The sequence below is a fragment of the Paenibacillus sp. LHD-117 genome, from assembly GCF_030929555.1.
In the GTDB taxonomy this organism is placed as follows: Bacteria; Bacillota; Bacilli; order Paenibacillales; family Paenibacillaceae; genus Pristimantibacillus.
The window spans coordinates 57672-115342 of record NZ_JAVFVT010000013.1 but is presented as its reverse complement, the minus strand read 5'-3'; the positions used below and the strand labels follow the sequence as shown (position 1 = coordinate 115342).

Below are 57671 nucleotides of genomic sequence, written 5' to 3'. Positions count from 1 at the left end.
ACGATCGCAACATCATCCGCAATCTCATTTAGACTATATTCATCAATTACTGCCTTAAGCCGTGAATTATCCAATTCTAGTTTAGTCACACCTAAAATATAGGGGCCACTGCTTTTAAATTCATCGAATTCTGGATGATACATATATTTCAATCGCTCCTGATCTTCATTTGTCTCAATAGCTTTAAACATTAATAATATAGTTTTAAGCAGATCTCCTTTGACGCCTATTATTTCAATATTCGTTAAGTCTATTTTCCCCTTCCTTTTTTTCTTTTCACGTAATTTCGCCTCCTCTTCTTCTCTTTCATCATATGTTGTGATAGTTGTTGTTGGACTTGGTGATGGTTTGATTGGTTCATTTGTTTGCTGATTAAAATTTTCATTGCTTGGTGATTCAGAGGGTTTTTCGTTGTTTAGCTGAGAATTACCACATGCACAAATCAAACAGAAAATCAGAGTGCTCAATACGGCTAGTGTAACTTTTTTCAAAATTCTTACCTCCTTTTAAATAAAATAGCCTGTCGGAGTTAACCGGGGCAGATGGAACAAGGCATTCTCCGTACCATCCAGCAAGTTCAAAAAATCTCATCTTGCTTCTCTTTTATCCATTAAATCTATGCGATAACTCACGCTTTTCGCAAACTCTTCCAGTCTCGTTATCCGTTCGGATAAAGCATCATACCGCTTTTCATTAGAATGTTGTAGGAGCTTGACCTCCTCAAATCCTCGCTTGAGGTACTCCATCTCGGCATTGATCCGCGCATCCCGACGCACTTCGTCCTTAATATCCTGGTTTACCGATCGAGCTCGTCCGATCCAACCTAATACAACGCCGCTAACGCCTGAAAAAGCACCAATTGCTGCGATATAGATTGCGATATCCTTCATATTTCCTCCTCCTTCAAAATACAAGATTCATGTACTTTCTCACTTTCATTCTAGGTACATGATTCTTGTATGTCAATATAGAAATACATAGTTCGTTTTCCTATGTTGACCAAGGCCGCGATCAGCAATTACATAACAGCTTTTGAATATCGGATTGATCTCTAATAAAAATGTCTTTTGGCTGACATCGCAACAAAAGTCAATATGTAATCGTATTTACAAAAAAGGAGGAGATAAACACTTATGAAAAAATTTATATTCCATTCAGAACGGTGCTGCGACGACCGTAATCGACGGTTCCAAAGAAGAGATTCTTAACTATAAGAACAAAACTTATATCCCTCTTCGCCTTTTCTCAGAAACACTTGGGTCAAAAGTAAACTATGTAGCTGCAACAAATGAAAACGACAATACTCATTACATTGAGGTATTTAATCAAGCTGCAATTGATGGATTGCAATGGAGCGACCCTGAAGGTTATGTCAGTGTGAGGAATTTCATTATCAACAAAGAGATCGATTCTATCTTATCCGGAACGATGAACGTAAACAAATCTTTGAAAGGAAAACGAGTTAAAATTGAAGCATTTCAGAAAGATGGGCAAATTGTTGGGCGGTCTGATTATGTAGTACTTAACAGCAGGGAGTTAGAAAGTTTGTACGGAGGTGAGGTAACAACTTTCAAAACATCAATTACTCGTGCAAATGAAGCTGTTTCTTTTAAAGTATCCGTTGTAGACGTATTGGATCTTGTTTCTTTTAACGGCCAATCATTTAGAACGGAACCTGTCGTGACCATTATGACTCCTCCATCTGGTTCTGAGCCAAATTCCCCTTTTCCTGCAGGGCAGATAATGCCGTTTAAGTTTAACTTGGTTAATTCAAGTGATGAAGATATTGTGCTTGATTCTATCCCAGTTAAGTTTTATGTAAAGGATAACAAGGGTAAATATTTGCTAACTCGCACGTTACCAACAATAAAAGGTAAACTTGCTTCACATTATGGATATGAACTCAATATTGCATGGAATCAAAAAGATGCCATCGGAAACGTTCTTTCGCCCGGCAAATACTATGTGGGATTTGAATACCCTAGAGATATAGTTTATTCTAAGTTCGGCAGCTCTGAAAAAATTAAACATACGATTCAACCGTTGTATTATGTCGATTACATTGAGATAACTGTAAAGTAAAGAATGGCTTGTGATTCTTTATGGGTGCGGTAATTCTATACGTTTCGCTTTAACTTTTTTCTCGCAGTAGCCGCTTTGCTCGCATTTTTCTGTGGATGTGTCTTGTACTTTTGCCTTCACCATTGGTACAATTACCTTGTATTCTGAGACAAAGAAAAAAAATGTACATCATTGCATTATTAAAGATCTATAGTACAATATACTTGTACATGAACTTTGGTAACTATTTTGTTATCCTTTAAGGAGAGATCAACGTGTTCAGAGCGGATCGGTTGGCGGAACGCAGAAAGCAACATAAGCTCACGCAAGAGCAGCTTGCGTTCAAAGTCAATCTGACGAAAGCCGCGATCAGCAACTACGAGAAAGGGCGCAGCGCCCCGCCGCACGAGACGTTGGCCGCGCTCGTCGACGCTTTGCAAACGAATGCCGATTATTTGCTAGATCTTTCCGATTACCCTGACTCCAATTATGCCGCAAGCGGCCAGCCTTCGTCGAATCAAACCAAGCAGCCGGAAGCGAATGAGCCGCAGCCCGATTCCGGCGTCTACATCGCCTATCTCGGAGGTCCGCCAGAGGAGATGGACGAGGAGGAAGCCGAACATTTGAAGCGCGAGTTGGAGATGTTTCGTGCATTCAAGGAGAAGAGGCGCAAAGAGAGGGAATCTCACAACGGAATGGAAAAATAACGTATCATTTTATGTTGTCGCGCCGGTTCACTCGTTTTTATAGATTCGCGAAATAAACCCTTAGCGGGTTTTATTTTTGGTCATACATACGAACATACATTCTTATATCTAGGGGGATTGGCATGCAAGAGATGAGCTTCGACGATTACCGTCCGGCGGACATGGAGCTTTGGATCGCATCGACCTACGAGAGGAACGGCATTCATTATCCGGGCGATCTGGACGATTGGGACCGCATCGCGTCGCTGTTCGGCGCGCATATCGCGTACACGGAAGGCGAGACGAAGGTGATTTATGACGAGGATGGGGATTGTTTGATTTTCCTGAACTTACACCTCGAGCCGGCTGAGCAGCGGCTGGCGTTCTTCCACGAGCTCAGCCATCCGGCGCTCCATGCCGGCGATCAGCGCAGGCTGCCGCCCGCCTTCGTGGAGCTGCAGGAATCGCAGGCCGCCCTCTTCCAGCTGTACAGCGCCATCCCTTACAATATGCTCAAGGAGCTTGCCCATCTTCGCTCGCAGCCGCACTATCATAGGCTGATCGCCGGCGCTTTCGGCGTGCCGCTCTCCTTCGCGCGCAAGCGGCTGGAGCGGATCGAGCGCCGATTGCAGCAGGAACAGTCAGACCGGAACCTGCGCGCCAAGCTGGCCGCGCTGTCGGCCAAGGTATGCGGGTACGAATATCCCGATGCCGCCCAGCGACTGCTGGTGCAGCTTTCCCGTCAAACCGCGCGGAAGAAGAGGCCTAAACCTAAGGAGCGCTCATTATGATCAAACACTATGTGTATTACGAAACGGACGGCGATACCGGCCTCGAACTGCCGGTCTGGCTTATAGCGGAAGGGATTAGCGGAGCGGATTGGAACGACGTGCTCGATTTGCGCCTGGAAGCGCCGTTCGAAGCCCGGTCGGTCGACGAGCTCGACCCCGACGCCATGATGCTCGCGGTGCCGGATCATGCCTATGTTCGCCGACGGGATGCCTCGGGGACGATCGGCATTCACCTATCGTCCTTGCGGGATTATGTAAGCAAAATCGCAACCGTCTCGGACCACTCCTTCAGCCATAGGGATGTCGATAGGCTCCTGCTGCGGATCTCGGATATCGAGGACGCGCTGCAATACGAAGTGAGGTCCGTGCTGGCGAGGAGAGATGTTCGATGAAGCAAGCCGATCCAACGGACCGGATAAGCTTATATGGCGGGAGCGAGCCGCAAACGTAAACGCAATCTTCGCTACCCCGCGTTTTCCGCTTGCGTGCTCGCCTCCCCCACCGACCCGCCGTCGACGAGCTTGACGTAGATGCGCTCGTGATCGGCCTCTCCGTCCTCGGCGATCAGCTTGACCAACTGCTCCGCGGCCACGGCTCCCCATTGGCGTTCCGAATAATCGACGGATGCGAGCTGCGGTTGGACATATTCGGCAATGTCGATATGGTCGAAGCCGACGATATGGACATGTTCGCCGACGCGGTAAGGCGTATTCGCCAAAGCCCGGTACATGCCGATGGCCATCTCGTCGTTCATGCAGAAGACGCCGACCGGACCATCATAATCGGCGATGATCCGCTCGGCGGCCCGAAAGCCGCTCGGTTGGTCAAAGTTGCCTTGAAGCTCCTCGCAAGCGACCGTTCCGTTCCGCTCGACGGCTTGCCTGGCCGCTTGCAGCCGCTGCATCGCGTCGAAGGAACCCTCTGGCCCCGTCACGATATAGATTTTCCGGTGCCCCCGGGCTATCAGATGCTCGATGGCGAACGTCGCTCCGGCTTTGTTGTCCAGCAGCACCTGGACGATATGGGGATGCCGGAGCTCGCGGTCCAGCACGACGAGCTTATGCCCGCGTTCGGCGTGCAGTAGCAGCTCCTCGTCCGTGAAGAAACGGTCCAGAATGATCGCGCCGTCGAGCAGCCCTTCCGTCAGCAGGCGATGCGACTGCGTTCCGCTGCAGATGACGAGATCGTAGCCTTTTTTGCCCAGCTCCTCCTTCATGCCCTGCAGCAATTCCCCGTAGAACGCTCCCTCCAAGCTGGTCAGGAACGCGCCCATAATTTTCGTTTCGCGTTTCTTGAGCGACCTCGCCGCCGCATTCGGAACGTAATGGAGAGCCTTTGCGATGGACAGCACCTTTTTCCTCGTCTCTTCCGTTACCTTCGGATTGCCATTCAGCGCGTACGACACGGTGGAGATTGACACGCCCGCGCGTTTGGCGATGTCCTTGATGCTAGCCACGGTCCTCACCTCTTTCTTTAGTACATGTGAATGTTCCAAACCCCGCTTTAGATCGCGAAGCATTTTTTTTATGATAAGTCCCTTTGAAGCTCCTCGTCCTTCCTGCCTCGACAGAAATCCGCGTGTCCAAAAACCAATCCAACCGTTTCACCAATCGCCCCAAAACCCTTGCAGCGCTGGAGAACCGCCATATTCACGCCTTTTTTATATTAGTTAAACGTTTCGAATTTTCGACACTTTCTATTGTAAACGCATTCACGTATCTTTTGTCAACAAAAAAATAGGGGTTTACAACCGAATTGGGTGGTGATATATTCTAGGAGAAACGTTTTGATTCCAATGGAAGCGATTACTTTGGTGAGTTCTTAACCTGCTCCCATATATCCGTGCTTTTTCTAATCACAATAGAAACGTTTCGACAAAATGATAAGCAACTGCTTGAAGAACGTGTTCCGCTCCATTTTCGCGAAGGAGGTTTTAATGATTTGCCGGCCTGATCATGTAAGAAGATTCCGACAGCTGCCGCGATTTGAATGAAAGCGCTTCATGTTTTATCCGTCCAGCTGTTTCCATCTTTCTCAACAAGGAGTTGAAGAACATGCGCGTACTAACCGGGCTCAAGCTTCACGGCGGCACTATCGCTCGCGAAGTCGTGAAGAACAAAATTCTTTTCCTTATGCTTCTGCCCGTTATTCTGTACTTCATTGTATTTCATTATCTGGTTATGCCGGGCGCTTATGTGGCATTCGTCGATTTCAATATCAGCAAGGGGATCTTCGGAAGCCGCTTCCTCGGCCTGGACAACTTCAAATTCCTGATCCAGACCGGCGAGCTGTGGAACATCACGAAAAACACGCTGCTGTACAACTTTGTGTTCCTCGCGCTCGGCAACGTCATTCAGGTCGTGTTCGCGATCATGCTTACCGAGGTGGCTGGGAAGTGGTTCAAGAAAATTTCCCAATCGGTCATTCTGCTGCCGCACTTCATCTCGATGGTTATCGTCGGCGTGTTCGCCTACAACATGCTGAACTTCAACTCCGGCTTCGTCAATACGCTGCTTGTTCAGGCGGGACTGGAGCGTTACGAATTTTATTCGGATCCGGAAATCTGGAAGTACATCATCGTCGCCTTCAAAATCTGGAGCATGACCGGCTACGGCATGATCGTCTACCTGGCCGCCATTGCCGGCATCAACAGCGATCTGTACGAAGCCGCGTACATGGACGGGGCGAGCAACTGGCAGCGCATCCGTTACATGACGCTTCCGATGCTCAAGCCGACGTTCATCCTGCTGCTGCTCTTCGGTCTCGGCGGCATCATGAAAGGCTCGTTCGACCTGTTCTACAACCTGATCGGCAACAACTCGGTGCTGTATCCGCAGACCGACATCATCGATACTTTCGTATTCCGTAGCTTGGTCGGCCAATTCAACTTCTCGATGGGCGCGGCGGTCGGCTTCTACCAATCGGCATTCGGCCTGCTCCTGGTTCTCTTCGTCAACTACATCGTGCGGAAGGTCGAGCCGGACAGCGCATTATTCTAACTTGGAGGCGAAACTCATGACTTCAGCCAAAATCAAGCAGGACCGCGGCGCCTTCGCGATCAAGGCGATCAGCTACTTCTGCATTACCGCGTTCGCCTTGGCCTGCCTCTTCCCGTTCGTCTTGATGATTTCTTCTTCGTTCATGAACGAACGCGAAATTCTTCAGGAAGGCTACAAGCTGTTCCCGAAAGAGATTTCGTTCAAGGCCTACGACATGATGCTCAACAATTCCACGGCGCTGACCAAAGCTTACGGCGTCACCATCTTCATCACGGTCGTCGGCACGCTGCTCGGATTGTTCATGATGTCGATGGCGGGCTTCGTGCTCAACCGGAAGGACTTCAAATACCGGAACTTCTTCTCGTTCATGATTTATTTCACGACGTTGTTCGGCGGCGGACTGATTCCGACCTATATCCTGATGGTCAAATACTTGGACCTCAAGGACAGCTTGTACGCGATGATCCTGCCCGGCATCGTCGGCGCTTGGTCGATCTTCCTAATGCGGAACTTCATGAAGGCCATTCCCGATTCGCTCTACGAATCGGCTACGATAGACGGCGCGGGCGACTTCCGCATCTATTGGCAGGTTTTCCTGCCGCTCGCCGTCCCGTCGCTGGCCACCGTCGGCTTGTTCACGGCGCTCGGCTTCTGGAACGAATGGTATAACGGCATGTTGTACATCCAGTCGCCCGACAAGTTCCCGCTTCAATACTTTCTGCAGCGAATGATTAACCAGACGAACATTCAGGCGCTCATCAACCAAGGGGCCGTCATCGATACGGCGGATCTGCCTTCGCAGTCCATCAAGATGGCGACGGCCGTGCTCGCCACGGGCCCGATCATCCTGCTCTATCCGTTCCTGCAGCGCTACTTCATCACCGGTCTGACGATCGGCGCGGTGAAAGGGTAAGTTCACACCGCAAGGTGAAACGGCTGTCGCCGTTTTTGGCGGCGCAGCGCGTTTCATTCCGAGAATTCTAAGCTCAGATATGGTGCAAAACTTATAGATTCTTAGAATTTGAGAAATCCTCTATCGAGGCCTCTCAGTGATGAGCGACCGCGTTTAGATGTAGGATTTATCGCCAATTCGAATTTCGTTTTCGACTTCTCGAAAACTTAGAAATTCCAATGTGGTTAATAGACGGCCCATAGGACCGTTTATTATATAGCTTCATGATATGCGTTCATTACGAAGGGGAGGTTTTTCAAGATGAAAGGGAAAAAGCTGTTGGGTGTGGCTCTTGCGGCCACGATGTCGATGAGCTTGCTGGGCGCGTGTTCTTCCAACAACGGGAACGAACCGTCCAATACCGGGTCCAACAATGGAGGAACGCCGACGGAAGGCGCGGCTACGGGAGGCGTGGACATCTCCAAGGAAGCGAAGCTCGTTTATTATCTGTGGGGCGGGGAAGGGGTCGCCAACAAGGATATTTTGGCCGAAATCAACAAAAAGCTGAAAGCCGACATCAACGCGACCATCGAAGTGAAATACATCGACTGGGGCGATATCGCGACGAAATATCCGCTGCTGTTCGCTTCCGGCGAAAAGTTCGACATGTCCCACGCGTCTCCGGGCGCTCAAGTTTCGTACTATACCCTCGCGTCGCAGGACGCTTTGGTCGATATCACGGACATGTTGGACACGGTCGCGCCGAAGCTGAAAGCCGCGATCTCGGAAACCGCTTGGAAAGGCACCATGTTCAACGGACGCATCTACGGCGTGCCGTCCATGTACAGCGAATATACGCCTGCCGGCTACGCTTACCGTTCCGACTTGCTTAAGAAATACGGCATGGAAGAAATCACCTCCATCGAAGACATGGAGAAATACATGGACAACGTCGTGGCGAACGAATCGTATCCGCCGATCAACGGCAACGCGGCCGACGCGCAAAACATGTTCCGCATGCTGGTCGACACGACGGGCATGTGGCTGAACGCGCCAGGCATCTCGTTCTCCGAGCTGAACCTCGTGACGGAAGGTCCGGAAAACTACAAGAAAGTATTCCACCCGGCCTTCACGCCGGAATTCGAGGCATGGGCGGTCAAGATGCGCGAGTGGTCCGACAAAGGCTACTGGCCGAAGGACATCCTCTCCTCTCAGGTGGGCGCGAACACGAACTTCCAAGCCGCCAACTCCGCGGGTTATCTGACGCACGCGCAAGACTGGATCGGCAAATACGGCGCCGACAACGCGGCTCAACCGGACGCTGCTCCGAACTTCTACACGTTCGCGGAAGCTAACGGCAAGATCAAGAGAAAGATCGGCGTCGAGAACTCGACGGTCATCAGCACCAACTCCGCCAATCCGGAGCGCGCCCTCATGGCCATCGAGAAGTTCATGACCGACCCGAGCTACTACAACCTGATCCAATACGGCATCGAAGGCCGTCAATACGAGATCGTAGACGGCGTGAAGAAGACGCCGGCAAGCTTCAACCAAGAAAAAGACGGCGGCGGCTTCGCGGCTTGGTCGCTGCGTACCGACGAGTACAACCTGCCGATGGATTCCGAGAACCCGGTCCGCAAATCGCTCTACGAAGAGTGGGATAAAGTGGCAATCAACGATCCGTACGTCGGCTTCAGCTTCGATCCGAAGAACGTGACGACGGAGCTGGCGGCGATCTCCAACGTCAACATGCAGCTTGGCAACCAACTGATGCTCGGCAAGACGAGCAAAGATCCGGTGGCTGCCGTTGCCGAATACAGAGAAGATCTCAAGAAAGCCGGCATCGATAAGGTTATCGCCGAAGTCGAAGCTCAGCTGGCGAATTTCGAACCGATTCAATGAGAGTAAGAGCAGGAAAGACGCCGCGGGGGTTATTGCCCTCGCGGCGTCTTTTTGTCCGTAGGCGGGGGCCTTTGAGGCAAGCTGCTTTAGCCCGCCTTCATGCAGCCGTCGATCCCTACTTGCATTTTCCCGGCTGGGGAGGTGTGAGGTAAGTTCTAACTTTTGTAGGACTTCGCTACGCGTAGATAAGCCTGGCGAGTTCCTCGGCCTGTTCTTCGGGAATCTCGTAGCCTTGCGAGCTGTTCGCCGCATCTACGAGCAAGCCGCGACTTCCCTCTTCATCAGAGACGTTCAATACGTATTTTTGTTTCGTGTCGTCCTGGTAGGAGACCGTCATGTAGAACATGACGCCATAATTCAACACTCCATCCATCTTCTCCGCTTTCTCGATAGCCCGCTGAAACGCTTTAATTTCGTTTATAGCCTTAAACGTTTTTTCGGTAAATGGAGGACTCCCCATGCTCTTGCAGATTTCGGCGCATTCGATTCGAATGGAGACGATTTCGTTCTCCCCCTTGTTCCCGCAGCCCGCCAAACCAAAAAGCAACACGATCGCCATGATAAGTACCTTTTTCATCGCCGCATCCCTCGCTAATCGAAGTGATCTTTGTTATACGGACGCCATTAGAGAAGAGAAGGTTTCTTCAAACTTCCCCCTTTTCACATTGCCGTCAATAATAACATGATTTCCTCCCACTAATTTTCCGCTATTGCGTTTTTGGAGCGATTAACAGGAAAACCTCCCACTACTTCTAACCGAATACGCCAATTGGACGGATTACGGTAAAAATAGTGGGAGGTTTTCATCTTATTGCTATTGAGTATAGTGTTTCAGGATAAATTAGAGGGAGGTTTTCACACTAATTAATGATCGCCTCCGGCGCTCCGCCTCGCATCCCGAGCGAGCAAGTGAGCAAGCAAGCGTGCGAGCTAACCAGCTATTCGCCAACCCGCCCCACCGATTCGCCTTCGACGAGCGACACGTAGATGCGCTCATGCTCCGCGCCTTCGCATGCGATCAGCTTGACGAGCTGCTCGGCGGCCAGCGCGCCCCAGCGCCGCTCCGAATAATCGACGGTTGCGAGGCGCGGCTGCATGTAATCGGAAATGTCGATGTGGTCGAATCCGACCACGTGCAGATGCTCTCCGACCCGGTACGGCGTTCCCTCGAGCGCATTGTACACACCGATCGCCATCTCGTCGTTCAGACAGAAGACGGCGGCGGGCCCGTCGTACTCCTCGATGATACGTTTCGCGGCGGCCGCGCCGCTGGCCTTGTCGAAGTTGCCGCGAATCTCCGCGTATTGCAGCGAACCTGCCCGCTGCACCGCTTGTCGCACGGCCGCGAGACGCTGCTCGGAGTCGAACGAGCCCTCGGGCCCGGTTACGGCATACAGCTTCTTATGCCCCTGCCGAAGCAGATACTCCGTCGCAAACGTAGCTCCCGCTTTGTTGTCAAGCAGCACCTGCACGATATTCTTGTGGCTGAGCTCCCTGTCGAGGACGACAAGCTTATGGCCTCTCGCCGCATGAAGCAGCAGCTCCTCGTCGGAGAACAGCCTGTCCAAAATAATCGCGCCGTCCAGCATGCCTTCCGGCAGCATCCGGTGGGATTGCGTCCCGCTGCAGATGACGAGATCGTACCCGCGTTTGTTCAGCTCTTCCTTCATCCCTTGCAGAAGCTCGCCATAGAAGGCCCCCTCGAAGGTCGTCAGGAAGGCCCCGATGATTTTCGTCTCCCGTTTCTTCAACGTGCGTGCGGCCGCATTCGGCACGTAATTCAATTCTTTGGCCACGGCCAGAATCCTCTTGCTCGTTTCTTCCGTGACCTTCGGATTTCCGTTCAACGCGTAAGATACGGTCGAGATGGATACCCCCGCGTGCTTGGCAATGTCTTTGATGCTTACCACAGCTATCGCTCCTATCGCTTGTTCCCGGTTAACATGTCACTATCGATTATATCAGAAAGCGAGGCGATGGGGATACAGTCCTATCGGAATGCTGCGTTATGCGCCATTCCTTCCGGCCTATTACCGCCCATCTGCCCCGCTTAATACGCTGTTGCTATATTACATTGCTTTCATTATGCCAGTTGGATGACGACTTCGTTCAAGCCATCTTCAAGCAAACCTTCGATCGCCTCGCGACCGATCCGCACGCCGCCGTGGCGGTAACGGTTCGCATGCTCGGCCGTGTCCACGGCCCGGCCATTCACGGTTACGCCGCGCACCGTTCCTCCGCCGATCACGTACCGGAACAGGATGTCCTTACCCATCCACTGGTAGCGGAAGGTCAGTCCGTCCATATCGGCCGGAAGCACCGGATCGAGAACCAGATCGCCGCCTTCTTGGCGAATGCCAAGGCCGTTCGAGATCAACTGGTTCATGTAGATGCCCGGACCGCTGGAGTAGATGCGCCAGCCGCCTTTCACCTGTACCTCGCCCGTGCGCAGCTTGCCGAAACCTTCTTGCGCTTCGTAACGGTCCGCGAACTTGCCGTCGGAGCTGCTGAAGTATGCGTTGCTTTGGCGCCAGTCCGCGTTCGGAACGACGTCGCTTAGGCCAACCGGGTTGATCATGGCAAGTCCCTTCCATACTTCGCCCGGCTTGCCGAGCTTCGCCATCGCTTCGATGAAGCGGATATGCGCATGCACGTATTGCAAGCCGATCTCGCGGCCGAAGTTCGCCGCCTGCTCGGCGCGCTTGAAGCGCGTGCTCACGCCGCCCGCGTAATCGGCAGGACGGTTCATGAGACGGACGCCGTCCGGGCAATACAGCTCTTGCTTGATCAGTCGGTAATGCGACTCCGCCTGCTCCGCGTCCAGCAACTCGCCGATCATGCTCCGCGTCATCGGAAGCAAGCGGTACGTAATGCCCGTCTTGTCGTCGCTCGGATGGAGCATAAGATCGATGCTGTCCGGCTCCTCCATGTATGCGAAGCCGGAGATGATGCCGTCTTTCACCAAGTAGCGGTTAAAGTCGGTTTTGATGCCTTCGGCCAGCTCCGCAAGCTCTGCCGATAGCTCCTCAAGCTCCCCGCCTTGGCCGGACAATGCGCCGGACAGCTGGGATAACGTTTGGAACGTCAGCGACACGGTCCAGCTGCTGATCATGTATTGCTTCAGCTTGGCGTTCGCCGGTTGCAAAGTGTCGTCCCAGTCGCCATCCCCGTAGGAGGACAGTCGCGTGCCGTGCAGGAAGTGATCTTTAATATATTGCAATTCCTTGCGCGCATGGTCGAGAACGGTGAACGCCTCGTCCGTCAGCTCGCCCTTGTGGGTGGAATACGGCACGCGTTCGTCCAGAATGGAATAATCGCCGGTCACGCGCAAGTAATCGCCGAGCACCTTCAGCGGCCATACGATGATGTCGCCGTGGCTTTCTTCTTGCTGAATCCGGTAATAGCGGTCGAACATGAACCATTGCGGCCAGTTGCCGTCTTCTTGGTACTGATGCGTATAGACGGTTTTCAAAATTTCTTTCACCTGGCCGAACTTGCCCGTCGCCATAAAATATTCCGTAGGCCCTTGGCATACGTCCCGCGTACCCCATGCGGCGCCGCTGTATTGCTCGAGGCCGTGCGGCACGGAATAATGGACAAGCATGTTGTGGGTGTACCACCAAGCCAGCGCGTTAAACTTCTCCAGCTCCCGCGCTTTGTCTTCCGACGCGTTCGACAAGCTGAAGCCGTTCATGACGGACGACAAGAACGTACGGTACTGCTCGATGTCCGTTTCCACCGGACGGCCAGCATCCGTCTTCGTTGCCGATTCCTGCAGATTGCCCGCGATCGTGAGCCTCCAGCTGCCGGACGCTTCAAGCGCCAGCACGACGAGCGAAGCCGAACCGTCCGAGGCTTCCGACGCCAGCGCGCGCTCGTCGAGCACGCGCATGTCCGCACCCGTTACGCCTAGGCGGTAATGCAGCTCCGGATATGCGCTTACGCTCAGCGATTCCTGATGCGCGCGGAATACCAGCTCGCCGCCGTCTTGCTCCATGCGGTAAGGCAGCTCGTATTCTTTGTCGTTCATCGTCATTTGGTTCGTGACGAGGAACCGGTACGCCTTGCCCGATTTCGAGACCGTCTCGAGCGACAGCTCAGGCGAATCGGCTTTGGTCCACGCCGTCACGACGAGCGTGTCGCTCGCCATTTTGTAAGTCCAACGGGCATAGTTGAAGCCGATCTCGTATAGGGATGGCATGGTCAGCAAACGATACTTGCCTTCCACCTCCACGTAGATCCGCTGCCCTGACGTCTTCGGCACGTTCAGCGCGCTCCGCGCGTTCGTCATCAATTTGTTGAAGGACGTGTTGCCGACCGTTACTTGCGAATGGAAAATGCCGTACATGTAGTTTGTCGAAGACAACACGTTCTCGTTCATGCGAGCGTTGTCGCCGCTCATGAGAATATGGCCGTGAGGCCGCTCCATACGCAGCTCTTTCGCCTTCAGCATGACATGCTCGTACGTTCCCGTAAAGAACGACAGCAGCTCTTCGCCGTCCCGCTCTTCCTGCAGACGGACGGGGAACATCGCTCCGACTTCTTCCTGCGTCAGCGATTCGCTCCGCAGCGGCTCGCCGATCGATTCGTTCAGCGCGATCTTCGTGCCGATCGGATGCAGCTCGCTTGCCAAGCCGGAATCGGCTTTTGCCTGCTCCCAAGCATTCCGTACCTCTTCCGCATATTCAAGCTTTTCGATCGCTTCCGGATGATTCGGCTTCAGCAAGCCGTAGAATACGAACGAAGTCTCGCCGCTGGACGAAAGCCGCACCGTCTCCGATTGAAGCGCCGTGTAGGCGAATTCGTATTGGTACACCTTGTTCGCCAGCCGCTCGCGACCGAGCGCTTCCGGAACGTCCGTCTCCTTGTAGGAGAGACCGAAGAACTGGAAGCCGTCCGTCGAGTAACCCGCCGCGCGGGTCAACGATCCTTGCTGGAGGTAAGGGAATCCGGTCGACATCGGCTGATTTTGGCGCGAACATACCGCGTACCCTAAGCCCTCCGTCTCGAATGCCGTATGTCCCACGTATTGTGACATGTAGGCTTCGTTCGTGCGAACGGCGCCTTTGTCGGCAAGGCCCATGTCCTGGCCGTAAATCACGTCCGCTTCCACGCCATCTCCGCTAAGCGCCACGTCCCAGAACCAGACGAGGCCCGGCATCATCGTAAACGTCACGCGATAAGAAACGCCCAGCGCCTCGCCGCTCCATACGACGCGTCGATCCGACGCGCTGACCTTGCTGCCCGAGCGTACGCCGAGCAGAGGCGCGGATACGATCCGTCCCTCTTGGCGAACGCGCAAATACAAATTATTCATCGAACCGTCGATCGGATTCGACATCACTTGGTTGACCATTAAACCTTCGAACTGGATATCCCGCAAGTCCCCGCTTTCCAGGAACGTGAAGACCAGCCCATCCGCTTTCACGGGAATCGTCTTAGTTTTCAGCTCAGTACTCATCTCCGGGCTCCTTTCCCACTTGCTTTTCCTTGTTTCCTACTCGAACCTTACGCTCTAGGTGAAGCCGTCGAGCTGCATCCAGGCAGGCAGCTCGCCTCAGTATCTCGCTAACGGATCAAAGTGACCTTATTTGGTGAAAAAGAGTCCCTTTTCGTTTCTAACGGACCGAGCGAACGCTATTCGCGTCGATTTGCGGGTTTTGATATCCGCGAGACGGAAATAAGGTCATCACGGTCCGTTAGATTTGCAATTGGTCTATTTTCGACGAAATAAGGTCATTCGGGTCCGTTAGCGCGCGGATCATCGTATCGGACCGTCAGCGCTGGAATCATCCGAAGCGGATATCGTATCGGACCGCCAGCGCGCGCTGGCATCATCCGACAACTTAGCGCGTAAGTTATCCGTTCAATTTGAACGAAAGCGTTTGGACGTCCCGGCTGTTCGGGCCTACCATGACCTCGAACTTGCCCGGATCGCTTTTATATTGCAGATCGGAATGGTGATACCGAAGCATCTCTTCCTTAATTCCAAATGTGATTTCCTTGCTTGCTCCCGCTTCCAGCGTTGCTTTCTCGAACGCCTTCAGCTCGCGAAGCGGCCTGACGGTTTCGCCCGCGATATCGCGCACGTACAGCTGGACCGTCTCCTCGCCCGCGCGGTCGCCCGCATTCGTCACGCGAACGGTCAGCGTCAACTTGCCGTTAGCGCCAATCGAGTCCGCCGACAACGAAGCGTCCCCGTAGCGGAAGTCGGAATAACTTAATCCGTACCCGAACGGCAGCATCGGCGCGTTCGGAATGTCCAGGTATTGCGATTCGTAACGAACTGGCGCATCCGGGGAGCTTTGCGGACGACCCGTGTTGAACGCGTTATAGTAGACCGGCACCTGGCCGACCGATTGAGGGAAGCTCATCGTCAGACGGCCCGACGGATTCGCTTCGCCGTAGAGCAGCTCCGCCACCGCGGCGCCGCCCTTCGTGCCCGGATACCAAGCTTCCAGCACGGCATCGGCTTCGTCCAGGACGCCATGCAGATCAAGCGGTCTCCCGTTGAACAATACGGCAACCGTCTTCTTACCAAGCTCGCACACGCGCTTCACCAGCTCCAGCTGGCGGCACGGCAAGCGAATATCGGCACGGCAACCCGCCTCGCCGCTCATCTCCGAAGCTTCGCCGAGCGCCAGCACGACAACGTCGGCCGAGCGCGCGGCATCCAGCATCGCCGCTAGCTCCTCGTCCGTCATCTGCTCCATGCCGCAGCCTGCGGCCGTCACCAGCGATTCGCCAGCTACCGCGCGAATGCCCTCCGCAAGCGTGACGGCTTCCTCGCGGACGCCCATGCACGACCACGGTCCGAGCAAGTCGTCGCTCAGCGCGAACGGTCCGATCAGCGCAACCTTCGCGCCCTTCGCCAGCGGCAGCGCGCCGCCTTCGTTCTTCAGCAGCACGCAGGACTTGAGCGCCGCTTCATGAGCCGCCGCAAGATGCTCTTCGCTGAGTAGAATATCCCGCTCCGCCGCCGGGTCCGCGTACCGATGGGGCTTCTCGAACAATCCCAGCTTGCGCTTCAGCTTCAGAATGCGCAGGACCGCCTCGTCCACGAGGCGGATGTCCACTTCGCCGCTCTCAACCAGTTCCTGCAGGTGATGCGGGTAACACGGTGACATCATCTCGATGTCGACGCCGGCTTCGATCGCCTTCCGCGCGCATTCCTTCTCGTCCTCGGCCACGCCGTGCGGAATCATTTCCTTCACCGCGCCCCAATCGGAGATCAGCACACCGTCGAAGCCCCACTCTTCCCGAAGGAGGTCGCGCATAAGGCGGCGATTGCCAGAGGCCGGGATGCCGTCCACCGTGTTGAATGCCGTCATGACCATCTCGCAGCCCTCGTCCAAGGCGGCCTTATAAGACGGCATGTAATATTCGCGGCGCATCCACTCCGACATGTCGACGGTGTTGTAGTCCCGTCCGCCTTCGGCTGCCCCGTAAGCGGCAAAGTGCTTGATGCAAGCCGCGATTTTGTAAGGCTCGTCGGCCACTCCCGTGCCTTGATAACCGCGAACGAACGCCCGCGCGTATTCGCTGTTCAGCCACGGATCCTCGCCCGTCGACTCCATGACCCGTCCCCAGCGGGGATCGCGCGTCAGGTCCGCCATCGGCGAGAACGTCACGTGAATGCCCGCCACGGCTGCTTCCTTCGCCGCGATCGAAGCGGAACGACGCGCCAGCTCCATGTCCCATGAGCAACCGATGGCCAGTGGCACCGGGAAGATCGTCCGGTAGCCGTGGATGACGTCCGCCATCGTTATGAGCGGAATCGATAGCCGATTGCGGCGCATATGCGCTTCTTGGATCGTGATCGCCTCTTCTGCGCCGCCGAGTCCCAGCACGGAGCCCGTTTGGCTTACCGTTTCTTCCGTAATGCCCATGCCTTCCAGCGGCCCCGTGATTTGACCGGCGCTGTTCGCCCCTTCGTAGAAAGCGGGCGCGAGCTGAAGAAGCTGCGCAACCTTCTCCTCAAGCGTCATCTGCTCAAGCAATCTTTGCAATTCGATATCGTTCATTGCTTTAACCTCCAAGCTTAACCTAATGGATATATTCGTCCTGAACCTCGTCCATTAGCTTCTCTAGCTGCTTCGTCAGATCCGCGATCGTGTTCGCGTAATCCGGATTGCCGTATACGTTGTTCAGCTCGTACGGATCCTGCTCCAGATCGAAGCATTCCCATTCCGGCGGCCGGTTCTCGTCCCGCGAATCCGTTGTTCCAAGCGCTTGCGCGTAGTAGTAAATCAATTTGTATCGATGAGTCCGGATCCCGTAATGGGAATACACCTCGTGGCAGCCGTCCAGATGCATCCAATAGCGGTACACCATCGACGTCCTCCATCCTTCCGGCAAGACGCTGTTCATGAGCGGCCTGATGCTGAAGCCTTGCATCCGCTCGTGGATCGGCAAACCCGCGTATTCAAGGAACGTAGGTGCGAAGTCCGTATTCAGGATCATCGTCTCGTTCACGCTGCCCGGTTCAATCTCTCTCGGATAACGGATCAAGAATGGCATGCGCAGCGATTCTTCGTACATGAACCGTTTGTCGAACCAGCCATGGTCGCCGAGGAAAAATCCTTGGTCGGACGTATAGATGACGATCGTGTCCTCCGCCAGCCCCTTCTCGTCGAGATAGTCGAGCATGCGGCCCACGTTATCGTCGATGGAGGCAATGCAGCGCAGATAATCTTTGATATATCGCTGGTACTTCCACTTACGGACCTCTTCCGGCGTCAGACCTTCCGGCGGCGGGCCTTTCGTGTCCAAGTCGTTCAGATCGTCGATGCGCATCTTGGCCTGAACGGCCGCCTGCGAGCGCGTCGCGTAGTCGTCATTGAACGTAACCGGCTCGGGGATGTCGATATCCTCATAGAGATGCATGTGTTTGTCGTCCGGCTCCCAATGCCGATGCGGCGCCTTATGATGGCACATCAGCATGAACGGACGCTCCGGATCGCGCTTGTCGATCCAGTCCAGCGACTTGTCCGTAATGATATCCGTTACGTACCCTTCGAACTTCTTCCTCGTGCCCATCTCGAAAAAGTCCGGATTGCGATAATCGCCCTGATCCGGCAGCACGCTCCAGTAATCGAAGCCCGTCGGATCGTAGTGGCCGCCATGACCGAGATGCCACTTGCCGATCATCGCCGTCTGGTAGCCGTCCGCTTGCAGCAGCTTAGGGAATGTCACTTGGCGGCCATCCAGATCGTCGCCGAGCGTCTTAACGCCGTTGATATGGTTGTACGTGCCCGTCAGAATCGTCGCGCGGCTCGGCGCGCAGATCGAATTCGTGCAGAAGCAGTTGTCGAAGCGCATGCCTTCATCCGCGAGCCGGTCGAGATTCGGCGTCTCGTTGATCCGGCTCCCGTAAGCGCCGATCGCATGCGAAGCATGGTCATCCGACATGATGAACAGAATGTTGGGCCGTTTAGGCTTTGAAGCAGAAGCTGACATATACGCGTACCTTCTTTCCCCAAATAGTGAGAAATCCTCTATCGAGGTCTCTCAGTGATGAGCGACCGCGTCTATAGGTTGGATTTATCGCCAATTAGAATTTCGTTTTCGACATCTCGAAAACTTATAAATTCTAATGTGGAAATATTCGTCTATTTCATCCCGGAGATGCTGAAGTTCTCGATGATGTGCTTCTGGAAGTAGGTGAACAGCACGATTACCGGAGCGACCATAAATGTAGCGCCTGCCATCTGCAGGCCGAAGTTCGCGGCGTACTGCCCCTTGAGCAAGGACAAGCCAACGGACAACGTATAGAGTCCTTCATCGTTCGCGATAATGAGCGGCCAGAGGAAGCTGTTCCAGCCGGCGATGAACGTCAGAATCGCTTGCACGGCAAGAATCGGCTTCGAGATCGGCAGGACGATCTGGAGGAAAATGCGATATTCGCTCGCCCCGTCCAGACGCGTCGCCTCCAGCAGCTCCGTCGGAATCGTCGACATGAACTGGCGGAACAGGAAAATCGCGAAGGCGCCGACGAGTCCCGGCAAGACGACGCCCGTCATCGTGTTCGTGAGGCCGAGCGAGTTCAGGATCAGATAAACCGGAATCATCGTCACTTGGCTCGGAATCATCATTGTCGCTAGTACGAGCACGAACAAGCCGTCCCGGCCTTTGAAGTCGTACTTGGCGAAGCCGAAACCCGCGATCGCGTTGAGCAGCAAGCCGACGAACGAGATCGCGACGATGATCAGCGTGTTTTTAAGATAAACGCCGAAGTTCATGTTCCCGAACAAATATTGAAAATTATACATCGTGAAATTATCCGGCCATAAGGTCGGCGGAATTTGGACGATTTCGACCTCCGGCTTGAAGGAGGACATGATCATCCAGAAGAACGGCAGCAGGAAGAACAGGCCGCCGATGGTCAGCACGATGCCGGAAATCCATTGGAACGCGCGACCGCTTTCGCGGTCGCCCGAGCTCTTCCTTTTGCCAGCGGTTGTTGAACTCATAGTGATCTCTCCCTTGCCTTAAGTCATGTCCGACTCGTTCTTCTGCACCCGAAGCTGAACGAGCGTGATGGCGATAATGCAGACGAACAACACGAACGAACCTGCCGCCGCATAGCCGAAGTTGCTGAATTGGAAGCCGTTCTGGTAGATGAACAGCGCAACGGACAGCGTTCCGTCGAGCGGACCGCCTTCGGTCATGACGAACGGTTCCTCGAAGAACTGCAGCCAGCCGATCATCGTCGTGATCGAGACGAAGAAGATCGCGAAGCGAAGCATCGGTATCGTGATGAGCGTCACTTGCTGCCACGTGTTCGCCCCGTCGAGCTGCGCGGCCTCGTAGTAAGACTTAGGAATGCCTTGCAGCGCCGCGATGAAAATAATCATGTTCAGGCCGATCGCCTTCCACAGCGCCAGCAGGATCAGCGAAAGCTTGGCGATCGTCGGCTCCGTGAGCCAAGCCACGTCCGGCAAACCGACCGAATTCAACAGATAGTTGAACAGGCCTAGCGCCGGGTTATACAGATAACTCCAGACGACCGCGACGGCGACGATGTTCGTTACGGAAGGGAGATAATAAACGACCCGGAACGCTTTGAAGATGCGGGACGTGCCCAAATTGATCAACAAAGCGATGGATAGCGAAAACAGGATAACCAGCGGAACACCGATGACGACGTAGAACAGCGTGTTGAAAATCGCCTTATGGAAGACGGGATCCTTGATGACCTCCGCGTAATTGTCGAATCCGATGAATCCAACCCGATCCAGGTTAGCCAGACCCCCGAGGTCCATGTCCGTGAAGCTGATCACGAGCGCGACCACGATGGGAACGATGGAGAACAAGGTGAGCAGAAGCAAGGTTGGCGCGATAAAGACGTATGGAGCTTGCCTATTCAGAAAACCCTTCATGAGGAATGGTCACTTCCTTCTTTCATGCCGTGGCAAATATAGGAGCGGGCCGGCCTATGCAGCCGGCCCGCTTCGTTCGATGGAGGCGTCCGCGGCCGCAGCCGGGCGCCTCCAAATTTTAAGCTGGTCTAACGAAAGTTATTTCATGAATTTAACGGAGTCGGCGTTGAAAGCTTCAAGCTCTTTCTTCACGTCCGCGTTGTTGCGGTAGATGACTTCGAAGTGTTTCACGTAGCTTTGGCTGATTTGGGACCAAGCCGTGATGACCGGCATCGGAACCGCGGCGTTCAGCTGCTCGCCGATGACTTTGTAGAACTCGTTGTTTTTCAGGGAGTCGTCTTCCCATGCAGCCGTTGCGGCAGGCAGGGAGCTCGTGTATTCCATCCACTTCAGCTGCGTTTCGGATTTGCTCATGAAGGCAACGAATTTCGCCGCGGCTTCTTTGTTCTTCGAGTATTCAAAGATCGACAGGTTGGAGCCGCCGAGCAACGAAGTGTTGTTTTCTTTCTTAGGAAGAACGGCCATGGACCATTTGCCGTCGATGTCGGCTGCTTGGTCTTGGATCAGCTTGATCATCCAAGGGCCGCTGATGAACATCGGCAGGATGCCTTCCTTGAACGCCGGGATGATATCGAGACCGAGATCCTTCGGCGCGGAGCCGTTTTGGTAGAAGCTGTTGATGTATTCAACCGCTTCGACGAACTTGTCGCTCGCGAAGTCGGGCTGGCCGTCTTGCGTGAACCATTCCGCGCCGTTCTGGCGGGCGAACATGAAGCCCAGGGATTGTTCCTTCGGATCGATGCTGATGCCGTACTTGCCGTCGCCGCGAGCCGCAAGCTTCTGCGCCGCGTCGGACAGTTCTTCCCAGTTTTGAGGTGCTTGGTCATAGCCTGCTTCCTGCAATAGGTCGGTACGGTAGTACAGAACGCGAGTCTCGACGTACCACGGCACGCTGACGAATTTGTCTTCGTACGTTCCCGCTTCGACCGCGCCCGCGTAGAAGTTATCCTGCTTCAGCTCCGGATATTGTTCGACGTAAGGGGCAAGATCGGCGAGAGCGCCGGCATCCGCGAATTCCGGGATCCAGGACGAACCCATTTGAACGACGTCCGGACCTTTTTTGGAAGCGATGGCCGTCAGAAGCTTCTCATGTCCTTGATCCCAAGGAAGCGCCTGTACGTTGATCGTGATGTTCGGATTTTGTTTCGTGAACTCTTCCGCGAGCTTAGGCAGCGTCTTCGCTTCTTCGCCCATGCCCCAGACGCTCAGCGTGACTTTCTCGTCGCCGCCGTTACCGCCGTTCGCTCCGCCTTCCGTGTTGTTGTTCGCTCCGCAGCCCGCTAGCAAGCCTGCGCTAAGCGCGGCAACTGTCAATATCGATACTGTCTTTTTCATATTTGCTAACCCCTCTCGATGATGTCGTTATCATGGTTTTCATAAGGTGTACATACCCTTGCTTGCCCGTATTCAAGCACGCAAGGTTCATTACTGGCGAGAAGCGTAAACACCCCCATGTTTAGAATGTCCTGCCTAATTCTCTTCATTCCTGAATGCCATAATTTCAGCAAATTCGGTGAAACGTTTCGATCTATCTTAAAAATGCCATATTATAGCGCTTTTCATTGTGTAAAACACACAATTGAAACGTTTCGATTTGATTATAGTCGATCCTGTAATCGTATTCAAGAGGTTATTTTTGTTTTGTCGAAACGTTTCTATAACATTCTCTCTACATGCCTTGCCCTGCTTGCTTACATTTTGTTTTCAGTATTGTTTGCTTCATAAGCAAACTCCCCCTATCCCCCGTTCGTACGGATGCGCGATACTGCATATGAGAAAGAAATGATCGCCGGCCTCTCCGTTACGAGCGGCCTGTTAAGCCAAATACAACGGAAAGCTGGTGTTACGTAAAATGAACCTTGCATATACCCTGCGTCCCTTGCGGTTGCCGGAAGACTACGCTCCTCTCGCTGAGCTGCTGAACGGGCATTGGTCGGAGCCGACCTCGGCCGAGCGGCTGGAGGAGGACGACAAAAAGCTGTACGAAGTCGGACATACCTGGAAAGACGATAACGGCTTGCTTGTCGGTTACGACCGGACGAGACGAGTGGCCGTGACGGAGGATGGCTCGATCGCGGGTTATGTCTGGACTTGGCGCGCGCCATGGACGGAGCCGGGTTACCTGTGCAATACGTTAGTCGTCCGGGAAGATGTTCGGGAACAAGGCGTCGGGAAAGCGCTGCTGCGCCATGCGCATGAGTGGGCTTCGGAGCTGGGAGCTTCATCTTTGATCACGGAAGTATGGGACGATCAGCCGGAAGCGCTGCACTTCGCAGTTCGGAGGGGTTTTATCGTGGAGCGTCATGCCTATCAATCCTTGCTTCCGCTGTCGGATGTTCCCGCTAGCATCGCGGAACTAGATCCGGAAACCCTCCTCGCGCGCAGCGGCCTGCGATTGCTTACGCTTGCCGACGAGCCGGGGGAGGAGGGCAAACGTAAACTCTATGAGCTCGCTACGCCTACGATGCGGGATATTCCAAGCTTCCTCGGGGATGTGCCCGACTTCGATCAATGGAAGAAGTGGTATCTCGAAGTCGACGGCTTCCGGCCCGAGCTGGTACTCATCGCGGCGGACGGCGACCGGTTCGTCGGCATGACCAACGTGCTCCACATCGAGGCGACGAACGGCATGTATCACGAATATACCGGCGTCGACAAAGCGTATCGCGGCAAGGGAGTCGCTCAGGCGCTTAAGCTGGAAGCGATCCGCGAGGGCATGCGACGCGGAGCCGACTATATCCGGACGGACAACGATTCCATGAACGAGCCGATTCTGGCCATTAATCGCAAGCTGGGTTATCAACCGCTTAGAGGCATGTACCGAATCGTCGCTTCGATGGAGACGGTAGGCGAGGCACTGATGCGCGAACATCGCGAACACTACGAAGGTTAGCCGTGAACGGGCAGGACCGCGCGAGTGAATGCAGCCATCGTAAGCAAATGCCAGGCGTCGCCCCTCGAACCGACCATATTGGCGATGCGCATCGAAAGCACCTGTACGTCCTCCTGACCGCCCAAGAAGCTGATCTTGGCGCTGCGAAAGTTGAGTTAAATATTAAATCTAAATATACGATATTTTGTGTGTTACATTATCGAATTTCAAATGAACTGCTGACCCGTGTTCAGGCGTGGCGGTTAAATGAATATCACCACTCTCCTTAATTAACACAACAGCTAAGGCGCGTCCATCGAATGTTCGAATTTTTGTCAAAGAAGTTTTCGGTTGTAGTTGGATTGGCGCTGCTAAAACCAAGTAATTCACCCCATCCGGGTCTGTCAATAGTTTTGTGTAAACTCAGTTGAAATAGTTTCAGTGGATATAGGGGGTGACCCGATCTCCATAGTGGATGGACAGCTGGAGGATAATTTGTCCCAAGCCCTGTACGCGGCCGGTCCATTTCTTCATGACATCCATTGTGGATAGATATAGCATCCTTAGCAGTGACTCATCGTTCGGGAAGATCGTTTTCCCCTTTGTAACTTTGCGGAGTTGGCGGTGATAACTCTCGATTACGTTCGTCGTGTAGATAATCTTCCGGAGCTCTTCGGAGTATTGAAAGAACGCGGTAAGCTCCGTCCAGTTGGATCGCCAAGAGCTTACAGCATGAGGATATTTCTTGTCCCACACCGCTTCAAACTCATCCAGAGCGGTCGCGGCAGCCTGTTCGTTGACCGCCTTGTAAATCGGCTTGAGCGCGGCTGCAACGGCCTTCAAATCCTTATAGGAGACGTGCTTCATTGACGCCCGGATCTGATGCACAATGCACTTCTGGACATCGGTTTGGGGATAGACGGCGGCTATCGATTCGCTGAAGCCCTTTAGGTTATCCACGCAGTTGATGAGGATGTCCCTGACGCCACGGCTCTTGAGATCGTTTAAGACGCCCAGCCAGAACTTTGCGGACTCGTTCTCCCTGACCCACATGCCGAGGACGTCCTTGTGACCCTCGAGATCGATGCCGATCACCATATACGCGGCTTTATTCACAATCGCATTGTCGTGCCGCACCTTATAGTGAATAGCGTCCATGAACACGACCGCATAGACCTGCTGAAGAGGCCGATTCTGCCACTGCTGGACTTGAGGCAGGATCCGGTCGGTTACGTTGGAGACAAGCGTTGTTGGGGATAATTCCACGCCGTAAATATGATTATAATGAGCTTGAATATCCCGTATGGACATGCCCTTGGCATACATCGAGATAATCTGACTCTCTAGGCCAGAGAGGTCGTTCTGATGCTTCTTGACGATCTGCGGCTCGAATTCGCCGTCACGGTCACGGGGGGTACGGATCTCAATATCCCCAAGTTCGGTCATGACCGTCTTGGCTGGCATCTTGCCGTTTCGACTGTTACTCGTCTGTTTGTTCTTCGTGTCATGCTTGGCGTAGCCTAGGTGGTCATCCAACTCCGCTTCCATGAACTCCTGAACCGTAGAAGCGAATAACTTCTTCAACGCGTTCTGAATGTCTCCGGCGGGTCTTGATGTCATTCTCTTTAATGAAGCTCTGGATCTGCTCTTTCGTGAACATAGATTGTGTTCTCCTACCTCTCAGTGTCTACTACTAGTAGTTCGATTCAGAAATACCGTTACTACCCAATGTTTACCCATGAAGTCTATGATCTGCAATTCGATGGGCAACCGTTTGAGATGGCTAACGGCTGCCACAGCCGCTATTCGATTCAAATCGGCTGTTTATAAATTCTAACGGAGCTGGAGACCGCTATTGGCTGTCAAACATGGCCATTTCCCTAGAAATTCGTCCAATAAGTGCGCGTAGCTCCGTTAGAATTTAAAATGAGGCATAATAGGCAGAATAACGGCGGTGCGCTCCGTTAGCCCTCCGATCGATTCGGAGTATGGTTTGAGGGAGCGCCGCAGTCGTGATGGTTACGGAATTTTGGGATCGTTCTACTAGAATAGCTTGGTTTTGGAGTTTATACAATTTATTTTACAGACCCAAAAAAATGTTTTAGTGTATTCCCAAACACCATTAGGATAGAACGCCTTATCACGACTGAAAATGAGCGTGTCGTTCTTGTTGAAGCATGGCATCGTAAGGAAGAGTCACATTTTGACGAGAAAAATCTGTTGTTCCAATTTCGGATCGTTGAATTTTAATATCCCAATCTGTGTTAAAGCTTTTTTTCATCAGATTAAACGACTCCTTAGTCCAATGTAAATGAGAGCAAATCAATTGCCCCTTCACCCTTGTAGGTGAAATATAAGGCATGAACGCCGCGATCTAATGTCAACGGAGCATGCAAATCACCCCATTCACTGGAAGGAGAAATAGATACTTCTGCAATTAAATCGCCGCCAATGGCTGATCTTACTTGAAGCTTGCCGTTTCCTGTACCTCTTACTTTGACTGAAATTCTGGAAACTTCCTCAAAATCAAAATATTTGAAGCCTGCAAGCGCCCCGTCTGTTAAATTAGCAATATGCTGATTCGGAAGGTCTTCTCTATCTTCCCCATCTTGCGTAAAGAATGGATGTGACGGGTCAACGGATTGTCCGAATTCATAGCAGAAGGCGCCTGTTTTACTCATTAAGTTACATGCAATATACGCAGGGTATTCCCCTTTACCAAGTAAAGGCCCGCCATTCAGACCACAGCTTGTCATTTCGACCTGCTGGATCCGTCCATCGCTTTCAATTGTGATTTCTTCTGCGCATGCCTGACGCGAAAACTGATGCTTATTCGTCTGTCTATGATAGAACACATACCATTTTCCATTGATCTTAACAATGCTGCCATGATTATTGCCCGTATAATTCAATGCTTCTTCGTCCGTTCTGCCGCCTAGGTAAATATCCCCGTTCGAGATGATGGTACCGCCATATTTGAATCCGCCAGTCGGACTCTTCGAAGTTGCATAGCATAGCTCATGTCCGTTAAAAGAAGAATAAATAAAGTAATACGTATCGTCTATTTTCCGAATGGAAGATGCCTCAAAAAATTCATGTCCTTCAAAATCTGTCCCTGCACCACGAGCCTTGTCTGGGAAGATAACCTTCGGATCTTCCTTTACCGTGATCATATCTTGCTCGAGCTCGATTACCATACCGCCTTTAATCGTTTGTTCTGGAAAGCCCAAGTACTTCCATGGGAAGTTTACAGGACAGAATCCGGAGTAGAGGTATACTCTGCCATCATCATCTACGAGTACGCCTGGGTCAAATTGGAATGCATCCCCTTCTCGACTCCCAAGTAATGTACCATCCTTATAATGAACATGCCCGTAAAACTCGTACTTACCTGCAGGAGAATCACAGACAGCAACCGCCATGACTCCAAGGAAATCAAATGCATAATACAAGTAGAATCTTCCGTCAGGTCCTTGCTGTACATCCGGCGCATATAACATCCGTTTGTCCTCTTGTCCCATCGGGTCTAGCGTTTTGCGGTAAATGACGCCTTCGTATTTCCAATTGCTCAAATCATCCGTCGGAGCAGACCAGCATACATAGTCTTTTTCACAATACTGCTTGCCATTAAACTTATCATGACTTCCATACACATATACACGGTCTCCAAAAACGTAAGGTTCACCATCTGGTACATACTCATAGCTTGGTAAATAAGGATTAAATGCCTGTTTCATCATCGTTGCCTCCAGGATCATTGTGTCGTTATTATGAATTAGTTTTCAGTTTGCGAACCGTTTAGCTTCACTAACCAACCTTCTAAGGCTTCCTCCGTAAAAGCGCCCTTGCTCATGCCGACTAACGATCTTAATGGCAAATTGTTGGCGAATGCGGCCAGCAAGTCATTCATTGCGCCATCTTCTCCTTCTGCGGGAGCCGGAAGAGGGGAATTCTTTAGAATCTCCTTAGCCGCTGACCAAGCATTCGGATTCGCCATCAGATCCCCGATGGTCGAATTGCGCGTGTAAGTCGGGACTAAAACCGTTGTCGACTGTACGGTAATCATGTCAGACAGGACGATATCCACGGAAGAGCGGGCGATCAGAATGGCGAACTTCCCGGTCTCGACGCGCCAATCCTTCAGCTTGACGTCGTAGAAGGCGAATGAACGTTTGTCCAGTTCGAAGATAACCTCTTTTTCTTCTCCCGGCTGCAGGTCGACTTTGGAGAAGCCCTTCAGCTCCTTCTCCGGCCGAATGACCGTGCTGACGATATCCCGAACATAGAGCTGCACGATTTCCTTGCCCGGACGAGCGCCGGTATTCCTTACCTTCACGCTGACATGAACGGTATCCTCGTCGGTTATCTCCTTCTGATCGACGAGCAGATCCGAATAGGCGAAGCTTGTATAGCTGAGACCGTAGCCGAACGGGAACAACGGCTCGACTTTCTTCGCGTCGTAATACCGGTAACCGACGAATAAACCTTCCCGGTATTCGACTGTATCCCCTTCACCTGGGAAATTCAGATAAGAAGGGTTATCCTCGACTCTGACGGGGAACGTCTCAGCAAGCTTGCCGGATGGACTGACTTCGCCGAACAGAATATCCGCGATTGCTCCGCCAAGCGCTTGGCCCCCCAAGTAAGCCTCCAACACCGCCTTGGTTTTACTCAGCCACGGCATCTCGATTGGCGCTCCGTTGCTCAGAACGACGGCAATATTGCCTTGAACCTCGGCGATCGCTTCGATGAGCCTCGCCTGATTGTCGGGAATGCGCAGGTGCTTGCGGTCGAACGCCTCGGATTCATATCGATCGGGAAGTCCGATGAACAGGATCGCGACGTCGGAAGAGCGGGCAGCGTCCAAGGCTTCCCGGACAAGCTGATCGTCTACCGTATCGCTCGCAAGATCGTAACCTTGCGCATACGTAATCGAGGCTCCAGCTCCGGCGACGATCGCCAGCTCTTCGCGTATCTTCTCTAGCTTGGTCGGATTCACATGCGAGCTGCCTCCGCCTTGATAGCGAGACTCCTCCGCAAGTGCGCCGATGACTGCGATGCGGCCCGACTTGGGCAGCGGCAGCAGATTGTCCTCGTTGCGCAGCAGAACCATACACTCGCGGGCTACCTCGCGCGCCAAGCGGTGATGCGCATCCGCATCGTAAGCGGCATCTGCCTTCTTGTTGTCGACGGTCATGAAGATGATGCGCAGCAGCCTCTCAACCGCCCGGTCCAGCGTCTCCTCGGACAGTCGGCCGCTTTGCACGGCCTCGACAATCTTCCGGTCGCCGACTCCGTGGCTGGATGGCATCTCGAGCTCAAGGCCGGCTTCCAAGCCGCTGACACGCTCATTGACGGCGCCCCAGTCCGAGACGACGACGCCCTCATGCCCCCACTCGTCTTTCAGAATATCCGTAAGCAAGGCAGGATTCTCCGATGCGAACGTGCCGTTCACTTGATTGTAGGCGCTCATGACCGTCCACGGCTGAGCTTTCTTGACCGCACCCTCGAAGCTGGCCAAATAAATTTCTCGCAACGTGCGCTCGTCTACGACAGAATTGCCTGACATGCGACGGTACTCCTGGTTGTTCGCGGCGAAGTGCTTGAGCGAGGTGCCCACGCCTTGGCTCTGTACGCCGCTGATATGGGCCGCGGCGATCTCCGAGCTCAGGAAAGGATCTTCGGAGAAATATTCGAAGTTGCGCCCGCAGAGCGGGGAACGCTTGATATTCGCACCCGGTCCGAGCAGTACCGAGACATCCTCGGCCTGGCATTCTTCGCCGAGCGCAACGCCGACCTTGCCGATCAGCTCGCGGTCCCATGAGCTTGCCAGTCCCACGGCGGACGGGAAGCAGGTAGCTGGAACGCTCCCGAATACGCCGAGATGGTCGGGGTCATCGGTCTTTTTCGGCATTTGCTTGCGCAGTCCGTGCGGTCCGTCCGTTACTAAGAGAGGAGGAATGCCCAGTCTCTCGATTCCCTTCGTATGCCAGAAATCGAGCCCGGAGCAGAGCCCCGCCTTTTCTTCCAGCGTCATTTGCTTCAGAATATTTTTAATGTCTCTCGCCATCGTTGTCGGTCTCCTTATCTGATTGTTCTCTGTACGTCATAGGGAACGATACTCGAAATAATCGAAGTAAGCCGGCGCTCGGCAAGTCGTACCGTTTCCTGTCGCGTACATGCCGATATAGACGCCGGTAAATCCGCCGACGACTTCGGTCGACAGGTAGCTGCACTCGCCAGCGCCGAATTCGACGGGCCAATACAGCTTCTCGAAATACCAATTTCGTTCGATCAAGCCTAGCGCCGGAAGTATCATGACGCTTTGATAAAAGCGACCGAGAAATTTGTTCTTGATTTCATTGAGCAATATAGCGAAAAAAATGGCTAGTACCGTATGGAGAATGATCCATGCGACATTATAAAAAATCGTATTTCGAGTAATGATATAGGCGTCCGACGTTTTGAAGAGATACTCGAAATTTTTGAATCCGACCCAATCGCTGCCGAGTATTCCTTTGGAAACGTCAATATCCTTGAACGCGATCACGATCCCGAACATGGGCAAGTAGTTGTTGATAAGCAAATACAATAACCCCGGCAAAGCCATGATAGTCAGCGGCATATATTTACACCATCTTGCTCGTTTCTTTGCGGTCGTATTCGTTCGGGTGTTGCTGACTCCGACTGTCTGTGCCATAGTTGTACCTTCCCTTCGATGAATCATACAGTTATCATAAGATACCGGCTAAAGGGATTCTATCAGAATCCGGACATTGTCCGTGGCACTATTCGGACTTTTATATGCAGCAAACAGCATCTGCACGAAGGGCAATCTGAATAGCAATATTGTCTATAATTACAGGAAAAAGACATCCGCTCTCCCGACTTTCGGTAGCAGATGTCTTTTTCCAATTTTAAATCTATTATCTATATAAGTTGATCTAAAGATTTTCCGGTATTTGGTCATATTCTAACCGCAGACAGAGGCGATCAATAATATTTTGTATGTCTAAGCTAACTTGCTGCATAATCTCGGTAACATTGTGACGAATTTCTGCAACGGTATGATAAAACACATTATTGATGACATCTGCTTTCAGCCTCGATACTATGGTAATGAATTCCTTTAGTTCAACTTATATACTATTTACTTTCCTTCGAATTCGTTATAAAAGTACTCACTTCCCTGGAATACTGCTTGTGATCTTATGTCGTACAGAATCGCTTGAACACTGATACTGGACTGCCGGATCAGGCATGAAAAAACAGCTTGGATGTGCCGAACGGAAGCGGCTCCGGCGTCTCACAGGTGCTTTGCATCACGTAGTGCTTGCCATCTCGCGAAGCGTCGTGGAAGCCGTGCATGGCTTCCAACACATGGTAAGCCAACTCGCCATTCACGCGATGCGGCCGGTTCTCGATGATCGCCTGAGCCATATCGGCAACGCCAATGCCGCGGGCATTGTCCGCAAATCCGTGAGTAAGCGGGATATCGGCCCATTCGCTCGGTCCGGTGCGATGATACTTGACGACACCGCCAAACGTATTCGGATCGGGAACGACCAACGTGCCGAGGTTGCCGTAAATTTCGATGCTGGGAAGCGTCGTACCCCCGCGCGTATCGAAGCTCGTGAAGAGCGTGCCGATTGCACCATTTTTGAATTCCATTATGCCGACTACATTGGTCGGTATCTCGACCTTGATTTTCTGCCCATATTTGGGCGCACTCGTAATCGTCCGCTCCGGATACGAGATGCGTGCAGATCCGGTCACCCGCTCGATCGGACCGAGCAGTGCGACCATCGCTGTTAAATAATACGGTCCCATGTCGAACATTGGCCCACCGCCATGCTGGTAATAAAACTCGGGAGCCGGATGCCAAAATTCGTGGCCGGCGCCCATCATGAATCCGGTCGCGCCGATCGGATCGCCGATCCAGCCGTCACGAACCAGCTTAATGGCCGTCTGAATACCGCCGCCGAGGAATGTATCCGGCGCACAGCCGATACGGAGCCCCCGCTCCTTTGCCAATTTGATCATCTTCGCCCCGTCTTCGCGCGTAACCGCGAGCGGCTTTTCGACGTATACGTGCTTGCCCGCTTCTAGCGCCTGAATGCTGACGTCTGCATGGGCGAACGGGATTGTCAAATTGATGACGATGGTAATGTCCGGATCAGCCAGCAGTTCTTCCACACTACAGCCTTTCGCGAGGCCGTATTCCTCCGCCTTCTTTTTGGCGCGCTCGACGTCGATATCTGCACAGGCGACGATTTCGTAATTGCCGAACATATCCCTAGCGTTCTTGAAATAAGTGGAACTAATTATCCCACATCCGATAATGCCGACTTTGACCTTATTGTTACTCATCGTTCGAATCCTCCTAATCTTTTTCCGAATGAAGCCTTGAAGCGGCTGCTCATTTTATTTCGATGCCCAAACCATGCCGCGGCGCATGATCGTTGAAACTTGCGGTATGCTTATGATATTGGCCTGATGGCCCAGCGAGCAGTAAAACACGCGGCCATCGCCGTATTTCTTCGTCCAGGCGACCGGCATGAGCATATCGGCCCCATTCGGGCCGTACCCCTCAAAGGTCGTCGTGGCCAGCACTTCGATCGCCGGATCGACATGCATGTAATATTTCTCCGTGCTTACCTCGAAGTCGCCGATACCGTCAACGATCGGGTGGTCACCGAGATTGACGGTATACCGGACGCCGTCATTGCCGGGATGCGCAACCCATTGCCCTCCCACCATGAACTGATACTCCGTATCTATCCGGAACGCGTCACCCATTCCGCCGTGGCAGCCTGCGATACCGACGCCGCTCTTCACAGCCGCGAGTAGCCCGATCGATTGCTCCCGTGTAATCGACCCCATCGTCCATACCGGAACGATTAGGTCCAGCCCCTTAAGCTTCTCCTCATCAATCAGACTGTCGAGCGTATTTGACATCTCAACCTCGTAACGCTCATCCACTAGCAGTTCGTGCAAAATCTCTCCGACTTCCTTCGGCTGATGGCCTTCCCAGCCTCCCCAAATAATCAATGCCTTTTTCACTTTTCGCATTCTCCTTCTTTTCGTCGAATCTATACCGAATTCAAACTTCCTCCAGCTTTACCGAGCGCCTCTCCTCGATGGATCGACGGTGGTACTGGAGATTGACGGGCTGTAGGCTGTTATTGGTATTACAGGGCTGTCAGCTCTCCCTGCTCTTGGTGATGCTCTTCGATCATGCGGTTGATCTGCTCCCGTTTATTCAGCAGCCAAGTTGCTTCCCTCGGATACACATCGAATGTTATGGGCTGCTCGAGACCATCCTCCAACAGTTCAAGGACAGCTTCCCTGCCAATTCGGGTCTCTAGCAATTGTAATGCGCGTAAGTCTTGAAGGGCATCATAGAACACTTCCATCCGCAGCGATTCGATAGGTCCATCAGCCCCCGGATAGACGAGGAAGGCATCGCCGGATGGGAAGCTTCCGCCGCAATCCGTAACACGGAACGGATCAATCGCTTTAATCGAGTATTGACTGTACCAGAAGTTATAGCCCCATTGCAGGAAGCCTGTAATTTGAAACTTGTACAGCTGAATGCCAATGATCCGATTGCGTGCGGACGGGAAGGCGAAGAAGCGATTCGCCACTCCCTTGTATTGCATGCAGCAATAGTACGTCCATAAGCCAGGCACATTATGCTCAAGGAACGGCTCAATATGATTCGTTGCAGGAATCGGCGTCGGTACGAGCCCTTGTTCATAGTAGGAGTAGTCCGACAGCGCTTCGATTCTTGAGAAGCCTTGCAGATGTTGATCTATTAGCTGACTTGCTTTGCGAAAAGGCTCTATATTTCTCATGATTGGTTCGTCAGAAATATGGAAATAGCACTTCTCCTTCAAACTGTTCTCTTCAATAAATTGGACAAGCTCCGGCAGAAATTGCGCTAGGAAGCTTCGATATTCATCTCCTGCAGCATCGGTCTCCCAGCCAAATATTTTCTCGGTTTGGCCGTTGACGGCAGCTGTGATCTTAGGAGAGTGCTCGGCGCCCCACTGTGTAAATAGATGGCTGAACTCAATATATTCGATGCCATTCTGAAGAGCCATCTCTACCCAGCGTTTCAGCTTATCAAAGCCGAACTGATACGTATCGCCTATTCGCTCTACATCAACGAGCTGGACCGTCGGACGCTCGCCGCCGATCTTCGTATCAAGCGGAGGCGTGAATAACGGCGTAAGCAGCATGTTAATGCCATGATCGACTGCCGTCGTCACGAATTGCTCCACTCGGCGCCAATGCTCCTCGCTCCACACCTCTACACCGTACGCCGTAGCAATACAATCCGTATGGAACCACTGCGTATGAATCAGTTGCTGCTTAGGCAGAGAGGCAGGCAGAACCTCGAGCTCGAGCTGCTCTTCTCCCAGTATCTCTCCGCCCTCCGTCTCTAGCACAATGTCAATGGAATAGCGGCCAGGTTGTCTCTTTGGATATGCTTCCACAGTAACCCATAGAGAGCGCCATTGATTAGGCAAGCAAATGATGTCTTCTATGTGCAAAGGATACAAGGGGTCAGGATACAACCCCGGTGTAGTGCGCAGCACATGCTCATCATGATCGGCATATATCGGCAAATCTGAAGGTACTAGCCCGACCGTACGGATCATTACTGCAGTGCCAAGCTCAGACATGGCCCGCGCCTTAACATTCTTCAGCATACCGTGCGCTTGATAGGCAACCTGGAATGAGAACGTCTCGTTGAGAAGCACGGTTGCTTGGGTGTATGGAACCGCCTGCAAGGGCTCATCCGCGAACACCTTCTCCAGTGAATGGATACATCTCGTTTCGAATAATTGCTTTGAATTAGACAACTCCAATCTCTCCTTCGCTACGCTGACGTGTATAACCCAGCTTTGCGTCCTGCGCAATCATTTCATTAAATAGCTTCTCAACTTCCACTTCTGATTTTGCCAAGATCATAGCGGCAAAGTTTCTTCTTCGTCTCTACTGGACGTTGTTGACTTTCGCCCATTCATCCAATTGCTTTTGCTTTTCCGCAATGACTTTATCGATTCCTGCCGCCTTCAGCTTGCTGATAAAGTCCGGCAAATTTTTCTCCGGATCGAGCGTTCCCGGGGAGTCCATGTTCGGGGTTCTCAAGAGCGTGCCGTTGTCGACAACGGGAGTAATGGCCGGTTCATTGTCCTTAATGGTTTTGAGCACTTTTTCAAGATCCTCATACGTTTTGATTGCGCCCACATCAATACCATACTTGTCGACCAAATCTTTTCTCATGACAAAGCCGTAGCTGCTGGCATGATCGCGAATCGTAGGTACACCAAAAATCTCTCCTTTGATTTTTGTTCCGTTCAACACTTCCGGCTCCAATTGCCGTAATATTTACAGTTGCGTTAATCTTGGACTTCGTGATTTTATTAATTTCGTCTTCTACCGGCTGCATGTCTTTAGGGACGCCTACAAAAGTAAGAATAGCCAATTCGATTTCATAAGGATCTTTGGTGTCCGCTGCGCCGGGGGCAGCTGTTTCGCTAGCCTGCGGTGTGTTCGTGTTCGTCGCCTTCTCATCGTTGCCGCCGTTTGATTGTGGACTACGTATTCATCATATCGATTTCGACAGGATGCCACTATCAGTATGTGGACTTCATGATTATCGTTTTCCGGACTTTTTATTTCGAATCTATTTTTCAGTTTGACACTGATGCTTTCTCCGTTTTTAATTTATTGAATCGAGATTAGGAACTTTTTATGTTTCTATGCGATATCAACGATATCAGTACTTATCCGGCAGCCAGCCCTGATCAATGCTCTTACCCATATCCCAGCTGTCCCAGCCTTCCAATTTAGAAACGTTGACCGTATCAAGCAGCAGCTTGTAACTCCAGTAGAACCAGCCCTGCCCCTTTTCCCAGGCAAGCAGCTGTGCATTAGCAAGTTTCTGATACAGTGATTTCCGTTCGTCCGGGTTCATTTCTTTCAGACCCTCAGCGTTGTTGAACACACACCACTCTCCAACGATAACCGGAAAATATTCCTGCATCTCGGCAATGTCTTTAGCGAAATTGTTCTCTATGAAATCAATGTAGGCATCCAGATTGTTAGCACAGCCCTTTGCTTCTGCCACCATAAGATATAGATGCGTATCCAGAACAACATTAACGAATTCCTCTTCCCTCATGAAATCCTTCCATTCACGAAGCCGGAATCCATCATGGAATACAACAACCTTATCCTCAGGCAAATACTTTCTCATTCTCCGATACGCCTCTACATAGAAGGCACGCAGGAAATTACTGGGTACTGGACCAGAACCCTTCGCTTCTTCCTTATCGACTGCAGGATAGCGATTCGGAATATCCGCAAATTTCCACGCTTCTTCGGATACAGGCTCATTTAGGATCTCAATACCCCATAATCCTTCTCTAGTTCCAAAGCGCTGTGCCAGACGCTCCAATACAGTCAGTACAAACTCCACCGCTTCCGGATTCTGACACCATTTACACACTCCGCAGATTCCGCCGTTGTCAAAACCATTCTGGCTCCCCGGAGCTGTATGTAGATCAATCAGAATCTGAAGACCGTATTTCTCTGCCCAATCGAATGCCTTGTCCAGATAATCAACACAGCCAACAAATGGTTCTACATCTCCAAAAATAAAATATGGAACCGGGATACGTATGGTATTTAATCCTTTGCTGGCAATACAAGCAAAATCACGCTCGGTAATGTAGGTGCCTCTGTGGTGGCTATATCTGTCGACTTTTACATCATGGGGCAGGGTTCTGCAAAGCCATGTCTCATCTTCGCATTCTGTTCCGGAGAACATAATCGGGTTCATCCACTTCTCCAAAACAAGCCAATTGCCTAAGTTTACACCTTTGATCCGTTTCATTGTTTTCTCCATCCTCGCTGTATAATAGTGGATACAAAATGCCTGCTAGCATTCAGATAATAACAACTTCTCGCAAGAGCTTTTTCGCCGCAAAATGCTTTAGCGATGTGCCTACCCCCTGGCTTTGCACGCCATGGATATTATGGTCCCCATCTCCGAGGACAAGCGGATCTTCCGAGAAGCGAGAATGGCGCCCACGATGTTCGATGGCTGTGTCCAGCAGCGGCTTGATCGCACTGGCTCCTTTAGGAGTAGCCATAAAATCGCGAATCAGGTAATAAGGATAGAATAGAAAAGCTTGACGGAATGGATGCCTAACCGCTCTACTCCGTTCGTATCAAAATAGGTTTCCATAAAGAAAAGCTCCTTGCGAATTCCCGCGAACAACTGTCTACGGATTCCGTAAGGAGCCTACTCGCCTCTATTTGATATTGTTGACTTTTCACCTATTCATCCAATTGCTTTTGATCTGAAGATTGCCGCAAGAACGAACTGGGATTGACCAAACCATTCTCCGTCTAGAGCTACTATATCTTGCATGTTCCCGATAAAGCCGGTTAGGATATGGATTCCAATTCCCTTAGCCGGTTCCCGTAATCGCGCAGCAAGCGATAGAACGGTCTTGATAGCGGCCGGTTGAATTTCCTTCACGGAAAGCTCCTCGATCAAGGCATACAGCGTTTCCCTCTTCTGAATATCATTGCGGCAAATGTCCAACATAATTCCACGGACTTCGAAATCGGGTTCATCCTCGATGATACTATTCAACCACAAACGAAGAGGTTGCCTCTTCGCTATCCTTGTATCCGATCCGAACCGCTTTTGCCCGAATGACCGTCTTTCCTTCTGTCAGCTCGATCGGTCCCGTGTACAGCTTCCAACGGGGATTCAGGTCTTCATCGGTCGTATAGTTGATGGAAGCCCCTTGTGTTGCCGAGTGGAGCATGATCGCAGTAGGCTTGTCAAAGGTCCCTGTATTCACCGCATCCTCACCAGGCAACCGGCTGTTGATCGGGATGAAGAGCGGGTTTGCGGTTTGCGGCTGCACCCCGTTCGGCCACATGCGGGCAACCATTTGTTCCTCGGGGATATCTCCCCAAGTGTCGTATTTGCCGCACCAATCGCCAAGCGCCTTCCGCAGACGAAGCAAATCTTCGCGGAAGGATGGATCGTCCGCCAAATTGCGCAATTCATAAGGATCGTTCATACAATCGTACAACTCTTCCGGGGGGCGGCCGTTCTGCATGAGCACGTGTTGATCGTCCGCCAATTCGCCTGCCAGCTTCAGCCGCCAAAGTTCCTGCCATATCGGGTGCAAATGGCTGAACGGAATCCACTGGAGGTAAGGCAGCTGCGGATAATCGTTGCGAATATATTTGAATCGCTTATCGCGGACAGCACGAACTTTATCGTAAGCCTCATCATAGCGGTCGCGGGTGGCAAACACATAGTCTCGTGGTTCGGCATGTTGTCCCATAAAAGGTTGACCTTGAATATGTCTCGGAACGGGAATGCCGGCCAAGGTAAGCACCGTCGGGCCCAAATCAATCATACTGACCATTTGTTCGCTGACTTGACCTTCCTCCACCTTCCCGGGATACCTGACGATGAGTGGAACGCAGATGCCTGAATCATACGTCCACCGTTTGGCGCGCGGCAACCCTTCTCCGTGGTCGCTCCACAGGATGACGAGCGTATTGCCACTCAAGTCGTCTTCATCAAGCTGCTGCAGGATTCGACCGACAAACTCATCCGCACGAGCCAAATTATCGTAATGTCGGGCAAGCGCAAGGCGAGATTTCTGTGTGTTCGGCAAATATGGAGGAAGCTTAACCTGGTCTGGATCGGTGACGAGAGGCGGCTCCTCATAGTTCGGATGAAACCGCCTCTTGTATTCCGCCGGCCACATACCGCTTTCATGCGTATGATCATAATTAAATACCGCAAAGAAAGGCTGGCCGGACTCCCGGTTGCGCCAATGCGCCTCCTTTCCGTTTTCGTCCCACGCCGTTAAAGGCGCCGCGAACTGGTAATCCGTCTTCCAGTTATTCGTGCAGTAGTATCCGTTCGCGCGCATCATTTCGGGAATCGTCTTGACATGAGCAGGCGGAACGGCAAAATAATGGGACGGCAGCTCCGGCGTATATGGGTTGGTGTGCTCTGTTCGCATGTGATGGGTACCGATCGAAGTCGGGTACATCCCCGTAATGACGGACGATCGGCTGGGGGCGCACACGCCTGCCGTGGCAAATGCATTTCGGTAGAGCATGCCTTCGCCGGCCAGCTTGTCAATGTTGGGCGTACGTGACAAGGCATCTCCGTAGCAGCCCATTCTCGGACTCGTATCTTCGAGCGTAATCCACAATATGTTCGGTCTTCCAGTTATATGGCTCATTTGGCATTGTTCCCTTCGTTCGAATTTGCTGCTTGTCTGCTGTTTATTTGCGCCAGCATCTCATCCAATTTAAGCTCGTCGATCTCGCCTTTGCCGAACAAAATCAATAAGCGAACCGGCGCGTTCATGAACATCGCCAGCGACATCTCTGCATTTTCTTCCCCCATCGCATCGTCCAGCGGATTTTGCTTTAACACCTGTGCCAAATAAGACTTGGCGAACGGACCCTCAAGCAAATCGCCGATCGTCGAGTTGCGGGTAAAGTGACGCAGCCAGCTTGTTGTCGATACGACATGGACCGAATCCTGAATCACAACGTCTCGCGAAGATTTGCCGATCAAAATCTCGAATTGCCCCGTTTCCACGTGCCAATCCTTCATATCCGTGTTGTAATAGGCGAAGGCGCGTTTATCGAGCACAAAGCGTACTGTTTTCTCCTCTACCGGTTGCAACAGCACTTTGTCAAAGCCCTTCAACTCCTTGTCGGGACGGATGACGGTACTGACCGTATCGCGAACGTACAGCTGGATGATTTCTTGCCCCGCACGATCGCTGGTATTTTTCACCTTCAGCCAGCCTGGCCGTTCCTGAAGCGACCAAGAGCCATCGCGGGGGCTACGAATAAAGTTCCACTGAAGCCCTAAATCTAGCGAATCGAAATCTTCTCTGCCGAATCTCGCTTCCATTTGCTGCGGTGCCCCCGCAAATGAAGGGGCCTTCATTTCCATTTCTACGCGGCCGTCCCGGCCAATGATCGGCCAGCCTTCTTCCGTCCACGTAACCGGAGCCAAGAACGTTTCTCGCCCCAGATGATGATGGTACGGGTATCCGGCCGGCCGAATGCCCAGAAACACCGACCACCAGCTGCCGTCATGCGCTTGCACGATATCGGCATGTCCAGTCGCTTGGATCGGACTTTCCACGCTTCGATGGGTCAATATCGGGTTATGCGGGCAGCTTCAACTGGCTTTCCCGCGTTAAGCAATGACCGATTTGATTCCAGTTGATTAAGTCTCGGCTATGAAAAATCGGCACTCCCGGGAAATATCCGAATGAACTGTTGACTAAATAGTAATCTTCGTTCACCCTGCAAATGCTCGGATCGGGATAGAACCCGCGAATAACGGGATTGACATACTTCATATTTGGATGTCTCCTTCAAGCGCTCAGGTCATTAACCCCTAAAAATCAAGCCCCAATCAACAGGAGAGATGTTGATTGGGGGCATCGTAACTTCCTTATTCATTCGACTTCATCTCTATTGGACGTTGTTGACTTTCGCCCATTCATCCAATTGCTTTTGCTTTTCCGCAATGACTTTATCGATGCCTGCCGCCTTCAGCTTGCTGATAAAGTCCGGCAAATTTTTCTCCGGATCGAGCGTTCCCGTGCCCAAGCCTTTCTGATACTGCCCCAAGACGTTGTTGAGAGCGGTAAATTCTGTTTTGACGCTTTCTGCGTCGAAGCTGAAGCCAAGCGCTTTCGATTTGAGCGCTTCTTTATTGAAAGTCTTCAACTTGTTCCAGATATCCGGATCGTTGCCCTTGAAAATATGCGAGAGGAATTGATTCCCTGTCATATAGTCCCAGTTAGGATTATATCCGGTAGACGCCGCATCTACGCCTGGGGCAAAGTCGATTAGTCCGTCCGATTGCTTGACGTAATGTTTTCCTTCGATTCCCCAGTTGAACAAGTTGATGAGATCCGCATCCGAATAGAGCAGGTTAAGGAACATCATCGTCCTTTCAGGGTTCTTCGAGTTTTTGTAGATGGACCACATCAAGCCGGTAATATTAGCCGTCGTAGACGTCGGCGGAATGATCTCGGCCGTGACCATCTCCATTCCGGTCGTTCTGGATACCTGTGCGGCATAACCCGGCTTCATCACATTGAAAAAGCCAAATCCATTGCCGGATTGAACCAATTTGTCTGGGGAGGTCTGATTCGTCGCCGCATCCTTCAGAATATAGCCTTCTTGATACCATTTTCTTGTCATTTTTAAATGGTTAGCGTATTCCTGAGACTCGTAATAGTTTTCCACTTTCAGATTGTCCATGTTCATCAGAACGCCTAAGCTGTCCCCGCCCAGGGAGTCCACGTTTGGGGTTCTCAAGAGCACGTCGTTGTCGACAACGGGAGTAATCGCCGGCTCGTTGTCCTTGATCGTTTTGAGTACCTTCTCAAGATCCTCATACGTTTTGATTGCGCCCACGTCAATGCCGTACTTGTCGACCAAGTCTTTTCTCATGACAAAGCCGTAGCTGGCAGCATGATCGCGAATCGTAGGAACGCCGAAAATCTCTCCGTTGATTTTTGTCCCGTTCAATACTTGCGGCTCCAATACGGCTTTAATATCTTGTCCGTATTGATCCAACAATTTATCCAGCGGGTATAACTGGCCTTTCGCCGCTTGAACCGAATAACCCAAAGTTCCACTAGTGATCAACATATCCAGCCTAGCATTGGAATTCAGCATAAGATTCGTTTGCTGGGCCCAGTTGCCCACGGGAATGGCTGTTATTTTTACCGTTGCGTTAATCTTAGACTGCGTGATTTTATTGATTTCGTCTTGAACCATTTGCATGTCTTTAGGGACTCCTGTAAAGGAGAGAATGGCCAATTCGATTTCATAAGGATCTTTGGTGTCCGGTGCGCCGGGGGCAGCTGTTTCGCTAGCCTGCGGTGTGCTCGTGTTCGTCGCCTTCTCGTCGTTGCCGCCGTTTGAGCAAGCGGAGAGAAACAACACAAGCGACATGGCGATCGCCAATGAACTTGATAACCATCGATTTGTTTTTTTCATCTGTTATACCCCTTTATCCCTTGGATGTGGACTACATATTCATCATATCGATTTCGATAGGATGCCACTATCAGTATGCGGACTTCATGATTATCATTTTCCGGACTTTTTATTTCGAATCTATTTTTCATTTAGCTGCCGATATTCATTCGGATTCAGCCCCGTATGTTTTTTGAACATTTTGGAAAAATGCGAAAAATGCGAATACCCGACGGCCATCGCGATATTTCCGACGGACATATCCGTTTGGTTTAGCAGCTCTTTCGCCTTTTTAACTCGTTCCTGAACGAGATAATCAATGATGGCGATCCCTGTCTCTTTCTTGAAAACGCGCGCCAAATAATCCGGATTAAGGAAAGCGTGTTTGGCGATCTCCTCGCGGGAAAGGTCGCTTTGTTCCAGATGCGTGACAATGAAATGCTTGACCGATTGTACGACGGATGCGGTCGGTTCCGCCTCCGTTTCTTTAGGTGCTTCGATTACTTTCATTACGGTGTGACGGATCCAGATCAGCATGTCCGCCAAAGACCGGGTTGCATTCCTGGAGAGTTCCATGGATTCGGGATCGCACAAATATTCATGAGCTTTTTTTCCCTTCGAATGAAGGGAAAAATAAACCGTCTGCAAAAAATTTTGATGAAATTGCTGCAACAGTTGAGCGTTAACGTTATAGCTGCCGTCCTTAAATCGATTGAAATAATCGGTTAATTCCTTGTAGATGGCTTCTCCGTTCCCCTGGGCAAGCTTTTCGGCAATCCCGCTCATTTCTGGTAACGGTACGGGCTCCAATGAAGATGGAACGACTCCCGTCAGCATAAAGACTTTATTGTCGAACGTGACATTGTTCTTCTCGAAATTTCTCAATTGCACCCAGCTTTCGACCATTTCGTGGACAAACACCCAGTTGCCGATATAGCAGGACAGATCGCAATAGAAGAAACGATTGCACGATTGGATGTAGTCCTCGCACTTGGAGGTTATGGACTCGGGTTCCTCTTCGCTATTTTCATTCCACGCAAGAATAACGAGGAGAACCCCGTTATCCACGGTAAGAATCTGTCCGCCAAGTCCCGCGATCATCTCTTCGGCCGAATTCCTCAGTGCGTACTCCATGATTTTCTCATCGCGCAGCGACATGGATTTGTACCATCTTCGCACGTTAATAAGTATAGGAAGAAACTCCATCGATTCGGTGATCGGCAGATCGCGTTCCTCTATCGTTTTGCGAATGGCCGCAGGCGACAACGGAATCGTCTGCTGCAACAAATCCATCCAGAACCGCTCCATGATAACCGGGTGGTGGTGATCCCATAGCTTTTGAATGCGACTGTGCTGGCTGTTTGTATGAATTTTCTCTTTCGCTTTCGCTATCGCATTTTCCAGTTCCTCGTCGGGCACCGGTTTCAATAAATAATCGGAGCCGCCTAACTGCATCGCTTGCTTCGCGTATTTGAAATCCGCGTGACTCGTGAGAAAAATCGTTTCGGTCTCTGGTTTATGCTCCTTTACCCATTCGAGCAATTCCAATCCGCTTCCTTGAGGCATTTCAATATCGCACAGCATAATATCGACGGAATGGTTAAGAAACACTTCTTTCGCTTGCCGAATATTATAAGCGGTGTAGATGTCCGATATTTCCAGCTGCTCCGTATTCAATTCCGCTTTCAAACTATTTACGACATGCCATTCATCGTCTACAATCAGCAATTTGTACAACGTACACCCTCCTAGTCGCCTTCGCTGCCTGTCGTTTGAATGGGAATCCTCATCAACACGACCGCGCCGCCCTGATCAACTGCATTTCTGAATTCCAAATATCCCTTATCCTTGTACAGTAATTTCATTCTGCGCTGCACGTTCCATATGCCGACATGTTCGCCTTGCTCGTTCGTTAATAGCTCCCCATCCCGCAATTGGGACAGGACGGCTTCGTCAAACCCTCTGCCGGAATCGGCAATCAACACCTGAAGATAGGGGGCGAAGTCATGTTCCACGATATCCGCTTCAATTGTAATGTGAATCGGAGTATCCAGCGTAACGGCATGTTTGATCGTGTTTTCGACAAACGTTTGGATGAATAAGGGCGGGATCAATACCTTGTGCACGTAATCGGGCACCTTGATTTCACTCGACAAGCTGTCGGGAAATCTCAGCTCCTGAATATGCAAATAATTGATCGTGTGTTCGACTTCTTCTTTTACTTGTACGAAAGCGGTATTGGTTCTGAACATGAAGCGAAAATGCCGAATCAAGGATTGAGACATTTCTTTGATCAATACATAATCCTTGGATTTGGCCAAATGATAAATAATATTTAACGCATTCAGGAAGAAGTGCGGATTGATCTGCAGTTGCAGCCGTTGAAGCTCTTCCTTCTGCTTCATTAGCTGCTCTTCATAGACGTTCACTCGCAGCTCGTTGATCTCCTCCATCATTCCGTTAAAGGTGTCGTGTACGATTTTCAATTCGTCCGCAACCGTCTCGCTCTCGATTCGAATGCTCCAGTTCCCGTCGCGAATCCTTTTCATGGCGAAGATCAAACGATTGAGCGGAACCAGAATGATTTTTCTCAGAATAACTAAGCCCCCCAAAGCGAGCAGCAAGGAAACGACGGGGATAAAGGAAAATAATTTTTGGAAATACGGCAATTTCTCCAGGATTTCATGATCGGGAACAAGTGCTACTAAGTTAAAATCCCCTCTTTTCGAGGATTCCCCAACGACAAGATATTTTTTATCGGATCCCGAGAGCAAGTAATGATTTTTTTTCACAACAAGGTCTACGCTGGATTCGTTCAGGAATGAAGTATCGGTGATAGCTTTTCCGTCGCTTGTCGCGAACAGCGCCCCACCATCGGGTCCGAACTGGATCAGGTTTAACGGAATCATCAAATTCTCCATCTTCACCCATGCACCGAAAAAAACGTTGCCCGATTTGACGACATGCATCAGGTAGTAGCTCTCTCCGATTTTATGCACCTTCCAACTATTGGTATCGTATCCCGCAGATTCAAGATTATGCGAGGCATCCACGATTTCGTTTTGGACGAGTAGCGACTCCTCGTAAGACAGAAAATTGTAGATCTGAAAGATTTCATTCCATTTAGGCGTGTATACGAAGAACGAATCAATGGAATTATAGATGACGATATCATTGTTCATTTTTTGGTATAAATTGATCTTTGCCTTGTAATAATCGTCTTCCGTTACTGCCTGATCAAGGGCCAGTATCTCCATACTGGTACCGGACATGCTGTTGATATATCTATCGACATCCTCCAGCCCCCTATCGATCAGATTGATATATAAGCCCATCATTTTCTGATACGAATCGGCCACTTGGTTGCGAACGACGTTTGCCGCATACGAATTGGTATAGATCAGTATGGCAATCAGGGGGAGCGTTAAAGCCAATACGCCGATCATCAGCTTGAATTTAAGCGAAGCAGTAGAGAATAAACGGGTCCTACGCGACATGCACTCACTCCTCCGATTATTCTCTGTAGTATATCTCAAAACGAAAGCAAAAAACCTCTCCGTTAGTAACAGAAGAGGTTATTAGAAATGGGAACATGCTCAACCTTTGACGGAACCGATGACGATCCCTTTTACATAATACTTTTGAAAGAACGGATACGCCGCCATGATCGGCAATACGCCGATTACCGCGATCGCCATCTTTACCGTTTCGAGCGGCGCAGCCTGCTCTGCCGAACTCGAGATGGAGCCGAAGATTCCGGAGGAAGCAGCCTGCGCGTCCGTCAAAATCTGATTCAAGAGATTCTGGATGCCGTAAAGACTCGTATCCGTTAAATAGATCGTCCCGTTCATCCAATCGTTCCAATAGATCAACGTTTGCAGCAGGCCGACCGTCGCCATGATCGGCATCGAGAGCGGCAGAATAAACGACCAGTACGTTCTCCATTCTCCGGCGCCGTCAATGCTGGCCGATTCGATGATCGGCATCGGAATGGACATTTGGAAGAAGGTCCTCATCAGCATCACGCTGAAACCGTTCATCAACAGCCCCGGAATCAAAAGCGCGAATAACGTATCTTTTACATGAAAGATTTGCGTATAGACGAGATAGGTGGGAACCAGCCCCCCGTTAAACAGCATCGTCAAAAACACGACGAAGGCCAATATGGATGCCGCAGGATAGTCTTTGCGGGACATCGGATACGCGATCAAAGAAGTGATCAGCAAACTAACTGCGGTGCCCACAACCGTTACGAATATCGTGATCCCGTAAGCCCGGAAAATCTCCTTGCCGCCTTTCCATAAATACTCGTACGCTGCCCAGCTGATTTCCGATGGGAAAAAGGAGTATCCATTCTTCAAGAGCTCCGATTCGCTAGTCAACGACGCAGTGGCCAGCAAGACGAACGGAATGATGCATGCGGCGGAAAAGATTATGAACGGAAGGTGAGCTCCCACCCTCCAAAAGCGATTCTCGACTTTCATCGACCCTTCCCCCTCTACTAGAACAGTGCGTTCTCTTTGTTTGTTTTTCTTACGATCCAGTTAGCTCCGATGACAAGCACGAAACCGACAATCGATTGATAAAAGCCTGCCGCCGCGGACATCCCCATATCTCCGAGTCCCATGAGTCCACGGAATACGTAGGTGTCGATGACGCTGGTCGTTTCGAACAATGCGCCGGAATTCATCGGAACCTGGTAGAACAATCCGAAATCGGAGTAGAAAATGCGCCCGATGGCAAGAAGCGTAAGCATCGTAATAGCAGGCGTAATCAGCGGCACGGTGATAAACCGGATTTGATGCCATTTACTGGCGCCGTCAAGCCTTGCCGCTTCGTAATACTCTTCGTCGATCCCGATGATGGCCGCAAAAAAAACGACTACGTAGAAGCCCACTGATTTCCACAGATGTACAAGAGTGAGGATATACGGCCAATACTGCTTCTCGAAATACCAATTTAGTTCGCTCAAGCCTAGCGCCGGAAGTATCGTATTATTCATAAGCCCGTTCTCCGAGCTCAAAAAAGCGTAAACCAAATAGCTGACGATGATGATCGAGATCAATTGGGGAAGCAAAATGACGCTTTGATAAAAACGACCAAAAAATTTGTTCTTGATTTCATTGAGCAGAATAGCGAAAAAAATGGCTAATACCGTATGGAGAATGATCCATGCGACATTATACAAAATCGTATTTCTAGTTATGATATACGCGTCCGACGTTTTGAAGAGATACTCGAAATTTTTGAATCCGGACCAATCGCTGCCGAGTATTCCTTTAGAAATGTCTATATCCTTGAACGCAATCACGATCCCGAACATGGGCAAGTAGTTGTTGATAAGCAAATACAATAACCCCGGCAAAGCCATAATAGTGAGCGGCATATATTTGCGCCATCTGGCTCGTCTCTTTGATGCCTTTTTCGTTACGATGCTGCCGACTTCGGCTGTCTGTGCCATAGTTGTACCTTCCCTTCGATGAATCATACAGTTATCATAAGATACCGGCCACAGAGGTTCTATCAGAATCCGGACATCATCAGTGGCATTATTCGGACTTTCTAAGCAACAATCAACTTCTGTGCGACTGGCAATCCGAATAACTATAGTTGAGCGTGCGGTGCGATGATATTTGATGACGCCGCCAAACGTATTCGGAAATTCCATTATGCCGGCTTTGTCCTACTTTTGAGTAATCTCGACATCTGCAAAAAACCCTCGCGTCTTTCCGTCGATAAACAAATCTGATCGGATGCTAAAAGCCTTCGTTGCGCGGATATCGACCGATGATGCCCCGACCATCACTTCCATGTCACCGGATTCGATTTTCCATTTCATATCCGCATCCAGGAAAGCGAATTGGCTCATTGACATGGTGGATTCAATGGTTTTCTTCTCCGAATACATCCCCTGTATTCGTAACATCTACACTTACTTTTAGTTTTTCGTCGGGATGATATGCGGCTTGACTAATTCGCAGCTCCGAATAGGCGAACGATGTATAGGATAACCCATGTCCGAAATAATATCTGGGTTCGCGAGGGCAATCCACATAACCCGTCAAATCGCTATTTGTTCCCACGTTATAACTGGAGCCGTTATCATGGTTATAGAAAATCGGAATCTGACCCGTATTATAGGCTATCGAAACAGGCAATCTTCCTGCCGGATTGTAATCTCCGAACAATACGTCGGTAATCGCGATCGCGCCGTATTGCCCCGGATTCCACGCTTCGATGATGGCATCGATATGTCGATCTGCCATGTCGCTTGAGATCGGCCTGCCATCAAAATGAATGGCCACCGTCGATTTGTTCAGGCCTGCCAGTTTCTTGATGAAGCTCTCCTGACATTCCGGCAGTTGGATGTTGGTAGAATCAACGCCTTCTCCCGTCGTAGCAGAAGTTCCCCACCCATGCTTGCCGCCTAAAGTCAAGATAACGATATCGGCTGCCGCCGCGGCTGCCAAGGCTTCCTCATGCTTGGATGTATCGTTGCCCGCGTAGACATATCCATAAGAATAGGTCACTTCGGCCTCCGGGCAAGCAAGTATGATCTGTTCCAACAAATTGTTGGTTTTCGGAAAATACTTCTTCATCTGATTCTCTACAGCGGCCAATTCAACCTTTACCTGGCTTCCGGGATACGTAAAGTGATCTCGACCTGAGCCAAACTCGTCCGATTTTTGCCGATTCGATAACAGCCATCGGTATCGATGTCAGAAAGTAGATTCGTTTCCGATTGCGATCTGATCAAGATTGCGTCCCTATTGGAAATCGCCGCTCACCATCCGACTGAAAGTAAGCGGCGACTCGTTATTTCAACAAATTATTTTTATCCTGTAGATTCCATTGAAGCTCAATTAAGCCGTCCTCGACATCGATTTCTTCCGAAACGATCTCATTAATGATGTTAGTAAAATTTCTTATATTTGAACAAACACCGCACGATCGGTCCTACCACGATAAGCTGCAGCGGAAAAGCAAATAGGAAGTTGTTCGCCACAATCGAAACGTAGCTTTCGAAGAGCGGTTCGCCGTCCAAACCGCCGGCCAGGTAAGCCGAGCCCAGACCGAAGAGCGACATGCAAAGCACCATGCCGAGTACCATAAAAACGGCCATGAACAAGATGAAGAGCAGCTTCTTGGATTTATCGAATGGCAAGGCTAACACGATTTTTTTCGCGGCAGGCCCCACAACGAACAATTCCAGCAAAAACGCGACCAGAAATCCCGCAATGAATTGCGCCATGATCTCCGTCAAGGATAACGTGCCGATCATCCCGCTTCTCACCAGGTTGTATGACGTCATGAATATGACCATTCCCACGCACATCATCAATCCGCAATAAAAATTTCCCTTCTTCGTCGTCGGCAATTTCCCTCATCCTTTCTTGTACCTTTGTCATTATAAAGAAGCGGCACTCCATCGCATAAGTGACAAGTTTGCGAACTTTTTCGGAACTACAACCCAACGACAAAAGCCTAGCTGCCCATTCAAGACGGGAGCCAGGCTCTGTTGGTATGTGTGATACGACGGGCTGGATCAGTACCCCTGCACTTCCGCCTGCAAACCCTTCGGCAACGCTAGAATCAGCATCGGCCTGACGGCATCGGTGACGAGGCCGCCGTCCCGATGAGCGACGGATCCGATGACGATGTACATCGTATTGCCCACAATTTCGGTCCTCATGATATCGGCGTCAATCGCCGAGATCGGCTCCTTGGACCAATAACGGATCTGGCCCATCAGATGGGCTTCGCGCGTATCGGTTTCGCTTAGCGTGACGCCGTCCGTCGCTTGTACGACCACCTTCGTCACCTCGTCCGGCACCCCAACGCGTTCCGTGTCGACGTAAGCCGTTCGTTGAACCGTGCCCATGCCTTCTCGCAGCTCGTCGAAAACGCCCGTCGAGATGAGCAGCGCCAGCGCCAAGCTGGCGGCACCGATCAAGCCGACGAAGAACACGCTGACCCAATCGTACCGGACGACGGTGTCGCGGTTGCCCGACATCTTCAAATAGAGGAGCAGCTCCGTGCCCAATAACATAAACACGACGGGGGCTACCCATAACAGCAGCTCATACGCTTCGGTTTCTTGCCAGAGCGATACCGCGAACGCGGTGCCCATCAGAATGAGCGTGATGCCCATCGACAACGAACCGACGCGCCAAGCGCGGATGGCCCTGCCTTCGGACGGATGCTGAGGCTGCGAGGAACCGGCGAAAGGCGGCGGTACGTTCACGGAATTAACCGTGTTCATCGTCCTTCGCCTCCTTCGTTATCCGTAGCGGATGTGCCGCGTTCGGGCAAGGCCGCGCCCAAGACGCTCCGGCTGCCGAACGCGAGGCGCAGGCCCACGACGATCATGACGAACGCGATGATCGCCGTAGGAAGCATATACTTGTACATCAAGTATTCACGCGCGATATCAGGCACATATTCGTTCAGCACCCTCATGATGATCCGGTCGAGCAGGAAGTAAGCGCCGAAGCCGAGCAGCGCGATGCCGAACCACCTCTGATAAGGGACGAACATCGGGAGCAGCGGCTCGTCGGTCAGACGCCCGCGTTCGTAGCGGCCGATCTGCTGCAGGGCGTCGAAAAACGCGAAGCACCAATACAGTGGCAGCAGGAACAAGAACAGCGACAGCCTGAGATTATCCATCACGTAGATCGCTAGCAGGAACCCGGCCATAAATTGAAGGCCTCGCTTCTGCAAGCCCAGGTAAAGATGGCCTGCGCCCGGGAAGATCGCCAAGGAAATCGCAAGCACTTTGTTTTTGTGTCCCGATGCGATATGCGACTCGAACCCTTCGAACAACGATCTGTCCTGCGGCTGTTCGCCGCGCTGCTTCGCCTGCAAGAGCTGGACCGCGTCGAACATGCCGTAGATCCAGATGACCGGCAGCGCGAGCAGGAATACCAGAATCGCGCCGGAACCCATGACCGCGCTGATGAACACGATGATGGCGAACAAACCGATGAACGAGATAAGGAACGTAATGCCGCGCTGCGTGAGACCCATGTTCATGTGTCCGAGGCCCGGAATCATGGACATGAGGATCGTTTTCGATTTTTCTTGCTCATATTCGTAGGACGTTCTGCTTCCGTAGCCATGCGCATGCTCGGCGCCGTTAGGCTGCGGGCCGTAAGCGGCTCCGCCGCCGCTTGCGTCGACGTATGCGGCATGTTCGCCATAGGCCGGCACGCCGCCGTGAAGCGCCGGCGCCTTGCCCGAGATCAGCGTGAAGATCATATCCAGCATGTTGATGGCGCCAACGAAAAACGCCAGCATCAGCATCACGAAGATCGCGTCCGATCCATAACCTCCGTTCGCGATTTCAATGAGGATGCCCATGCCGATTATTCCGAAGAACATTCCCGCATAGATGAGGCAGCGAATCGGCCGCCCCAGATAGGCATGGCCCGCGCCTGGAATGAACGACAGGAAAAACGCGGCTGCTTTGCTTTTTCGAACCATCATGATTCCGTCCTTTCTTATCCTTTATTGTGTGTGTCCATTCTATTTGAATCTCGAAGCCTGAATGCCGTCGAGCCAGCTGCCCGTTCGGTTGACCAGTTGATCGGACCAGCTCGGCCCTTTCGTCCAAGCGCTGTCGACCGAGGTTTGCGGAGGCATCGCCACGTTATTCTCGTCCAGCTTCCCCAGTCTCTCGGAGAATCCGGCGAGCGCTCCCGAAGCAAGAAGCAGCAGCGTAATGGAAGCCGCGATCGTGTATTGGGCGACGGGATTCTGAATCCAGGAGGAGCGGCGCGTGTTTTGGCCGGCATTGCTTGCCCTCGGCTTATCGATGCCTGTTGCGCCGCCAGCTTCGGCCAGCATGAGACCGGCCACCACTTTATCTTCCAAAGCGCGCATGTCCGGCATTGGGAGCTCATGCCGGGCATTCACGGCCGTATCCGCTTCGCCCGCGCCCGCTTCGCCGTCGAGTACGCTCATGAACAGCCTCAAGCATTCCTCGCAACCTAGCAGCTCGGCGTCCACGCGACCGCGCTCCGCTTCCGCAAGCGTCCCGGAGGCATACCTTTGCATATCGACCTTCGTTATATGTTCCGATTGCTTACCTATCATTCAAAATCCTCCTTTCGCCAATGCCGCTTCATCCAGCTTCTCGCGCGGTACAACCGCGATTCAACGCTCTTGCGCTCCAGCCCGGTCTCGGCCGCGATCTGCTCGTAGCTTTTCTCTTCGATGTAGAAAGCTTCGACAACCTCGCGGTAATTGTCCGGCATGCCGCTTACCCGCTCGTGAATGAATCGCAGCCGCTCCTGCGTCATCGCAATTTCTTCGGCTGCGGATGACGGCGATGCGTCCAGCATGCCTCGGGCTCGTTCGGAGGTTGTGGCACCCTGTTCGATGACCTCTGCCTGGTCGAACAGCTGCTCCGGCCTCCTGGCTTTGCTTCGTTTGTAATCGATGGCCCGGTTTACCGCAATCCGGGTAATCCACGTCTTCAGTCCGTCCATTCGGTAATTCGGGAGGGAACGATAAATTTGGAGCAGCACTTCCTGCGTTACGTCTTCCGCGTCATGCGGCGACTGCAGCACGGCGTACACGGTTTTGTAAATATAGGAACCATAAGCTTGCACGAACGGTCGATATTGCTCGGGCCCGCCGTCTCGCACCGCTATGATCCATGTTTCATCGTGAATGTCGCTCTCCTCCCTTCCCGCATGTATAGACGTCTGCCGCACCGCGAAACCCTGCGCTTCTTTGAAATTATTTTTGGATACCGCGAAACAATTTATTAGCTCTCGCATTCGAGAGCTTCATAGGCATGGACGAAACCGTCTTTTACCTGTATAATCCTCCCAATATATCGCGAAGGAGAGTCGATGTCATGATCATCTATCCAAGTCTAAAAGAACATGCGACGATCGGCGTGACCGCCCCGTCATCCGGCGTCCAGCCTGAGTTGCACGAACTCATAAGGCAAGCGGCCAAACGATTGCAAGCCGAGGGTTTCGGCGTCGCGACGGGCGATACCGTATGGACGCAGCATAAGGCCAAGTCGGCCCCCGCCGCGGTTCGCGCCGCCGAATGGATGGACATGATGACGGATGAAGCGATCGATGTCATCATTCCGCCATGGGGCGGGGAGCTGTTGATCGAACTATTGCCCTTCATTGATTTCTCCGCCTTAAGGAGCAAGTGGCTGCTCGGCTATTCCGATACCAGCGCCCTGCTGCTCGCCGTCACCTTGGCTACCGGCATCGCGACGGCTCACGGCACCAACCTCATCGATCTGCGGGGCGAGGAATCCGATGCGACGACCGCCGAGTGGCTGAACGCGCTGCGCACCCCTCCGGGCGGAACAATCGTCCAGCATTCCAGCGAGCGCTACCAGAAGGAATGGAACTTCGATGCGCCTTCCCCTTGCGTCTTCCATCTGACGGAGCCAACGGTATGGAAGACGGCTTCCGGGGGGCCCGTCCGAATCGAAGGCCGCTTGCTGGGCGGCTGCATCGACATCATTCGCCATCTCGTCGGCACGCCGTACGGCAACGTCGCTGCCTTCGTGCGCGAGCGGCTGGAGAACGAACCCATCGTCTGGTATTTCGAGAATTGCGATTCGAAGACGACCGACCTTCGCAGAACGCTGGTGCAGATGAGGCTCGCCGGCTGGTTCGACCGCTGCTCCGGCATCTTGTTCGGCAGAAGCGAAGCCAATCAGCCCGTCGAAGGCTATGCCGTGGAAGATGTTTATCGCGAGATCTCCGAAGAAGTTGGCGTTCCTCTGATTTACGATATCGACTGCGGACACGTACCGCCGCAGATCACGTTCATCAACGGCGCCTACGCGGAGATCGAAGCCGCGGGCGGCCAAGGCACCGTTACCCAGCATTTCCGGCCATGAGAACATGGTTATCGGGCCAAGTCCTATCATAAATAACCCACTTGTCGATCACAAGTGGGTTATCCAACGATCTTCATATGGGTTTTGATTCAATCGGTCCGCTTCTAGCTCCCTACGGGACGCGTCGGCAAGGAGAGGTTCATTTCGCGATCGCTCCAGAATCCTTGAACCGTCATAACTCCGTCCGCCTCTGCCATTTCGGGAACAAACGGCTTCTCCCGCTCTCCTACCGTTAAGGAGAAACACATCACCGCGGAGCCTAGCCGGCGGAAATCGATTTCTGTTCGTTCTCCTGCATGAATAACGAAGTCGACATTCCATTTGCCGCTATCCCGGCTGACCTCCCAACGCCAAGGCCGTTCGGCGATAAACGGTCCGAAGGCCGCATGCCAAGTCCGAAGCTGCACGTGCATGCCGTGAATCCGAATCTCCGCTCCGGTGCCTTGCGAAGCAGCGCTTACCCGGTCCAGGCAGCCGCCGATCTCGAGCCGCAGCCTAAAGTCCGAAGCTTCAATGCGGCCGTTCATCCTGTCGAGACTGGGATGCGTGACGCCGCCTTCCGCGAGAAAGCCGATTCCGAACAGCACATGTCCATCCTCCTGGACGGATCGGAATAAGGCCGAGCAGTAATCGTAGCCGTCGTGCAGGAAACGCAAATGCACGTACGTCGGCTCTCCGTCGTTATCGAAGTAACCCAGTAGAACCCTTCTTTGATTCCACATGATCTCTTTGCCGAAGCTCCCGAGCGTGTAGCTTGGCGTCATATAAGTCGTCGCCCATTTGTCGCCTCCTTCGCCCGACTCGTAGCATTGCCGGATTGTCCGGGTTTCGGAGGCAAAAAAAGCTCCGATGTGCTCCGCCGGACAATGGATGCCGCAGCCGAACCACTCCGCGTCGTAAGGAAGCTCCTCCCAGGGGTAGAACAGGAGCGCGCCCTCCGTCGCCAATTGCAGGAAAGCCTTGCTCTGATCGCGCAATAGGGTCTGGTAGGCGCGGCTATGAGGTCCCGACCATTGCCCTGTCGCTGCATGGTAATAGTCGCCCACGCTTTTCCAAGCCCTATCCAATAGTTCGCCGCTAAGCGCTTTTGCCTTGGAGCTAACCGTTGCCGAAGCGATTTTGGACAATTCCACGATCGCGACGTACGTATAAGTAGGACTATTGTATTCTTGGAAAGCTCCCCTTTGCCGCGTATAGTCGGCCAGCTTCTCCAATCGCTCCAAACCGTAGCTCGCGTAATCCCCTCGCTCATAAACTTCGCCGGCGATCAATGTAACGAACGCTCCCATGATGGCGATGTTCGTATAGCTCGGACCTACGTTTCGCAGCATGATCGCGTCGCAAGCATGGAAGACCGCCTGTCGCAACGCTTGGCGCAATCGTGCCGGGAAGCGGCCGCCATGGCGAAGCTCCGCAAGCACCAGCTGCTTGCCGCAGAAGTCCGCCCAGTTCCAATCGGGAGGCGACATTTGGTCCAACGACTCCTCGTAAAACCACGGCCAAATCCCGAAGGTACTGCGGCTGCGGTCCGTATCCTGCATGGCGATCACTTGCTCCATAATGTCGAACGCGCGCTGCTCGTAGGCCTCAACCTCCGTATCGAGTAAGCCTAGCGCATAGATCAAAGAATGATAGGTCGAATGAATAACATCCGCTGCTTTAATCGTTGTATGATAACCCGGACTGTTGAAAGGCGAACTCAGCATTCGGATCTTTTCATTGTAGGCGGACTCCTTCGAGCGTATCGTCCGCAGCAACATTTCAAGTTGGTTGATGGAGGCTTTCATTTCCGTTCACTTCGCTCCTTTCCCGATAGCAGCGATGCCGTTTCCGCAAGCAGCATCAAGGTTAATCCCTGACCGTACAGCGTCGGAATCAACGGGATAGTGTTGTACGCTTCGATAGACGGCATAACCGGCGTCCCTCCAGACACGGACGTTACTTCTCCTTCGGATGTAATGAACGGAAGCAACCCTTCCACGGTCCTTGCGCCCGCTTGCAGGTAAGAGGCTTCAAGCAGTCCCGCGCGGACTCCTTTCAAGAAACCGCACGCAATCCCGGCGCTGCCCGAAGTTTCTTTATAAAAACCAGGCCGGTCCAAAACGGTATGCCACAGCCCGTCGGCGCTTTGATACGACCTTAATCCCGCAGCAAGCCGTCCATACCGCTCCCTGAATTCTTCCGGAATTTCGACCAAGCCGCCAATGTTCATCGCGATCTCCGGTATAGCTAACGCGACCCAAGCATTAGCCCGGGTCCAGCGCGCCGCCGACATGTGGTTTCCGGACCCGCAATCCCATCCGTGAAACAGCACGCCGGTATCGTCATCCTGCAGCAACCGCAAGTGAACGAGCGATTGCGCCAAAGCTTCCTCCGCAACTTTGCGGTCACCGCTTAAGCCGGCGAATCTGGCCAGAAAGACGACCGCCATGAAGGCGGTATCGGCCCACACCTGCTCGGGAAAACTCGCCGGCTCCGTTACCGTATGCTCGAAGGCGCCTTCTCTCGTCCGCGGGGCTTCTTCCAGCATCCAGCGCGCAACGGCACTTGATTGCTCGTCATACGAGCGATTGCCGCTATGACGGTATAGGTCGGGGAATACCGCGAACGGCGCCATCGAATTAATAACCCGCTTCCGGGCCGCCTTCTCACCGTTTCTCTCTACCCAGTCCGACACATAGGCAATAGCCGGTTCATGCCTCGTCAGTATCCCATATTCCATAATCGAAATGACGCCGACGCCGGGAACCCAGTCCCAATGGTCGATATCCATTCCCCATTCCCGGTATCGACCGGCCGTCATGAACCGATATACGCGATCCGCTTGTTCCTTCACCGATTCTGCTGTCATCGCAGGCAAGCCGCATCATCCTCCCATCCGAGCTTTCTCCCTGTATTCCGTCGGCGTGAGCCCTGTCATTTTCTTGAAGATACGCACGAAGCTGTTTACATTGGAGTAGCCTACCTGCTCCGCGATGTCTCTTATTTTGTCCTCCGTGCTTGCAAGCCGTTCTTTGGCATGGCCCATCCGGATTTCCATTACGTAATCGATAAAATTACATTCTTTCTGTTCCTTGAATAACTTGCTCAAATGGGAAACGCTGATATGGAATTCGCTGGCAAGCAAATTGAGCGAAAGGTCGCTGCGCATGTAGTGCTCCTGGATGTACTGCATCGCTTTGTCAATGACGCCATTCTTCTCGCGGCTGCTGCGCTTCTCCTTGATGCGGACAATCAGCCGGTCGAGCGCGCCGAGCGTAAATTGCTCCAGCTGCTCCAGCCGCTCGTATTGGTTCAGCATGTCGACCAGCGACTGCTCGGGGAAAACCCCTTCCGTATCCACGCCGATCTCCGCGGCCGCGGTGGCCGCTTTCATCAGGCACTGCACGACCGACTGCATGATCATTTCCGACGGAACGCTCTGTTCCGCGATCGATTCAAACCATTTGCGCACTTGCGCATACATCTTATCTGCGTCCGAAAGCTTAACCGAAGCCATAATGCCGTCCGTCATACCGAACAGTTTATAGAATTGCGGGGACGGATCTCCCGTAATATCCTCTCGCGTAATAATGGAATTGCCCCCCATTACCAGCTTGTAGCTCAGCGCCTCCAGCGACTGCTTGTAGGAACGGCGGATCTCGCCAAGCTGCTCCACCGGCTCGCCAATGCCGATCGTAATCGTCCGGCCCAAATACTCCTGGACGAACTCCTTCATCAGGTCCGCGACCGCTACCGCCCGCATGAAATGGCGCTCCCTGTCGTCTTCGTCTTCAAAGCTCATAATGACCGCGCATTTGCCATCGTCCAGCTCGGCCGCGATGCCCTGGCTCTCGGCATTCATCAATTCCTCGGCCACGTTGCACAGCGCGTACGCATACAGCTTCAAATCGCGCGGCGAAGAAATCTGTCCTTTGTTGTCGAACTCGACGCTCATGACGACATAGCGGCTGCCGAACGATGTAATGTTCAACATGTCCATGTATGGCTGCAGCATGGCCTGATTTTTAATCTGGCCCGACAGCAGATCCGACATAAGCCTCCACTTCAGCAGCGGCTTGC

45 protein-coding genes and 3 pseudogenes (2 of these 48 cut by a window edge) are annotated in these 57671 nt (G+C 52.1%); 9 read left to right on the top strand and 39 right to left on the bottom strand.

The genetic code is table 11. The features are described from left to right. Positions 1–491: the 5' portion of a hypothetical protein gene (locus RB620_RS12250; protein ID WP_308094683.1), read on the bottom strand. 109 nt of this gene lie to the left of the window's left edge; the window shows 491 of its 600 coding nt (coding positions 1–491); its start codon is at positions 489–491; its stop codon lies beyond the left edge, outside the window. Positions 492–587: 96 nt separating this feature from the next. After that, positions 588–890 (bottom strand): hypothetical protein, encoded by a 303-nt coding sequence (locus tag RB620_RS12245; protein ID WP_308094682.1) that lies wholly within the window; start codon positions 888–890, stop codon positions 588–590. Between the two features lie 487 nt (positions 891–1377). Here RB620_RS12245 and RB620_RS12240 point away from each other — a divergent pair, with 487 nt between their 5' ends. The 4 genes from RB620_RS12240 to RB620_RS12225 all read left to right on the top strand — a co-directional run bounded on the left by RB620_RS12240 (position 1378) and on the right by RB620_RS12225 (position 3930). Beyond that, positions 1378–2082, top strand: coding sequence for a hypothetical protein (locus RB620_RS12240; protein WP_308094680.1), 705 nt, complete (start codon positions 1378–1380; stop codon positions 2080–2082). Between the two features lie 254 nt (positions 2083–2336). Then, complete coding sequence (locus RB620_RS12235) at positions 2337–2768, top strand: helix-turn-helix domain-containing protein (protein ID WP_308094679.1); 432 nt, start codon at positions 2337–2339, stop codon at positions 2766–2768. A gap of 122 nt (positions 2769–2890) precedes the next feature. After that, positions 2891–3538, top strand: a complete 648-nt coding sequence (locus tag RB620_RS12230) for an ImmA/IrrE family metallo-endopeptidase (protein WP_308094677.1) — start codon at positions 2891–2893, stop codon at positions 3536–3538. After that, complete coding sequence (locus RB620_RS12225) at positions 3535–3930, top strand: hypothetical protein (protein WP_308094675.1); 396 nt, start codon at positions 3535–3537, stop codon at positions 3928–3930. Before RB620_RS12230 ends, RB620_RS12225 begins: the two co-directional genes overlap by 4 nt. Positions 3931–4001: 71 nt before the next feature. Here RB620_RS12225 and RB620_RS12220 read toward each other — a convergent pair whose 3' ends face one another. Then, positions 4002–4994 carry a LacI family DNA-binding transcriptional regulator gene (locus tag RB620_RS12220; RefSeq protein WP_308094673.1) on the bottom strand — a complete coding sequence of 331 codons (993 nt, stop codon included), beginning with the start codon at positions 4992–4994 and terminating at the stop codon, positions 4002–4004. 598 nt (positions 4995–5592) lie between these two features. Between RB620_RS12220 and RB620_RS12215 the strand changes: the two genes are divergently transcribed. From RB620_RS12215 to RB620_RS12205, 3 genes are all read left to right on the top strand, one after another. Continuing rightward, the gene (locus RB620_RS12215) at positions 5593–6537 is read left to right on the top strand and encodes an ABC transporter permease (RefSeq protein WP_308094671.1); all 945 of its coding nucleotides are present in this window, start codon (positions 5593–5595) and stop codon (positions 6535–6537) included. A 16-nt stretch (positions 6538–6553) separates the two neighbouring features. Further along, entirely contained in the window at positions 6554–7450 is an 897-nt protein-coding gene (locus tag RB620_RS12210; RefSeq protein ID WP_308094670.1) for a carbohydrate ABC transporter permease, read from the top strand. A gap of 300 nt (positions 7451–7750) precedes the next feature. Then, complete coding sequence (locus tag RB620_RS12205) at positions 7751–9331, top strand: DUF3502 domain-containing protein (protein WP_308094669.1); 1581 nt, start codon at positions 7751–7753, stop codon at positions 9329–9331. 175 nt (positions 9332–9506) lie between these two features. Here the strand turns inward: RB620_RS12205 and RB620_RS12200 are convergent, their stop codons facing one another. The 8 genes from RB620_RS12200 to RB620_RS12165 form a co-directional block, all read right to left on the bottom strand. Further along, positions 9507–9908, bottom strand: coding sequence for an LptM family lipoprotein (locus tag RB620_RS12200; RefSeq protein ID WP_308094668.1), 402 nt, complete (start codon positions 9906–9908; stop codon positions 9507–9509). A gap of 361 nt (positions 9909–10269) precedes the next feature. Further along, positions 10270–11241: a LacI family DNA-binding transcriptional regulator gene (locus RB620_RS12195; protein ID WP_308094666.1), complete on the bottom strand. Its 972-nt coding sequence runs from the start codon at positions 11239–11241 to the stop codon at positions 10270–10272. Positions 11242–11414: 173 nt separating this feature from the next. Then, positions 11415–14792 (bottom strand): GH36-type glycosyl hydrolase domain-containing protein, encoded by a 3378-nt coding sequence (locus RB620_RS12190; protein ID WP_308094664.1) that lies wholly within the window; start codon positions 14790–14792, stop codon positions 11415–11417. 397 nt (positions 14793–15189) lie between these two features. Next, complete coding sequence (locus tag RB620_RS12185) at positions 15190–17355, bottom strand: glycoside hydrolase family 3 N-terminal domain-containing protein (RefSeq protein ID WP_308094663.1); 2166 nt, start codon at positions 17353–17355, stop codon at positions 15190–15192. Positions 17356–17377: 22 nt separating this feature from the next. After that, a complete protein-coding gene (locus tag RB620_RS12180) occupies positions 17378–18790 on the bottom strand; it encodes a sulfatase family protein (protein WP_308094660.1) in 1413 nt (470 codons plus the stop codon). 152 nt (positions 18791–18942) lie between these two features. Further along, positions 18943–19803, bottom strand: a complete 861-nt coding sequence (locus RB620_RS12175; RefSeq protein ID WP_308094658.1) for a carbohydrate ABC transporter permease — start codon at positions 19801–19803, stop codon at positions 18943–18945. A gap of 18 nt (positions 19804–19821) precedes the next feature. Beyond that, entirely contained in the window at positions 19822–20712 is an 891-nt protein-coding gene (locus RB620_RS12170; protein WP_308094656.1) for a carbohydrate ABC transporter permease, read from the bottom strand. A gap of 138 nt (positions 20713–20850) precedes the next feature. Further along, a complete protein-coding gene (locus tag RB620_RS12165; RefSeq protein ID WP_308094654.1) occupies positions 20851–22107 on the bottom strand; it encodes a sugar ABC transporter substrate-binding protein in 1257 nt (418 codons plus the stop codon). Positions 22108–22624: 517 nt separating this feature from the next. Here RB620_RS12165 and RB620_RS12160 point away from each other — a divergent pair. Continuing rightward, on the top strand, positions 22625–23665 hold the full coding sequence (locus RB620_RS12160; protein ID WP_308094652.1) for a GNAT family N-acetyltransferase: 1041 nt from the start codon (positions 22625–22627) through the stop codon (positions 23663–23665). Between the two features lie 417 nt (positions 23666–24082). On the opposite strand, the pseudogene RB620_RS12155 reads toward RB620_RS12160, so the two are convergent. The 25 genes and pseudogenes from RB620_RS12155 to RB620_RS12030 all read right to left on the bottom strand — a co-directional run bounded on the left by RB620_RS12155 (position 24083) and on the right by RB620_RS12030 (position 52512). Continuing rightward, positions 24083–25304 (bottom strand): annotated as a pseudogene (locus tag RB620_RS12155) (IS256 family transposase). A 480-nt stretch (positions 25305–25784) separates the two neighbouring features. Then, entirely contained in the window at positions 25785–25925 is a 141-nt protein-coding gene (locus RB620_RS12150; RefSeq protein ID WP_308094650.1) for a hypothetical protein, read from the bottom strand. A gap of 16 nt (positions 25926–25941) precedes the next feature. After that, entirely contained in the window at positions 25942–27384 is a 1443-nt protein-coding gene (locus tag RB620_RS12145; protein ID WP_308094648.1) for a family 43 glycosylhydrolase, read from the bottom strand. A gap of 35 nt (positions 27385–27419) precedes the next feature. Continuing rightward, positions 27420–29714, bottom strand: coding sequence for a glycoside hydrolase family 3 C-terminal domain-containing protein (locus RB620_RS12140; RefSeq protein ID WP_308094646.1), 2295 nt, complete (start codon positions 29712–29714; stop codon positions 27420–27422). 36 nt (positions 29715–29750) lie between these two features. Then, positions 29751–30344, bottom strand: coding sequence for a beta-xylosidase family glycoside hydrolase (locus RB620_RS30340; protein WP_374121398.1), 594 nt, complete (start codon positions 30342–30344; stop codon positions 29751–29753). Positions 30345–30898: 554 nt separating this feature from the next. After that, positions 30899–32014, bottom strand: a complete 1116-nt coding sequence (locus RB620_RS12125) for a Gfo/Idh/MocA family protein (RefSeq protein ID WP_308094644.1) — start codon at positions 32012–32014, stop codon at positions 30899–30901. A gap of 54 nt (positions 32015–32068) precedes the next feature. Further along, positions 32069–32707, bottom strand: a complete 639-nt coding sequence (locus RB620_RS12120; RefSeq protein WP_308094641.1) for a ThuA domain-containing protein — start codon at positions 32705–32707, stop codon at positions 32069–32071. A 128-nt stretch (positions 32708–32835) separates the two neighbouring features. Next, positions 32836–34515 carry a DUF4091 domain-containing protein gene (locus tag RB620_RS12115; RefSeq protein ID WP_308094639.1) on the bottom strand — a complete coding sequence of 560 codons (1680 nt, stop codon included), beginning with the start codon at positions 34513–34515 and terminating at the stop codon, positions 32836–32838. 133 nt (positions 34516–34648) lie between these two features. Next, a complete protein-coding gene (locus RB620_RS12110) occupies positions 34649–35017 on the bottom strand; it encodes an extracellular solute-binding protein (RefSeq protein WP_308094637.1) in 369 nt (122 codons plus the stop codon). A gap of 418 nt (positions 35018–35435) precedes the next feature. Further along, positions 35436–36554 carry a glycoside hydrolase family 5 protein gene (locus RB620_RS12105; RefSeq protein WP_308094635.1) on the bottom strand — a complete coding sequence of 373 codons (1119 nt, stop codon included), beginning with the start codon at positions 36552–36554 and terminating at the stop codon, positions 35436–35438. A gap of 760 nt (positions 36555–37314) precedes the next feature. Beyond that, complete coding sequence (locus RB620_RS12100) at positions 37315–38949, bottom strand: sulfatase family protein (RefSeq protein WP_308094633.1); 1635 nt, start codon at positions 38947–38949, stop codon at positions 37315–37317. Next, a pseudogene (locus RB620_RS12095) lies at positions 38946–39473 on the bottom strand (fibronectin type III-like domain-contianing protein); the annotation flags it as partial. The gene RB620_RS12100 and the pseudogene RB620_RS12095, both read right to left, overlap by 4 nt. Positions 39474–39509: 36 nt before the next feature. After that, positions 39510–40092: pseudogene (locus tag RB620_RS12090) on the bottom strand (family 43 glycosylhydrolase); the annotation flags it as partial. Positions 40093–40207: 115 nt separating this feature from the next. Beyond that, positions 40208–41749 carry an ABC transporter substrate-binding protein gene (locus tag RB620_RS12085; protein ID WP_308094631.1) on the bottom strand — a complete coding sequence of 514 codons (1542 nt, stop codon included), beginning with the start codon at positions 41747–41749 and terminating at the stop codon, positions 40208–40210. A 120-nt stretch (positions 41750–41869) separates the two neighbouring features. Continuing rightward, complete coding sequence (locus tag RB620_RS12080; protein WP_308094628.1) at positions 41870–43465, bottom strand: response regulator; 1596 nt, start codon at positions 43463–43465, stop codon at positions 41870–41872. 11 nt (positions 43466–43476) lie between these two features. Further along, positions 43477–45225, bottom strand: coding sequence for a sensor histidine kinase (locus RB620_RS12075; protein WP_308094627.1), 1749 nt, complete (start codon positions 45223–45225; stop codon positions 43477–43479). A gap of 99 nt (positions 45226–45324) precedes the next feature. Beyond that, positions 45325–46212, bottom strand: a complete 888-nt coding sequence (locus RB620_RS12070; RefSeq protein ID WP_308094625.1) for a carbohydrate ABC transporter permease — start codon at positions 46210–46212, stop codon at positions 45325–45327. 17 nt (positions 46213–46229) lie between these two features. Beyond that, on the bottom strand, positions 46230–47189 hold the full coding sequence (locus tag RB620_RS12065) for an ABC transporter permease (RefSeq protein ID WP_308094623.1): 960 nt from the start codon (positions 47187–47189) through the stop codon (positions 46230–46232). Positions 47190–47411: 222 nt separating this feature from the next. Beyond that, complete coding sequence (locus RB620_RS12060) at positions 47412–47567, bottom strand: hypothetical protein (RefSeq protein ID WP_308094775.1); 156 nt, start codon at positions 47565–47567, stop codon at positions 47412–47414. 43 nt (positions 47568–47610) lie between these two features. Further along, the gene (locus RB620_RS12055) at positions 47611–48327 is read right to left on the bottom strand and encodes a glycoside hydrolase family 3 C-terminal domain-containing protein (protein WP_308094621.1); all 717 of its coding nucleotides are present in this window, start codon (positions 48325–48327) and stop codon (positions 47611–47613) included. A 314-nt stretch (positions 48328–48641) separates the two neighbouring features. Then, on the bottom strand, positions 48642–49106 hold the full coding sequence (locus RB620_RS12050) for a DUF2798 domain-containing protein (RefSeq protein WP_308094619.1): 465 nt from the start codon (positions 49104–49106) through the stop codon (positions 48642–48644). A gap of 168 nt (positions 49107–49274) precedes the next feature. After that, on the bottom strand, positions 49275–49991 hold the full coding sequence (locus RB620_RS12045) for a hypothetical protein (RefSeq protein WP_308094618.1): 717 nt from the start codon (positions 49989–49991) through the stop codon (positions 49275–49277). Next, positions 49988–51214, bottom strand: coding sequence for a hypothetical protein (locus RB620_RS12040; protein WP_308094616.1), 1227 nt, complete (start codon positions 51212–51214; stop codon positions 49988–49990). Before RB620_RS12040 ends, RB620_RS12045 begins: the two co-directional genes overlap by 4 nt. 39 nt (positions 51215–51253) lie before the next feature. After that, positions 51254–51823, bottom strand: a complete 570-nt coding sequence (locus tag RB620_RS12035) for a hypothetical protein (RefSeq protein ID WP_308094613.1) — start codon at positions 51821–51823, stop codon at positions 51254–51256. Further along, a complete protein-coding gene (locus tag RB620_RS12030) occupies positions 51820–52512 on the bottom strand; it encodes an RNA polymerase sigma factor (RefSeq protein WP_308094612.1) in 693 nt (230 codons plus the stop codon). Before RB620_RS12030 ends, RB620_RS12035 begins: the two co-directional genes overlap by 4 nt. An 80-nt stretch (positions 52513–52592) precedes the next feature. On the opposite strand from RB620_RS12030, the gene RB620_RS12025 reads away from it, so the two are divergent. Continuing rightward, positions 52593–53609 (top strand): S66 family peptidase, encoded by a 1017-nt coding sequence (locus RB620_RS12025; RefSeq protein ID WP_308094610.1) that lies wholly within the window; start codon positions 52593–52595, stop codon positions 53607–53609. 104 nt (positions 53610–53713) lie between these two features. Here RB620_RS12025 and RB620_RS12020 read toward each other — a convergent pair whose 3' ends face one another. The 3 genes in view from RB620_RS12020 to RB620_RS12010 are tightly spaced (at most 15 nt apart) and all read right to left on the bottom strand, a layout consistent with a single transcriptional unit that may run on beyond the window. Beyond that, a complete protein-coding gene (locus RB620_RS12020; protein WP_308094608.1) occupies positions 53714–55396 on the bottom strand; it encodes a hypothetical protein in 1683 nt (560 codons plus the stop codon). Next, the gene (locus RB620_RS12015) at positions 55393–56460 is read right to left on the bottom strand and encodes a glycoside hydrolase family 88/105 protein (protein WP_308094767.1); all 1068 of its coding nucleotides are present in this window, start codon (positions 56458–56460) and stop codon (positions 55393–55395) included. The genes RB620_RS12020 and RB620_RS12015 overlap by 4 nt, the downstream gene beginning before the upstream one ends. 15 nt (positions 56461–56475) lie before the next feature. Further along, on the bottom strand, positions 56476–57671 hold the 3' portion of the coding sequence (locus RB620_RS12010) for a helix-turn-helix domain-containing protein (RefSeq protein ID WP_308094607.1). It continues 1132 nt past the right edge of the window; the window shows 1196 of its 2328 coding nt (coding positions 1133–2328); its start codon lies beyond the right edge, outside the window; it ends in the stop codon at positions 56476–56478.

Excerpts from the sequence above, each read along its gene's own strand:
- RB620_RS12160 (WP_308094652.1), top strand. The coding sequence starts at position 22,625 with ATGAACCTTGCATATACCCTGCGTCCCTTGCGGTTGCCGGAAGACTAC.
- RB620_RS12070 (WP_308094625.1), bottom strand. The coding sequence starts at position 46,212 with ATGAAAGTCGAGAATCGCTTTTGGAGGGTGGGAGCTCACCTTCCGTTC.
- RB620_RS12225 (WP_308094675.1), top strand. The coding sequence starts at position 3,535 with ATGATCAAACACTATGTGTATTACGAAACGGACGGCGATACCGGCCTC.
- RB620_RS12180 (WP_308094660.1), bottom strand. The coding sequence starts at position 18,790 with ATGTCAGCTTCTGCTTCAAAGCCTAAACGGCCCAACATTCTGTTCATC.
- RB620_RS12065 (WP_308094623.1), bottom strand. The coding sequence starts at position 47,189 with ATGGCACAGACAGCCGAAGTCGGCAGCATCGTAACGAAAAAGGCATCA.
- RB620_RS12075 (WP_308094627.1), bottom strand. The coding sequence starts at position 45,225 with ATGTCGCGTAGGACCCGTTTATTCTCTACTGCTTCGCTTAAATTCAAG.
- RB620_RS12105 (WP_308094635.1), bottom strand. The coding sequence starts at position 36,554 with ATGAAACGGATCAAAGGTGTAAACTTAGGCAATTGGCTTGTTTTGGAG.
- RB620_RS12035 (WP_308094613.1), bottom strand. The coding sequence starts at position 51,823 with ATGATAGGTAAGCAATCGGAACATATAACGAAGGTCGATATGCAAAGG.
- RB620_RS12190 (WP_308094664.1), bottom strand. The coding sequence starts at position 14,792 with ATGAGTACTGAGCTGAAAACTAAGACGATTCCCGTGAAAGCGGATGGG.
- RB620_RS12020 (WP_308094608.1), bottom strand. The coding sequence starts at position 55,396 with ATGAAAGCCTCCATCAACCAACTTGAAATGTTGCTGCGGACGATACGC.
- RB620_RS12205 (WP_308094669.1), top strand. The coding sequence starts at position 7,751 with ATGAAAGGGAAAAAGCTGTTGGGTGTGGCTCTTGCGGCCACGATGTCG.
- RB620_RS30340 (WP_374121398.1), bottom strand. The coding sequence starts at position 30,344 with ATGGCACAGACAGTCGGAGTCAGCAACACCCGAACGAATACGACCGCA.
- RB620_RS12245 (WP_308094682.1), bottom strand. The coding sequence starts at position 890 with ATGAAGGATATCGCAATCTATATCGCAGCAATTGGTGCTTTTTCAGGC.
- RB620_RS12230 (WP_308094677.1), top strand. The coding sequence starts at position 2,891 with ATGCAAGAGATGAGCTTCGACGATTACCGTCCGGCGGACATGGAGCTT.
- RB620_RS12100 (WP_308094633.1), bottom strand. The coding sequence starts at position 38,949 with ATGAGCCATATAACTGGAAGACCGAACATATTGTGGATTACGCTCGAA.
- RB620_RS12185 (WP_308094663.1), bottom strand. The coding sequence starts at position 17,355 with ATGAACGATATCGAATTGCAAAGATTGCTTGAGCAGATGACGCTTGAG.
- RB620_RS12210 (WP_308094670.1), top strand. The coding sequence starts at position 6,554 with ATGACTTCAGCCAAAATCAAGCAGGACCGCGGCGCCTTCGCGATCAAG.
- RB620_RS12055 (WP_308094621.1), bottom strand. The coding sequence starts at position 48,327 with ATGAAGAAGTATTTTCCGAAAACCAACAATTTGTTGGAACAGATCATA.
- RB620_RS12150 (WP_308094650.1), bottom strand. The coding sequence starts at position 25,925 with ATGAAAAAAAGCTTTAACACAGATTGGGATATTAAAATTCAACGATCC.
- RB620_RS12040 (WP_308094616.1), bottom strand. The coding sequence starts at position 51,214 with ATGATGGTTCGAAAAAGCAAAGCAGCCGCGTTTTTCCTGTCGTTCATT.
- RB620_RS12175 (WP_308094658.1), bottom strand. The coding sequence starts at position 19,803 with ATGAGTTCAACAACCGCTGGCAAAAGGAAGAGCTCGGGCGACCGCGAA.
- RB620_RS12045 (WP_308094618.1), bottom strand. The coding sequence starts at position 49,991 with ATGAACACGGTTAATTCCGTGAACGTACCGCCGCCTTTCGCCGGTTCC.
- RB620_RS12060 (WP_308094775.1), bottom strand. The coding sequence starts at position 47,567 with ATGAAATGGAAAATCGAATCCGGTGACATGGAAGTGATGGTCGGGGCA.
- RB620_RS12085 (WP_308094631.1), bottom strand. The coding sequence starts at position 41,749 with ATGAAAAAAACAAATCGATGGTTATCAAGTTCATTGGCGATCGCCATG.
- RB620_RS12165 (WP_308094654.1), bottom strand. The coding sequence starts at position 22,107 with ATGAAAAAGACAGTATCGATATTGACAGTTGCCGCGCTTAGCGCAGGC.
- RB620_RS12015 (WP_308094767.1), bottom strand. The coding sequence starts at position 56,460 with ATGACAGCAGAATCGGTGAAGGAACAAGCGGATCGCGTATATCGGTTC.
- RB620_RS12025 (WP_308094610.1), top strand. The coding sequence starts at position 52,593 with ATGATCATCTATCCAAGTCTAAAAGAACATGCGACGATCGGCGTGACC.
- RB620_RS12145 (WP_308094648.1), bottom strand. The coding sequence starts at position 27,384 with ATGATGAAACAGGCATTTAATCCTTATTTACCAAGCTATGAGTATGTA.
- RB620_RS12215 (WP_308094671.1), top strand. The coding sequence starts at position 5,593 with ATGCGCGTACTAACCGGGCTCAAGCTTCACGGCGGCACTATCGCTCGC.
- RB620_RS12200 (WP_308094668.1), bottom strand. The coding sequence starts at position 9,908 with ATGAAAAAGGTACTTATCATGGCGATCGTGTTGCTTTTTGGTTTGGCG.
- RB620_RS12125 (WP_308094644.1), bottom strand. The coding sequence starts at position 32,014 with ATGAGTAACAATAAGGTCAAAGTCGGCATTATCGGATGTGGGATAATT.
- RB620_RS12030 (WP_308094612.1), bottom strand. The coding sequence starts at position 52,512 with ATGCGAGAGCTAATAAATTGTTTCGCGGTATCCAAAAATAATTTCAAA.
- RB620_RS12140 (WP_308094646.1), bottom strand. The coding sequence starts at position 29,714 with ATGGCGAGAGACATTAAAAATATTCTGAAGCAAATGACGCTGGAAGAA.
- RB620_RS12170 (WP_308094656.1), bottom strand. The coding sequence starts at position 20,712 with ATGAAGGGTTTTCTGAATAGGCAAGCTCCATACGTCTTTATCGCGCCA.